This is a genomic window from Thiofilum flexile DSM 14609 (assembly GCF_000380185.1).
In the GTDB taxonomy this organism is placed as follows: domain Bacteria; phylum Pseudomonadota; class Gammaproteobacteria; order Thiotrichales; family Thiotrichaceae; genus Thiofilum; species Thiofilum flexile.
In genome coordinates this window covers 1-57,108 of the sequence record NZ_KB904747.1, presented here as the reverse complement: position 1 = coordinate 57,108, position 57,108 = coordinate 1, and the positions used below count along the sequence as shown (strand labels likewise).

General features: G+C 45.2%; 55 protein-coding genes and 2 CRISPR repeat arrays (1 of these 57 only partly in view). Of the genes, 31 read left to right on the top strand and 24 right to left on the bottom strand.

Annotated features, from left to right (window positions below):
- Nucleotides 1-126: the beginning of a chromosomal replication initiator protein DnaA gene (dnaA, locus tag A3IK_RS0101490; protein WP_020558186.1), read on the bottom strand. It extends 1,311 nt beyond the left edge of the window; 126 of the gene's 1,437 nt are visible here — the first part of the coding sequence; the start codon lies at nt 124-126; the stop codon falls past the left edge of the window.
- Between the two features lie 233 nt (nt 127-359).
- On the opposite strand from dnaA, the gene rpmH reads away from it, so the two are divergent.
- Genes rpmH through mnmE form a run of 4 tightly spaced genes read left to right on the top strand, consistent with a single transcriptional unit; the run spans nt 360 to nt 3,933 of the window.
- Nucleotides 360-494 (top strand): 50S ribosomal protein L34, encoded by a 135-nt coding sequence (gene rpmH / locus A3IK_RS0101485; RefSeq protein ID WP_020558185.1) that lies wholly within the window; start codon nt 360-362, stop codon nt 492-494.
- Between the two features lie 28 nt (nt 495-522).
- Entirely contained in the window at nt 523-891 is a 369-nt protein-coding gene (gene rnpA, locus A3IK_RS0101480) for a ribonuclease P protein component (protein WP_020558184.1), read from the top strand.
- A gap of 26 nt (nt 892-917) precedes the next feature.
- Entirely contained in the window at nt 918-2,579 is a 1,662-nt protein-coding gene (gene yidC / locus A3IK_RS0101475) for a membrane protein insertase YidC (RefSeq protein ID WP_020558183.1), read from the top strand.
- A 16-nt stretch (nt 2,580-2,595) separates the two neighbouring features.
- The gene (gene mnmE, locus A3IK_RS0101470; protein ID WP_020558182.1) at nt 2,596-3,933 is read left to right on the top strand and encodes a tRNA uridine-5-carboxymethylaminomethyl(34) synthesis GTPase MnmE; all 1,338 of its coding nucleotides are present in this window, start codon (nt 2,596-2,598) and stop codon (nt 3,931-3,933) included.
- An 83-nt stretch (nt 3,934-4,016) separates the two neighbouring features.
- On the opposite strand, the gene A3IK_RS0101465 is transcribed toward mnmE, so the two are convergent.
- Nucleotides 4,017-4,784: a hypothetical protein gene (locus A3IK_RS0101465; RefSeq protein ID WP_020558181.1), complete on the bottom strand. Its 768-nt coding sequence runs from the start codon at nt 4,782-4,784 to the stop codon at nt 4,017-4,019.
- 348 nt (nt 4,785-5,132) lie between these two features.
- On the opposite strand from A3IK_RS0101465, the gene A3IK_RS0101460 reads away from it, so the two are divergent.
- From A3IK_RS0101460 to cas6, 6 genes are all read left to right on the top strand, one after another.
- Nucleotides 5,133-6,962, top strand: coding sequence for a hypothetical protein (locus tag A3IK_RS0101460; RefSeq protein ID WP_020558180.1), 1,830 nt, complete (start codon nt 5,133-5,135; stop codon nt 6,960-6,962).
- 330 nt (nt 6,963-7,292) lie between these two features.
- Nucleotides 7,293-7,670: a CRISPR direct-repeat array (repeat unit 35 nt; unit sequence GTTGCAGGGGCGTGTTGCCGCTAAGGCAGTGAGAC).
- 151 nt (nt 7,671-7,821) lie between these two features.
- Nucleotides 7,822-9,447, top strand: a complete 1,626-nt coding sequence (locus A3IK_RS0101450) for a hypothetical protein (protein WP_020558179.1) — start codon at nt 7,822-7,824, stop codon at nt 9,445-9,447.
- Nucleotides 9,447-11,318: a type III-B CRISPR module-associated Cmr3 family protein gene (locus A3IK_RS0101445; RefSeq protein ID WP_020558178.1), complete on the top strand. Its 1,872-nt coding sequence runs from the start codon at nt 9,447-9,449 to the stop codon at nt 11,316-11,318. Before A3IK_RS0101450 ends, A3IK_RS0101445 begins: the two co-directional genes overlap by 1 nt.
- A complete protein-coding gene (locus A3IK_RS0101440; protein WP_020558177.1) occupies nt 11,311-12,717 on the top strand; it encodes an RAMP superfamily CRISPR-associated protein in 1,407 nt (468 codons plus the stop codon). The genes A3IK_RS0101445 and A3IK_RS0101440 overlap by 8 nt, the downstream gene beginning before the upstream one ends.
- Nucleotides 12,714-14,927 (top strand): TIGR03986 family type III CRISPR-associated RAMP protein, encoded by a 2,214-nt coding sequence (locus tag A3IK_RS0101435; RefSeq protein WP_020558176.1) that lies wholly within the window; start codon nt 12,714-12,716, stop codon nt 14,925-14,927. Before A3IK_RS0101440 ends, A3IK_RS0101435 begins: the two co-directional genes overlap by 4 nt.
- A 104-nt stretch (nt 14,928-15,031) precedes the next feature.
- On the top strand, nt 15,032-16,519 hold the full coding sequence (gene cas6 / locus A3IK_RS0101430) for a CRISPR system precrRNA processing endoribonuclease RAMP protein Cas6 (RefSeq protein WP_020558175.1): 1,488 nt from the start codon (nt 15,032-15,034) through the stop codon (nt 16,517-16,519).
- 407 nt (nt 16,520-16,926) lie between these two features.
- Nucleotides 16,927-17,370: direct repeats of the CRISPR family, unit length 36 nt; unit sequence GTCGCAGGGGCGGGTCGCCGCTAAGGCAGTGAGACT.
- Between the two features lie 72 nt (nt 17,371-17,442).
- Here cas6 and glyS read toward each other — a convergent pair.
- Complete coding sequence (gene glyS / locus A3IK_RS0101425) at nt 17,443-19,497, bottom strand: glycine--tRNA ligase subunit beta (RefSeq protein ID WP_020558174.1); 2,055 nt, start codon at nt 19,495-19,497, stop codon at nt 17,443-17,445.
- A gap of 3 nt (nt 19,498-19,500) precedes the next feature.
- Nucleotides 19,501-20,418: a glycine--tRNA ligase subunit alpha gene (gene glyQ, locus A3IK_RS0101420; RefSeq protein WP_020558173.1), complete on the bottom strand. Its 918-nt coding sequence runs from the start codon at nt 20,416-20,418 to the stop codon at nt 19,501-19,503.
- Between the two features lie 204 nt (nt 20,419-20,622).
- Here glyQ and A3IK_RS0101415 point away from each other — a divergent pair, with 204 nt between their 5' ends.
- The 6 genes from A3IK_RS0101415 to A3IK_RS18190 all read left to right on the top strand — a co-directional run bounded on the left by A3IK_RS0101415 (nt 20,623) and on the right by A3IK_RS18190 (nt 26,426).
- On the top strand, nt 20,623-21,663 hold the full coding sequence (locus A3IK_RS0101415) for a tRNA (5-methylaminomethyl-2-thiouridylate)-methyltransferase (RefSeq protein ID WP_020558172.1): 1,041 nt from the start codon (nt 20,623-20,625) through the stop codon (nt 21,661-21,663).
- A gap of 61 nt (nt 21,664-21,724) precedes the next feature.
- A complete protein-coding gene (locus tag A3IK_RS0101410; RefSeq protein ID WP_020558171.1) occupies nt 21,725-23,272 on the top strand; it encodes an ATP-binding protein in 1,548 nt (515 codons plus the stop codon).
- A 174-nt stretch (nt 23,273-23,446) separates the two neighbouring features.
- Nucleotides 23,447-24,631: a class I SAM-dependent rRNA methyltransferase gene (locus tag A3IK_RS0101405; RefSeq protein WP_020558170.1), complete on the top strand. Its 1,185-nt coding sequence runs from the start codon at nt 23,447-23,449 to the stop codon at nt 24,629-24,631.
- Entirely contained in the window at nt 24,619-25,188 is a 570-nt protein-coding gene (locus A3IK_RS0101400; protein WP_020558169.1) for a hypothetical protein, read from the top strand. The genes A3IK_RS0101405 and A3IK_RS0101400 overlap by 13 nt, the downstream gene beginning before the upstream one ends.
- Before the next feature lie 10 nt (nt 25,189-25,198).
- Nucleotides 25,199-25,792 (top strand): histidine phosphatase family protein, encoded by a 594-nt coding sequence (locus A3IK_RS0101395; protein WP_020558168.1) that lies wholly within the window; start codon nt 25,199-25,201, stop codon nt 25,790-25,792.
- Between the two features lie 136 nt (nt 25,793-25,928).
- Nucleotides 25,929-26,426 carry an NUDIX domain-containing protein gene (locus tag A3IK_RS18190; protein WP_020558167.1) on the top strand — a complete coding sequence of 166 codons (498 nt, stop codon included), beginning with the start codon at nt 25,929-25,931 and terminating at the stop codon, nt 26,424-26,426.
- Here the strand turns inward: A3IK_RS18190 and A3IK_RS0101385 are convergent.
- Nucleotides 26,423-27,214, bottom strand: a complete 792-nt coding sequence (locus A3IK_RS0101385) for a metallophosphoesterase (RefSeq protein WP_020558166.1) — start codon at nt 27,212-27,214, stop codon at nt 26,423-26,425. The two genes, A3IK_RS18190 and A3IK_RS0101385, sit on opposite strands and share 4 nt — an antisense overlap.
- Nucleotides 27,215-27,321: 107 nt before the next feature.
- On the opposite strand from A3IK_RS0101385, the gene A3IK_RS0101380 reads away from it, so the two are divergent.
- Together A3IK_RS0101380 and A3IK_RS0101375 are read left to right on the top strand one after the other, a co-directional pair.
- Nucleotides 27,322-28,083 carry a TatD family hydrolase gene (locus A3IK_RS0101380; protein WP_020558165.1) on the top strand — a complete coding sequence of 254 codons (762 nt, stop codon included), beginning with the start codon at nt 27,322-27,324 and terminating at the stop codon, nt 28,081-28,083.
- Nucleotides 28,080-28,577 carry a hypothetical protein gene (locus A3IK_RS0101375; protein ID WP_020558164.1) on the top strand — a complete coding sequence of 166 codons (498 nt, stop codon included), beginning with the start codon at nt 28,080-28,082 and terminating at the stop codon, nt 28,575-28,577. Before A3IK_RS0101380 ends, A3IK_RS0101375 begins: the two co-directional genes overlap by 4 nt.
- A 27-nt stretch (nt 28,578-28,604) precedes the next feature.
- On the opposite strand, the gene A3IK_RS0101370 is transcribed toward A3IK_RS0101375, so the two are convergent.
- From A3IK_RS0101370 to A3IK_RS0101335, 8 genes are all read right to left on the bottom strand, one after another.
- Nucleotides 28,605-29,057, bottom strand: a complete 453-nt coding sequence (locus tag A3IK_RS0101370; protein WP_020558163.1) for a hypothetical protein — start codon at nt 29,055-29,057, stop codon at nt 28,605-28,607.
- 2 nt (nt 29,058-29,059) lie between these two features.
- On the bottom strand, nt 29,060-29,797 hold the full coding sequence (locus tag A3IK_RS20000; RefSeq protein ID WP_083915645.1) for an OmpA family protein: 738 nt from the start codon (nt 29,795-29,797) through the stop codon (nt 29,060-29,062).
- Between the two features lie 186 nt (nt 29,798-29,983).
- Nucleotides 29,984-31,090 carry a FimV/HubP family polar landmark protein gene (locus A3IK_RS0101360; protein ID WP_020558161.1) on the bottom strand — a complete coding sequence of 369 codons (1,107 nt, stop codon included), beginning with the start codon at nt 31,088-31,090 and terminating at the stop codon, nt 29,984-29,986.
- A 94-nt stretch (nt 31,091-31,184) separates the two neighbouring features.
- Nucleotides 31,185-31,547, bottom strand: coding sequence for a roadblock/LC7 domain-containing protein (locus A3IK_RS0101355; RefSeq protein ID WP_020558160.1), 363 nt, complete (start codon nt 31,545-31,547; stop codon nt 31,185-31,187).
- Nucleotides 31,548-31,602: 55 nt separating this feature from the next.
- A complete protein-coding gene (locus A3IK_RS0101350) occupies nt 31,603-32,253 on the bottom strand; it encodes a hypothetical protein (protein ID WP_020558159.1) in 651 nt (216 codons plus the stop codon).
- Entirely contained in the window at nt 32,246-32,794 is a 549-nt protein-coding gene (locus A3IK_RS0101345; protein WP_020558158.1) for a GTP-binding protein, read from the bottom strand. Before A3IK_RS0101345 ends, A3IK_RS0101350 begins: the two co-directional genes overlap by 8 nt.
- Nucleotides 32,795-32,798: 4 nt before the next feature.
- Nucleotides 32,799-34,175, bottom strand: coding sequence for a hypothetical protein (locus A3IK_RS0101340; RefSeq protein ID WP_020558157.1), 1,377 nt, complete (start codon nt 34,173-34,175; stop codon nt 32,799-32,801).
- A gap of 24 nt (nt 34,176-34,199) precedes the next feature.
- The gene (locus A3IK_RS0101335) at nt 34,200-34,907 is read right to left on the bottom strand and encodes a hypothetical protein (protein ID WP_020558156.1); all 708 of its coding nucleotides are present in this window, start codon (nt 34,905-34,907) and stop codon (nt 34,200-34,202) included.
- Between the two features lie 208 nt (nt 34,908-35,115).
- Between A3IK_RS0101335 and A3IK_RS0101330 the strand changes: the two genes are divergently transcribed.
- The 9 genes from A3IK_RS0101330 to A3IK_RS0101290 all read left to right on the top strand — a co-directional run bounded on the left by A3IK_RS0101330 (nt 35,116) and on the right by A3IK_RS0101290 (nt 40,769).
- Complete coding sequence (locus A3IK_RS0101330) at nt 35,116-35,490, top strand: hypothetical protein (RefSeq protein ID WP_162596599.1); 375 nt, start codon at nt 35,116-35,118, stop codon at nt 35,488-35,490.
- Between the two features lie 34 nt (nt 35,491-35,524).
- Nucleotides 35,525-35,887, top strand: coding sequence for a bactofilin family protein (locus A3IK_RS0101325; RefSeq protein WP_020558154.1), 363 nt, complete (start codon nt 35,525-35,527; stop codon nt 35,885-35,887).
- A gap of 181 nt (nt 35,888-36,068) precedes the next feature.
- A complete protein-coding gene (locus A3IK_RS0101320; protein ID WP_020558153.1) occupies nt 36,069-36,260 on the top strand; it encodes a hypothetical protein in 192 nt (63 codons plus the stop codon).
- A 96-nt stretch (nt 36,261-36,356) separates the two neighbouring features.
- The gene (locus A3IK_RS0101315) at nt 36,357-36,683 is read left to right on the top strand and encodes a (2Fe-2S) ferredoxin domain-containing protein (RefSeq protein ID WP_020558152.1); all 327 of its coding nucleotides are present in this window, start codon (nt 36,357-36,359) and stop codon (nt 36,681-36,683) included.
- Nucleotides 36,680-37,549, top strand: a complete 870-nt coding sequence (ubiA, locus tag A3IK_RS0101310) for a 4-hydroxybenzoate octaprenyltransferase (RefSeq protein ID WP_020558151.1) — start codon at nt 36,680-36,682, stop codon at nt 37,547-37,549. Before A3IK_RS0101315 ends, ubiA begins: the two co-directional genes overlap by 4 nt.
- Nucleotides 37,550-37,580: 31 nt before the next feature.
- Nucleotides 37,581-38,096, top strand: coding sequence for a 3-hydroxyacyl-[acyl-carrier-protein] dehydratase FabA (gene fabA / locus A3IK_RS0101305; RefSeq protein WP_020558150.1), 516 nt, complete (start codon nt 37,581-37,583; stop codon nt 38,094-38,096).
- A 138-nt stretch (nt 38,097-38,234) separates the two neighbouring features.
- On the top strand, nt 38,235-38,933 hold the full coding sequence (locus tag A3IK_RS0101300; protein WP_020558149.1) for an SIMPL domain-containing protein: 699 nt from the start codon (nt 38,235-38,237) through the stop codon (nt 38,931-38,933).
- 80 nt (nt 38,934-39,013) lie between these two features.
- Nucleotides 39,014-39,259, top strand: a complete 246-nt coding sequence (locus A3IK_RS0101295; RefSeq protein WP_020558148.1) for a type B 50S ribosomal protein L31 — start codon at nt 39,014-39,016, stop codon at nt 39,257-39,259.
- A gap of 286 nt (nt 39,260-39,545) precedes the next feature.
- Entirely contained in the window at nt 39,546-40,769 is a 1,224-nt protein-coding gene (locus A3IK_RS0101290; RefSeq protein ID WP_020558147.1) for a malic enzyme-like NAD(P)-binding protein, read from the top strand.
- Nucleotides 40,770-40,829: 60 nt separating this feature from the next.
- Here the strand turns inward: A3IK_RS0101290 and A3IK_RS18180 are convergent, their stop codons facing one another.
- The 6 genes from A3IK_RS18180 to A3IK_RS0101260 form a co-directional block, all read right to left on the bottom strand.
- Nucleotides 40,830-42,041 (bottom strand): heme biosynthesis HemY N-terminal domain-containing protein, encoded by a 1,212-nt coding sequence (locus A3IK_RS18180; protein WP_020558146.1) that lies wholly within the window; start codon nt 42,039-42,041, stop codon nt 40,830-40,832.
- Nucleotides 42,041-43,159 (bottom strand): uroporphyrinogen-III C-methyltransferase, encoded by a 1,119-nt coding sequence (locus A3IK_RS0101280; protein WP_020558145.1) that lies wholly within the window; start codon nt 43,157-43,159, stop codon nt 42,041-42,043. The genes A3IK_RS18180 and A3IK_RS0101280 overlap by 1 nt, the downstream gene beginning before the upstream one ends.
- A complete protein-coding gene (locus tag A3IK_RS0101275) occupies nt 43,149-43,916 on the bottom strand; it encodes a uroporphyrinogen-III synthase (RefSeq protein ID WP_020558144.1) in 768 nt (255 codons plus the stop codon). The genes A3IK_RS0101280 and A3IK_RS0101275 overlap by 11 nt, the downstream gene beginning before the upstream one ends.
- Nucleotides 43,913-44,848: a hydroxymethylbilane synthase gene (hemC, locus tag A3IK_RS0101270; RefSeq protein WP_020558143.1), complete on the bottom strand. Its 936-nt coding sequence runs from the start codon at nt 44,846-44,848 to the stop codon at nt 43,913-43,915. Before hemC ends, A3IK_RS0101275 begins: the two co-directional genes overlap by 4 nt.
- 94 nt (nt 44,849-44,942) lie before the next feature.
- Nucleotides 44,943-45,350, bottom strand: coding sequence for a VanZ family protein (locus tag A3IK_RS18175; protein WP_020558142.1), 408 nt, complete (start codon nt 45,348-45,350; stop codon nt 44,943-44,945).
- A gap of 161 nt (nt 45,351-45,511) precedes the next feature.
- The gene (locus A3IK_RS0101260) at nt 45,512-46,468 is read right to left on the bottom strand and encodes an outer membrane beta-barrel protein (RefSeq protein ID WP_020558141.1); all 957 of its coding nucleotides are present in this window, start codon (nt 46,466-46,468) and stop codon (nt 45,512-45,514) included.
- A gap of 299 nt (nt 46,469-46,767) precedes the next feature.
- Between A3IK_RS0101260 and A3IK_RS0101255 the strand changes: the two genes are divergently transcribed.
- From A3IK_RS0101255 to A3IK_RS0101245, 3 genes are read left to right on the top strand one after another with little or no spacing between them, the layout of a single operon-like run.
- The gene (locus A3IK_RS0101255) at nt 46,768-49,704 is read left to right on the top strand and encodes a molybdopterin-dependent oxidoreductase (RefSeq protein WP_020558140.1); all 2,937 of its coding nucleotides are present in this window, start codon (nt 46,768-46,770) and stop codon (nt 49,702-49,704) included.
- A complete protein-coding gene (locus tag A3IK_RS0101250; RefSeq protein WP_020558139.1) occupies nt 49,701-50,396 on the top strand; it encodes a 4Fe-4S dicluster domain-containing protein in 696 nt (231 codons plus the stop codon). Before A3IK_RS0101255 ends, A3IK_RS0101250 begins: the two co-directional genes overlap by 4 nt.
- A gap of 11 nt (nt 50,397-50,407) precedes the next feature.
- Nucleotides 50,408-51,346, top strand: a complete 939-nt coding sequence (locus A3IK_RS0101245) for a dimethyl sulfoxide reductase anchor subunit family protein (protein WP_020558138.1) — start codon at nt 50,408-50,410, stop codon at nt 51,344-51,346.
- A gap of 79 nt (nt 51,347-51,425) precedes the next feature.
- Here the strand turns inward: A3IK_RS0101245 and A3IK_RS0101240 are convergent, their stop codons facing one another.
- From A3IK_RS0101240 to A3IK_RS0101215, 5 genes are all read right to left on the bottom strand, one after another.
- Entirely contained in the window at nt 51,426-52,142 is a 717-nt protein-coding gene (locus tag A3IK_RS0101240; protein ID WP_020558137.1) for an ABC transporter ATP-binding protein, read from the bottom strand.
- Nucleotides 52,139-53,035 carry an ABC transporter ATP-binding protein gene (locus A3IK_RS0101235; RefSeq protein ID WP_020558136.1) on the bottom strand — a complete coding sequence of 299 codons (897 nt, stop codon included), beginning with the start codon at nt 53,033-53,035 and terminating at the stop codon, nt 52,139-52,141. Before A3IK_RS0101235 ends, A3IK_RS0101240 begins: the two co-directional genes overlap by 4 nt.
- Entirely contained in the window at nt 53,032-54,318 is a 1,287-nt protein-coding gene (gene livM / locus A3IK_RS0101230; RefSeq protein ID WP_020558135.1) for a high-affinity branched-chain amino acid ABC transporter permease LivM, read from the bottom strand. Before livM ends, A3IK_RS0101235 begins: the two co-directional genes overlap by 4 nt.
- Nucleotides 54,318-55,235 carry an ABC transporter permease subunit gene (locus tag A3IK_RS0101225; RefSeq protein ID WP_020558134.1) on the bottom strand — a complete coding sequence of 306 codons (918 nt, stop codon included), beginning with the start codon at nt 55,233-55,235 and terminating at the stop codon, nt 54,318-54,320. Before A3IK_RS0101225 ends, livM begins: the two co-directional genes overlap by 1 nt.
- Nucleotides 55,236-55,329: 94 nt before the next feature.
- Nucleotides 55,330-56,460: a branched-chain amino acid ABC transporter substrate-binding protein gene (locus tag A3IK_RS0101215; protein ID WP_020558133.1), complete on the bottom strand. Its 1,131-nt coding sequence runs from the start codon at nt 56,458-56,460 to the stop codon at nt 55,330-55,332.
- Between the two features lie 470 nt (nt 56,461-56,930).
- Here A3IK_RS0101215 and tnpA point away from each other — a divergent pair.
- Nucleotides 56,931-57,108: IS200/IS605 family transposase (tnpA, locus tag A3IK_RS18170; protein ID WP_040848503.1), on the top strand; the 178-nt coding region annotated here is incomplete at its 3' end.

Below are 57,108 nucleotides of genomic sequence, written 5' to 3'. Positions count from 1 at the left end.
AGGATTGGGTGCCAATAGATATAAAGCACCTTCTTGTTCTACGGCATAAAGACTACGTAACCAAGTATTAATTTCTTGATGGGGGAATTCGTGTTCGAGTTGCTGTAAGCAATGTTGCCAAAGCATAATGACAAAGGGCCTGTATGAGTCAATCGGGATGGAGAGGAGGGACATTCCTGTGGATAAGTATAGCCTTTGCGGCAAGTTATCCACAAGTTATCCACAGGCACTAAGATAGGTCTGACCAGAAAACAAAAGTTGACATTACTAAGGTGATCAAGTATTTTTCTTTGCCTTTTTATGGGTATCTGTAGGTGCAGATGCGCCCCATATAACACTCTAAGTTTGGTAGCATTGTCATGAAAAGAACATTTCAACCTAGTAATCTGCGCCGTGCTCGTACCCACGGTTTTCGCGCTCGCATGAAAACTGCGGATGGGCGTAAAGTATTAAGTGCTCGTCGCGCTAAAGGCCGTGCACTATTAATTCCTTAATTTAATAACAGGTTGATCATCGACTGTGATGGATTTTCCGCGCCATTTGCGGCTGACACGTCCGGGCGAATTTCAACACGTTTTTGAGCGCGGTCGACACCGTAGACTCAGTGGGCAGGGCTTAATGGTTCGAGTCCGCGAAAATGATGTTCAATATGCACGGTTAGGTTTAGCGATTTCCAAACGTAACTTACGCCGTGCAGTTGATCGTAATTTGGTAAAACGGCTTGCACGGGAAAGTTTTCGCCATTATCAATCTAAACTCCCTGCGGTTGATATTGTGATACTAAGCCAGCCCTCACTCTTGGGTATGCCCAATTCTGATATATCCCAACAGCTTGATCTCCTTTGGCAACAGGTGCAGCGCCAGTATTCGAATCGACCCCGTCTTAATTAATATCTACTACTCAGTATGAGGATAGTATGGATACTCAACGCCCCCTTCTGTATCTGACCCTAATTTTTTTAGGCTTTATGTTATGGAGTGCTTGGCAAACTCAACACGCCCCTAAACCAGTGCCTGCCCCTAATGGTGTCACCAGTACGGCAACTAATACCACCACCGCTAGTGCAGCAGGTGAGGTTCCTAATACAGCACTTAATACCGCTAATAACACGGTAGCTACTAATAGTCAGGCTCAAGTCATTACGATTAAGACCGATGTGCTTCATCTCAAAATCAGCACCCAAGGTGGTGATATTATTGAAGCGGGTTTACCTACCTATCCCATTAGTCTAGAGCAAAAAGACCAACCCACTCAGATTTTAGACCAGAACGGTCGCAACTATGTGGCTCAATCAGGGTTATTACATACCACAATTGCTGGGCAAAATACCGAAGGTTTAGCACCTAATCATCAAGCCTTGTATAGTGCAGCACAAACCGCTTATACCTTAGCCGATGGGCAAAATGAATTAGTAGTTCCTCTGACTTGGACAGGTGCTAATGGTGTACAAGTCACTAAACGTTATGTTTTAAAACGTGGTGATTTTAATTTACAGGTGCAGCACGAAGTACAAAATAACTCTAACCAACTCTGGTCAGGCTCAGAATACCGCCAAATTAAACATGGTCCAGCCATTGCCGCTGGCTCTATGTTAGGAGGTATACAGGCGTATAATGGTGGGGCTTACTACTATCAGGATAAGTACACTAAAATTGCCTTTGCGAATATGGAAAGCGAACCCATTGATCTAAAAACCACAGGTGGCTGGGTCGCTGTATTACAACACTACTTTGTGAGTGCTTGGATTCCGAATCAAACTGAGCAGACTAGTTACTCTAGTAGGGGTGTAACCCAATTAGGGAATAAAGCTTATATCCTAGGTGCCACAGGCCCCGTCCATCAAGTTGCACCCGGCGCGAAGGATACCTTTTCCTCTCAATTTTATGTCGGCCCTAAGGATCAAGATAACCTAGAAAAGTTAGCTAAAGGTTTAGATCTGACGGTTGACTATGGCGTGTTTGCCTTTGTTTCTAAGCCTATTTTCTGGCTCATGCAGCACATTCATAGCGCTGTTGGTAACTGGGGTTGGACAATTATCCTATTGACCCTGTTTATTAAAATTCTATTCTTTTATCCCTCCGCCGCTAGCTATAAGTCTATGGCTAAGATGAAAGCCTTTGCTCCTCGCATGAAAGAGATCAATGAGCGCCACGCCAATGATCCGCAAGCCAAGCAAAAAGCCATGATGGAGCTGTATCGTAAAGAGAAAATTAATCCCTTAGGTGGTTGTTTACCGATTCTGATTCAGATCCCTGTCTTTATGGGGTTGTATTGGGTATTGGTCGAGAGTGTTGAGTTACGTCAAGCGCCTTGGATTTTCTGGTATAAAGACTTATCTGTGATGGATCCTTTCTTTATTCTGCCATTGCTCATGGGCATTAGTATGTTTGTGCAACAAAAGCTCAATCCACCCCCTACTGATCCTATGCAGCAAAAGATTTTCCAATTTATGCCAATCATCTTTACTGTCTTATTCTTATTCTTCCCAGCGGGCTTAGTCTTGTATTGGGTAGTCAATAACGTATTGTCGATAGCCCAACAGTGGTTTATTAATAATAAGATTATTGGACACGCTTAATTAACGAGATATAGACATGAATCATTCTGACACCATCGTCGCCATTGCAACAGCGCCTGGGCGCGGTGGGGTCGGAATAGTCCGGCTCTCTGGCTCGCGTGTTCCTACTATTGCGAGTGCCATCTTAGGTTCATTGCCTAAACCGCGTTTTGCTACCCATCGCCGCTTTTTAGCAGCGGATCAATCCACACTGGATGATGGGATTGCATTGTATTTTCCCGCTCCTCATTCCTTTACAGGCGAAGATATCCTCGAACTCCAAGGTCATGGAGGAATGGTGGTATTGGATATGCTGCTTAAACGTTGCATCGAGTTAGGTGCACGTTTAGCGCGCCCGGGGGAGTTTTCGGAGCGTGCCTTTTTAAATGATAAACTTGATTTAGCCCAAGCCGAAGCCATTGCAGACCTGATTGATTCTAGTTCAGAGCAAGCAGCTCGTTCTGCCTTACGCTCCCTACAGGGGGAGTTTTCCCAAGCGGTTAATAGGCTATTGCAAGAACTCATTGAGTTACGGGTATATGTGGAGGCTGCACTCGATTTTCCCGAAGAAGAAATTGATTTTCTCGCGGATCAAGCGGTGACGGATCGACTAGAACGGATTAAATCCCAACTGAATACTATTTTTCAAAAAGCACGCCAGGGTAGTCTGCTGCGTGAGGGTATGCATTTGGTCATTGTGGGGCGGCCTAATGCGGGTAAGTCGAGCCTATTAAATGCATTAGCGGGGCAGGAGACGGCGATTGTGACGGATATTGCGGGTACAACTCGTGATGTATTACGTGAGCGCATTAATCTAGAGGGTATGCCACTGCACCTAGTAGATACGGCGGGTTTACGTGAAAGCAATGATCCTGTCGAGCGTATTGGGATTGAGCGGGCGTGGCGCGAGGTGGAAAAGGCTGATTTGGTATTAGTACTGGTGGATGATACACAAGCTAATGACCCTGAAAATGAGGCTATTGTGGCGCGTTTACCCGAACGTTTGCCGCGTTTAACCGTGCATAATAAGGTGGATTTGAGCGGTAAAGTAGCCGGTAAGCAGGACGGGCAACTCTATATCTCGGCTAAACAAGGGCTAGGGATTGATGCCTTAAAAGCCGAACTGAAAGCCCGCATGGGGTTTCAAGGGGAGCAAGAGGATACCTTTATTGCACGGCGGCGTCATTTGCAGGCTTTAGAGGCTACGCAACAAGCAGTAGAACGTGCGGAGTATCAGTTGCGGGTGTTTAATGCAGGTGAGCTGATGGCTGAAGAGTTACGTATCGCGCAAGAAGCCTTAGGGCAGATTACAGGGAAGTTTACTTCGGATGATTTGCTAGGTGTGATTTTTAGTTCGTTTTGTATTGGCAAGTAGTTTAAGTTTAATGCAGCAGATGAGCTGAGTTTAACCTAGCATAGGACAGCGGGACCGGAACAGAACTCCGGCCCAGCGAGGGGTCAGGCTTCTTGTGCCACTGCGTTTTGAATCTGTTCTAGAACACTACCATGTGGTATATCGATGGTAGCATGCGCAAATTCGTGCCCCATAAGAGCTTGGAATCTGTCACTGTTACCGGGCGTGACATTATTAATATTCATGAATACCCGTCCCTCACTATCACCCCAACTAATATTATCAGCACGGCGACCGACCGAAACTTCAAGAGCAGAATTGGCTGACCTATCGATCATAGTTTTGAAAGTAGGGCTTTTATCATATAGATTTTGGATTTCCTTCGTGGTTGCAGCCACTTCCTCGGCAGTACAAGTACCATCTCCACCAATTTTGAGGCTTTTACCCCCTAGATTTAAAGTTTGGATATCTGCGATTGGTTTGGGAATGAGTCCGCTATTACTCACACTGTCGCCCGATCCTGCATCGATTATTTGATAAGCCTCGTTACCGGGTATAGAGGTGCTACTCCCCTGAGTAGTGTTATTGATACTAGCACCTAGAAGAGTAGTGTTGTTATTCAGCGAGTTAGTATTAGTAGTCGCTCCTTGCAACATTTGCATTAGTTGTTGTTGCTGTTGCAATTGAGCCAGTTGCTGTGCTCCGGCGGAGATCATAGGATTGTTTTTCATGCCATGTGATTTTTGATTACCATGTAAGGCGTGATTAAAAGCATTAATATGGGGAGTTGAGGAGGGGGTCATAAGTGGGTTTTTTGCAAATGCTGTAGCCTGACCCATCCGGTGGGACGGGTTAATTCCATTGATATCCATAGTCCAAATTCCTTTTAAGTATTAGCATTTAAGCTGGGTCTTTCTAAACCAGCCCCTGCAATTGTAATCTAGATAAATAGGCATGGGGGGATATCAACGGGTTTTTGGTCAGAGCTAACTAACCACTAGTCTGAAAGCAACACCAATTAATCCACTTTTTGCCCAATTAGTCGGAAATGTAATAGCGGTAGCGATGAGCTAGGATTTTTTAGAGCTGCTGGGTTAGGGGTATGACTTTGCTTAGAATATTGGTTTGAACTAGGCATTCATTTAGATCTATGAGTTTTTATTAATAGGGTGTGTTATTGGTGTTAAGCTATATTTTTTAGCTTTCTGAGTCCTGATAGTATGAGTGAGCCAATCAATCCAATCGATCCCAGTAAACCCCGCGCGTCTAGTTTGTTGGATTATTATCACTGTACGTTTTTTTTGCCGTTGTTGGGCTTTGGTGAGGGATTAGAGCCGCGTGAGGCATTGCGCCAGATTTATCCTTATGACCAACCTTTGACTGCAGAGGATGCACAGGCGTTTTATTATTTAACCCCAACCTTGCGGGATATTATTTTTGATCGAGGGAATATTTCTCTGAGTGAGGATAAGCATCGACTGCATGGAAAAGTCAGTGGTAATCCAGATCAATTGATTCCGGTTCGGGAGTGGCGGCTGGAAAAACAAGTACAACTGGAAAATTGGCGTTTAGTTTTGCATCCCTCGAAGTGGCAAAGCGAGGATATTGCAGCAGCTCCAGAAAAAAAACCACTCTTTCATCAAGAAGCAGTTTTCACCTCAGTTCGCTTGTATCGTTATTTCAATGGGATTTATCTGCTGGCCTTTACGGTAGAGCCACAGGCATTGGTGGCGTTGCGCAAGTCTGACAATGTCAGTCTGTTTGGTGATCCAGATGAAACACTGGTTCCTAATAATTGGGAGAGTGTGGAGTCAAATGATCCGCACCGATCTTTATATACTGAGTTACAGCTTGAAGCTTGGCTGCGCTTTACTCGTCTGGCGCGGCAGTTATATCCGAGTTTTACTGAGCAGGGAGATGAAAACAAGGTTGCACCGCTGGAGTTGATCACACCAGAAAAAAAAACTTCAGCCTTAGAAGATGAAGTTCCACGGCAATTGCCGAAGGTTGCTGAACATATCTCGCCCATTATCGTGCATTTGGTGCAGCAGTTTTTTACCAAGCCAATAGAACAGCCGCTGAAAGAGAGTATCCGCCTATTTGATGATCGTATGTTTGTGAGTGTGGCTTATGGTTTGGCAGGGAAAAAGTATGATGATCTGCATCAGGTGAGAGCCTTATTAGCCACCACCGATCGCTTTGCTGATACTTGGGATGCTATGCAGGGGTATGCCTATTCAAAAGAGGCGGTTGATGAGTATCTGAAGGATTCCGAGTTTGGCTTTTGGACGGATATGGGGGGGTATTATGTTTTTAACGATATGGTGAATGCCTATCTCTATAATGGGTCTTTTTTTCGGGATGTTATTGCTCCGAAGCATATACCCTATATTTATGACCGTATGTTACTGCAAGCTTTATTTTATCAGGCATCCTTGCGCCATTATGATCATCAAATTACTCAAAGAACCACTGCCTTGTTGAGTGAGAAAGATGAGGAAAAGGCGAATAAGCAAATCCAAGAGCAACGGGCTGATTTTATTCGTTTTACTAATCAGTATTGGTTTCGAGAGGTTAGTAATCAGATGCAGGGCAAGATGATTTTTCGACTGCAGTATCAGGGGGTGGGCATTGATGAGTATTATCAGCAGTTACAGGACGAGATTACACGCACCAATGATTATCTACAGGTACTGTATGAAAACAGGGCGGCAGATGAAGCAAATCGTCTAGCTGATGAGGCCAATAAAGCAGGCAAACGAGCCAATAAGCTCGCTGTTGTGGCGCTTTTTTTAGCGGTATTTGCGGCGCTATCAGTCATCAATGATGTGTTTAAGGTCGAGCCATCGATGTGGCAAGGTCTGGCAAGTTGGTTTGGGGATAGTTGTACCTCGGCAGGACTGGAGGCTGATCCTCCTAAATGCTCGATCAGTTTAGGTATTCGGATAGGCCTATTGCTTATACTTGGTTTGTTAGTTGGCGCTGCTTACTTGTGTATTCCAGCAGCAGCCAGTTGGATAAAAAATAAGTTTTTCCATGGCGGCGATTAGCCTATACTTTCCTCATGCCCCTGTAACTTGTTGTGAGATGTCGTTTTGATTGAAAAACAGCAAGTAATTGAAATAAAGGACTTGGTGGGTCTCCTAGGGATAATTCAACCGGCTAACGGAAGTAAAATGGATGATCTTATTTTTCAATGGTTTAGCATTGAAAGTTAATAGGTTACATTAAAAATGCCCCACCAACTCTTTTAAATCAATGAGTTAGGCTTTATCAGAGGATGCTTTTGTATGAAAACCGCACTACTTTTTCCGGTTGAGGGTGAGACCCTCCCAATTGCCTTGCAAGTGATTGATTATAAAAGCAGAAAAATGGGTGCCGTTGCAGGGGCGTGTTGCCGCTAAGGCAGTGAGACGACGAAGTTTCGCCGGGAGTTGTGAACACACCAGTTGCAGGGGCGTGTTGCCGCTAAGGCAGTGAGACCTTTCATATTTTATCTCCTTGAGATCAAGACATAAGTTGCAGGGGCGTGTTGCCGCTAAGGCAGTGAGACGTACAGGGCACGTCGGCCCCGGAACAGCGGGCGCGTTGCAGGGGCGTGTTGCCGCTAAGGCAGTGAGACCTCAAGGGCATTGGTGCCAATTTCTATATCCAGTTGCAGGGGCGTGTTGCCGCTAAGGCAGTGAGACAATAGCGTTCTTCATGTGATGTCTCCATAGGTTAGTTGCAGGGGCGTGTTGCCGCTAAGGCAGTGAGACACAGCCCCTCGATTTTTTAATAGTTAATAAGTAGTTAACTATTGCTGGCTCAACTTCATTCTTTCCGTTATATTCCTGCTTAGCTCTGTGGGTATTTCTCCGTACCCAATCGGTATACCCACAACCCCATTCCCACAATCAAGGGCGAAGCATGTCTGATTTACATCACTTCATTCTGGTGGAGGGCGTCAATCTTTACGCCAATATCTACGATACCGACCAGCTCAGCGTCATTCGTGGCAGCAGTTTTTTATATAAAGATGCTATTGAGACCATCAAAGAGTCATTCAAAGACCACGTAGTATGTATCAGCAGCGGTGCCTCATCCGGCCTGTTTCTGTTAAAAGGGGGCGATGCTGCCCAGACCGTTGCTGCCATTAAAAGTAAACTCACCACACCAGATTCAAACCAACCCTTTCACCTACTCACCTTTATGGTGGTTCATACCAAGGCCAATGATTTATTAGCCGCCAAAGAACAGCTATATACCCAGCTCCGCCTTGGACAATTGCAGTCCCTGACCTTACAGCCAGACCGAGAGACAACGGGAAAAGGTCAGTTCAGCACTATTCCCTGTGGTTTGAGTGGCTCACGCATTGCAGCAAGCTATGAAAAGACTATTCAGAGTGATAATAAAAAAACCTTGTCAGCCTCTATATTTCAACGCTGGAATTACGGGCGCGACAGTAAAAAAAATTATTATGCCCAGCAGGTGAATGATACAGAGCTGCAATCTTGGCTGGATCACTTCGGCTTCGCAGAGGATATTGACACCCTATGCAAGGTGGATGCTCAGAAACTGAATAATAAGATGGCTGTTGTTTATCTCGATGGAAATGGATTCAGTGCGCGTCAGCGAAAATTCCTTGAGAGTGCCGGTGGTGAAGTGCATCAGCAGATCACTAACCAAAAAGCATTTGATGACACTATTCAAGCACAACGTAAACAGTTTTTGACCGAAACATTGCGCTATCTATTGCCGAAACAATGGAACGATATGATCCGCCTTGAAACCCTACTCTGGGGAGGCGATGAAATGTTGCTGGTCATGCCTGCATGGGAAGGCTTTGATTTTCTGCAACGCTTCTTTGCTTTCAACTGGCATTTGGCAAATGGCGAGATAGGTGGGGATACAACACTTACCCACGCCGCCGGAATCGTATTCTGTCAGGCTAATACCCCTATTCGTATCATCCAAAAGTTAGCACGGGAACTAGCAGACGGGGTGAAGGACATTAGTCGCAAGGAGAATGGCTGGGATTATCTAGTGCTCGAATCAGTGGATTATCCAACCAATGAAAGCCTATCCGGTTATTTTAAAGAGCGCTATGGCGAGATACTGGCAAAGTGCCGCAAAGGATTGCTACCCGCGACTCCAGACTGGGAACAGCAGAAAGTAGAACTAGACGATTTTCTGTCTGGAAACGCCATTTCCCGTGGTCAGTTATATCAGATCGTGCAGGCGATCAAACTGTCCTACCATCCTGACAAGGGTGAAGGTGCTGGAGAAAGTAACTCGCATTCATGGGCAGCAGTGATCCGGCTAGAGGAAAAAGCGCTGCTTGCTCACCCACAAGCACAGGCTGAGCATCGTATGTTTGAGGTCAGCGAAGATAAGGCTTTTCTGCAAAGCAGCTTGCCGGACAAGGCCAAAGTCTGGTTCGGAATAGAGGATTTTGACAATCCGCAACAAAGAGCTTGGTGCTGGATACATCTGTTGGAGCTATGGGACTACCTTATACCCCGCCAAAATGAAAAAGCGCAGGAGGGACAGTAATGGATATTCATACCTATCACCTGAAACTGACCTTCAAGGGGCCACTGTTGTCCCAAGCTTCAGGGACATTGGCTCTCGGCATTGATAGTGCCATGCTACGAGACCAAGATGGCAAACCAATACTCGGTGGGAGCTTGATTCGAGGTAATATTCGCGAAACCCTGACACTGTTTGCCCTGCGTCTGCAAGAAGTCGATCCGAACCGGAGTGAAAAAATCTATAAACAGATTAGGCGTTGGTTCGGTCAGGCATCTAGTAATAAAAATGAAACAAGTGGATTCACTCCAGACCCCGGCTCGGTACAGTTTGATCTGTTTTGGCAGCTACAAGGGGACTATGCTCACAATCGGGTACGCACTCGCATCAAGATTGATAGCACAGGCAAGGTAGAGGACGGAGCTTTGCAAGTGATTGAAGATTGTTTCCCGCTGGGGACAGAACCCGTGTTTTGTGGTCGGATTCGAGCGCAATTCAAGGATGCTGATGAGGCCGCCTTATTCGATCGCCTGATAACGATGGCACTGGATTACATCCCCGCGATGGGTAGTTTCAAGGGTATTGGTTTTGGCAAACTGTTAAAGGCCGAGCTAGTACCTGATAAGTCTGCATCTGATACCTCTATCATTACAGACGACCTGAGCGGACAAGAGAACCATGTCGGTTTTTCCTTTGTTCCAGATCGTGCCTTCTGTATGGGTAAACCCCGTACACCGGACAGTAACCGGATTATTTCAGATGACATTATCACTGGCAATGTGATCAAAGCATTATTAGCAAAGGCATTAACCCTAAATATGCCCACTGAAGCCGAACAGCAAGAGCGACTAACGGCGCTGGAATTTGACCGCTGGCAAGTATCCCATTGTTTGCCTATGCAAAAGGAGGATTCAGCCCGTCGGCATAGTGTCATTCCTCTGAGTATTGCCAGAGTGGGTGATATTACTACTGCTGCTGGTAAAACAGGTGTTTATCGTGACCTGAGCCAAGTGGATGCAGAGACCCTACTTGAGCAATCGAATGAAGCGCCAAAGTTTCAGCCAGATTGGAAAAGTGAAGATTATGATGCGCTCAATGCTCAACTAGGCATCAACCCCAAGCAACCCAAGCGCAAGCTATTAGTACGCACCGCTATCAACAGCTCCACTCAAACCGCAGCTCAGGGGCAGCTATTTAGTATGGAATGTGTAGAGCCTGAGGGATTTGTGTGGCGGGGTAATATTGATCTCTCTCTAGTGCCAGAAGATAAACAAGCAGCGGCTCGGCAGGATTTGCATAAGGTAATGCAGGAGGGATTATACGGGATGGGCAAGACCAAAGCGGCTCTGAGCGATCTCAAATTGCATCCACAACCCTTTCCAACTCATCAGAATGAGCAGATCAATACATCACGCTGGCAGGCGGGGGATACTATTACCCTGATGCTACTCACACCGGCTCGATTATTCCGGTTGGGCTGGGAGCGAAATTCAGAGGCTGCCACACAGACCGCAAAAACACTGTACCACTATTATTGGCAACAGGTTTCGGGAGGATCACTGGAGCTGGTAAATTTCTTTGCCCAGCAAGAGCGTAAAGGGGGAGCCTATCACTATTATCATTTTCAACATAAAGGTGCTTCGGACGCAAAATATGCACCAGAGTGGCTGACAGTGGCGGGTAGTGTGTTTGTACTGAAAGTTGTAAATGCCAATACTGCACAAGAGAAACTAGAAAGCTGGCTACGGCAAGGATTACCCATACTGGAGCGAATACCAAATGAAACAGCATTCACTTGGCAACATTCCTCTTATCTGCCAGAGCATGGCTATGGGGAAATTGTCATAAACGGCGACTGGCTGAAATCAGCAGCGGGAGGAGTTGAGCATGAGTGATACAAAATACCGGCGCGTGATTATCAGGGGTGTGCTGACATTGAAAAGTGACCTGCATATCGGGACAGGAGGTGTGTATTTCTATGAGGGGCGCAAAAATCCAGAAACGGGACAGCTTGAGCAGCATGAAGTCAGTGCTATTGCCCTAGATGTGAGTGGTAAGCCCTATATCCCCGGCTCTAGCCTGCGTGGGTTGTTGGCGAGTCTGACTCCTCCTAAATCACCACAGTACCGACGTTGGTTCGGTGATCCACGCGGTCATAAGGAGGATCATGGAGAGATGGGAGCCTTGCGGGTATATGACGCGACCCTAGAAGGTGAGGCAGCAACCCATTTCATGAGTCGCACATCAATTGAGCCGGTAACAGGCACAGCCGCCCAGCACCAACTAGCTACTCATCAACGAGTCAATGCGGGCGCGAAATTTAAGGTTGAGATTGGTTTTGATACTCGACCCGATGAAAGTGCTGAGCTAATCACTGATGCTGATATTCAGGCCTTGCTTACCCTTCTGCAACGGCTGAATGGTGAGCAGATCGGGACAGGTAAAAGTGTTGGGCAAGGGCTGCTGGAGTGGGAGCTTGATTCAGATGGCGTTTCTGCCCTGTCCGATACCAGCCTACAACGTTGGTTGCAGGCATCACTAGAGGGTGATGAGCCGAAAGAAATTAGGGGTTTTTATCAGAACTTATCATTCAGAGACATCGCACTGGGTGGGAGCACGGGCTGGATTACGGAAGACTTCAAACTCATCGCCCGCTCCCCGATCCTCATCAATGATCCACATTTAGTGGAGGATAAGGAAGGTACACCCAAGTTGGTATTTAGTCACTACCCAGACAAGGAAACAGGTAGCTTCACAGCTATTATCCCCGGCTCCACCCTCAAAGGCTGGTTTCTGGCTCGTTGCCGCAAAATCCTGTTGACCCTGAATCAGGGAGCGCGAGAAACAACGGTGGACGGGATGCTGGGTCAGTTGTTCGGCTCCAAAAGCAGTGCCAGTTTGATCCGGTTTATGGATGCCAAAGTCACCTTTTTTCAGGCGGATGAGCATATTCAGACCTTCACTGCTGTGGATCGCTTCACAGGTGGGGTGAAGGATGGAGCGTTGTATACCGTCAAGGCGTTGTCCTTGCCGGAGGATCGTTCTTTTGAGGGAGGCGTGATGTATCACAAGAAAAAGCTTAAGGGCTGGATGCAGCTATTGTTGTTGTTTGCTTGGAGAGATGCTGAAGAGGGTGATCTAGTGCTGGGCTGGGGCAAGGCCAGAGGATATGGATGCCTGCAACTGCTATCAGATCATGGGGGTACGACAGCGTGGATTGAAAGCTGTCGGGGGCAATTGGCAGATTGGGAAAATGAGTTGTTGACTGAGTTAGAGCAGGAGAACGGTAAATGAGCGAGAAATTTTATAATCCGTACCAGTTTATTCCAGTCAAGGCATGTAAAAAAGAGAATCAGATACCCTTCAGCCAGATTGAGGATTTGAAACAAGCCGGTAGTTTTGCAAGGCATGATTTCTGGCGTAAGGATGGATTATCTGGGAAGTTGATTTGCAGTCTTAAGATTGAATCCCCCACTTTTGTTGGTAATCAGGCTGCAACCGAGCAGCGGGCGGGGCATCCGAAGCTGATTGAGGGTTATCAAGCTCTATTCAATGGTAAAAAGTTTTACAGCATTCCCGGCAATAGCTTGCGCGGTATGGTGGGGAATGTGGCTGAGATTCTGAGTCAGTCGGCCTTGCGGGTACTGGAGGACAAACCATTATCAGTACGTAAGGGGATGAGAGAATCTTTATCTGCGCTAGGGCGCTTGATAAAAGCCAAACCTGTTAGTGGTCGTTCAATCTATGCCATGCAACCCTTGACCCTTTCTGTAAAATGGGAAAAAAGCTCAGATAGCTATCAGATGCCTAAAGAATGGCACTCTTATTTTAAGGGTAGGACATTACAGCAAGTACTCCCTGCTTATCTGAATGGCTATAGGGCTTTTGATAGAACGGTCAATGGTAAAAAGGTATCGGAGTGGGGTTATGAGTGCGGTTCTTTTTTAGGCCGACAAAGGCCTTGTGCTTATCCTGTCAAGCCAGAGGGTGGGAGTGTTTTTTTCTATGCCAGATTGGATCCTGAGCTTGCAGAGATTGATGCAACTGAGTCTTTTATAATGCGAAGCAACTTGCATTTTTCAGGAGGTTTTCTGATTGGGCAGAAAATATTGCTATCCGCTGAAGAGAAACCAGATATTCTGAGCAAAGTAGAGTTTGACGAATTGACCTCTCCAGAGGATAAGCAAGTCTATACCAAAGGCATCATCAGAGCATTGGATGTCCTAACCCATGAGCAACAAATGCCAAGGGGTAAAAAGCATGAAATTTTCATTCCTTGGCCAGACGAGAATAGCCCTAATCTAAAGCCTATCCCGCAGTTTGTAGAGGATCGTTATTTGGAGCTGATTGCAGAGTCAAAGAAGCGTGATGAGGCAATGCCAATACTGTTGAAGGGTTACAAGGATGCTGATTTCGACCAGCACAAACTATTCTATTTCGATATTGACGAGAACAAAAAAATTTCTGAAGTCAGTCTCAGTAGTATCTGGCGTAAATCAGTGGGTACAACCTATCAATATTTCGACAATGACTTATTGCCGTGGGGAGTCAAACGCTCAATGCGTGACTGGTTGTCTCCAGCAGAGGCTTTGTGGGGAGTAGTACAGAGTGAAAAGGCTGAGCAGGAGAATAGTCGTAATCTGGCTTCGCGCCTGCGCTTTCATGATGCAGTTCCCATGCATGTCGAAATACCTAGCCAGCAGGTAGAGCGGGAAGTCATTGCTCTGAAAATCCTCAGTAGCCCCAAACCACCATCACCCGCTATGTATTTCCACGATCCAAAAAAAGGTGGATTGATCGAGAAGACTGCTTTGAAAGCAGGAGAACATCAGCCTAATGGTCGCAAAGCCTATTTGCATCAGTATAAGCAGCAGGATTTCAGCCAGACTACTTGGAAAACTGACAAGCCAACTGAAAATGCAGATCAGAAAGTTCAGATCAAACCTTTGAAAGTTGGACAGGAATTTGAGTTTACTATCGAGTTCGAGAACTTGAGCAAAGCTGAGTTAGGTCTGCTGAGAGCAGCGCTAGAGCCAGAAAATGATTTTATTCACAAACTAGGTATGGGTAAGCCGCTGGGGTTGGGTAGTGTTAAGGTTGCCATCAAGGGACTTTGCTTGCTGAAACGGGATAAGCGTTATGCGGTAGACAGCCTAGCAGAACCGCGTTATTCAGAAATATGGTTAGCACAAGATACAGTATTGCTGAGTGCTGTTGATGGGGCTGAATCCAAAGATATAAAGCATTATTCTTGGGAGAATACTTTAGTAGACCAGACTGCAAAAGCAAATCTGCTGGCAGTAGGTATCCCTAGTAGGCTGCAAAAGCATATACCTGTTCATTATCCCAAAGCGATGGATCAGACAGATGAAACAGAGGGCTTTGTCTGGTTTGGGAACAATGCAGACCAAAAGTATGGTAATCCAAAAAATCAGGCACTCAGTCCGGTCAAGAACAGCAAAGTTGAGGCACTGCAAAAAAATCGCCTGAACAAAAATCGTTGACCTATGCACACCTACCTCACCTGCTTCGGTATCCCTGATGACTGTAGACAGCAAGGTGAGATATTGCTTTTCCCCCACTGGTACTGGTGTAACAGGGGCATGCCATGACGGAGACATCGCTAGATGTCGCGCTAGACTCTCTGTTACCGTTGCGCGGGGCGGTGGTGACATTGGCTTGTACGACTTCAGCCCGCATGAGTTTTTTTCATCAACCTGCACTCTCAGCCTTTTTGCGTTTTTTAGCGGGATCGCCGGAGGGCTATGAACACCTCATCCGCATTGATGCGCCTGAGTCTGGGCGGGTGCGTTACCACAAAGGGGATTATTACCGCTTTCTATTATTGGGCTTGGCAGGTAGTGAAAGACTGCTGGATCGTTTGCTACAGCAGTTAGCACTATTGCCCGCTAGTGCGCCCAAACCAAAGGATGGATTAGCCTTTGGTGCTAACTGGCGACTGGTATCGGTGCAGGATATGTTTTCCGGGGAGCCTGTATGTGCTCTGGAGCAGTTGAGCGTATATGAGCGCGAGAGTCTGGAGCGGGAGGCCGAACTGTGGGGCGATTGTCGTCAGCTCGACTGGCAGTGGGTAGCTCCGGCGCGGGTGCTGAAGGATAAGGCTACGCGTGGGCAAGCTGATGCGGATAGGTTTGTGCGAGATCAGGTTGATCTGGAGGGTAGCCTGTTGCCGTTGCGGGTCTGGCATGGTCTGGCGGCTCTATTACGTGCGCGGGGGGTGGTTACAGCTCCTGTGCTGGAAACGCCGCCGGTCGTGTTGGTGGAGGCTCATCTGTTTTGGCTTGATGTGCAATACCGAGGCCGTTCGGGTGCGGCTAAGGATATGGGAGGCGTGAGTGGTCGGGTGCGGCTAGCGCTGCCACAGGGATTGCCGCTGTTCTGGTGGCAGTTGTTGGTGCTGGGGCAGTATTTGGGCGTGGGACAGCGTACTAGCTTTGGCTGGGGGCGTTATGTGCTCAAGGATAGCGAGGGGGCGCAAAGTATCCGGCGGGTATTCCCTGCGCAGTCGCTGCTGGTGTTGGCACAGGAGGAGGATAATCTTACCCGTGCTTGGCGCTATGTGTTGGCGGGGCGAGATATACCGGCAGAGTGGGCGGATACGGCGGTGAATGATCTGGAGGATATAGCCCCCCTTTTGCAGGAGCTGTGTCCGGTCGAGCGTTTACAGGATAGATTGGAGCAAATGCTGTGGGGGCAGTATCAGGTTCCGGCGTTGTGTGGCTATCTGATTCCGAAAACTAAGGGTGATGGGTGGTGTTTGGCGCTGCCTCCTCTGTTTGATCGGGTGTTACAGCGTGCTGTGCAGCAGGTGCTGGTGGAGGCACTGGAGCCGTTGATGGCTGATTTCAGAACAGGTGGTGCATGTATCACAACGAGTCAGGCACTTGAGGCCGCGTGGCGCGAGGGTTTTTGCTGGAGGTATGAGGGGGATGTGCGCGATTTGTTTGATAGCGTGAAGCGGGAGCGGTTAGCGGAATGTTTGCGAGCTATTTTTTACGGTGATCCGGTGGTGGAGGCTGTGCTGGGGTGGCTAGCCGCTTCGGTACGGAAACCGAGAGTGCAGCCCCTATCCTAGTGCAATGTTGGTGGGTATGGCTGGGTGAGCGACAGGCAAGGTCGCTGAAAGGGTGATGGTTAGTCTTGGGTTAATGATGTATAATGAGGCTTCCGCCTCTGCGGTCGGTGAGAAAGGCTGATTTGATTAAAAATCAGCAAGTAGTTGATAAATTTGAACTTGGTGAGTCTATTGATCAATAAATATTCACATTAAACATGCGATGAAAAAGTCCTTGTTTTTTAGCCGTTTAGGCAATTTTTCGTGAATTGACTTTAACAATCCGTCACCAAGTCTTTTAAATCAACAAGTTAAGATATTTTAGAAGCCCTTTTTGTATGCAAATTGTACTGATTTTTCAATGCTGCCTGGAGACTCTCCCATTTGCTTTGCAAATGATTGATTTTAAAGGTAGAAAAATGGGTGCAGTCGCAGGGGCGGGTCGCCGCTAAGGCAGTGAGACTCTACAAAAGCTTGGTATAGTAGCATTTCTGCTAGTCGCAGGGGCGGGTCGCCGCTAAGGCAGTGAGACTCCGTTATTTCTGACGAACTCCTTTATTACTATCGTCGCAGGGGCGGGTCGCCGCTAAGGCAGTGAGACTCTACAAATAGGTGGATCAATACCACCGCTATTAGTCGCAGGGGCGGGTCGCCGCTAAGGCAGTGAGACTGAACGATGCTACTGATTTGCTCATAATTACTTGTCGCAGGGGCGGGTCGCCGCTAAGGCAGTGAGACTATCATTATCACTAAAAAATTCATTATTTTCGTCGCAGGGGCGGGTCGCCGCTAAGGCAGTGAGACTTCCTTGAGGTCGCTTCTTTTGTTACTGTCTGGTCGCAGGGGCGGGTCGCCGCTAAGGCCGTCAGGGATATTACTTGCCCCAAAAACAAAAAAGCCGGATTACTCCGGCTTTTCTATTCAACCTCAACAAAAATACTAGTCTACAGCACCGATAAATCAGCCACTTGCAGGAATAACCCGCGCAACTGATTCAATAAGGCCAAACGATTATCACGTAGCTGCTCATTCTCATCCATGACCATTACATCATCAAAGAATTGATCCACAGGCGCTCGTAAGGCCGCTAGGGAGGTCAATGCTTTTTCATAGTTACCCTGAGCAAATAAGGGTTGGACGATAGTTTGTTGCTCGGATACCGCTTTAAATAGCGCTTGCTCGGCAGGCTCTTTTAATAGCGTGGTATTCACCGCAGCTGGAATAGACGTCTCGACTTTCCGCAGAATATTAGAAATCCGCTTATTCGCCGCCGCTAAACTATCCGCCTCCGGTAAACCTTTAAACGCGGCAACGGCTTTGACGCGCTGATCAAAATCGAGGGGTTGAGTGGGTTTTAAGGCCGCCACCGCCTCGACTAATTCGGCATTAATCCCTTGCTCTTGATAGTAAGCGCGTAGACGTTCAAAGATATAATCACGCACTTCATCAATAGCTGGTTTTTTACCTAAGGTACTGCTCAGATTCTCGGCAGCAATCTCTAGCAATTGCACTAAATCGAGGGGCAGACGCTGCTCAATAATAATCCGCAATAAACCTACCGCAGCACGGCGTAAACTAAACGGGTCTTTGGTGCCGGTTGGTTTTTGTCCAATGGCAAAAATACCCACTAAGGTATCAATCCGTTCGGCAAGCGCCAAAATCCGCCCGGTTTGAGTGCGTGGTAATTCATCACCTGCAAAACGCGGTTGATATTGCTCATTGAGTGCCAGCGCGACCTCTTCCGCCTCGCCATCTAGACGCGCGTAGTAGGTGCCCATAATCCCTTGTAAATCGGTGAACTCAAAAACCATATTGGTCATCAGATCACATTTACCTAGCTCTGCAGCACGTACTGCTAACTGCCTATCCGCCCCTAGTTGTTGCGCGATAGTATCGGCTAGTTGAGCCACGCGAGTGGACTTATCAAAGAGCGTACCCAGTTGCTGTTGGAAAACCACGGTTTTAAGTTTGTCACGCCGTGATTCGAGCTTGTGTTTTTTGTCCTGTTCCCAGAAAAAGGCCGCATCGGTAAAGCGTGGACGAATCACCCGCTCATTCCCCAGACTCACACTAGCGGGATTCGAGCTTTTAATATTGCTGATGGTAATGAAGGTAGGGAGTAGTTTGCCGTTAGTATCGGTGAGACCAAAATACTTTTGATTGCCCTGCATGGTATCGATCAAGGCTTCTTGTGGCACAGCGAGGAAGCGCTCCTCAAACTTACCTACAATCGCATTCGGGTACTCTACTAAGGCCGTCACTTCATCTAATAGACTATCTGGCATAATGGCCTTTGCCCCAAAGGATTGGGCAATGGCGAGTACTTGACGGTTAATATTCGCGCGACGCTCGGCAAAATCTGCCCAGACATAAGCCGCTTTTAATTGCTCAGCATAGCTATGCGGTGCCGTAATGGTCACAGGGTCAGGATGATGGAAACGATGCCCCCGCGACTGATTGCCGGTTTTAATACTTAATAGCTCAGCCGGAATCACGTCACTATCAGCTAGCATCACTATCCAATGAATCGGGCGCACGAATTCAGCCGAACCTGCTCCCCAACGCATCCGTTTCGGGATGGGTAATGCCGCTAATGATTTATCGACAATGGCAGGGAATAGGTCTTTCGTTTGCTGTCCAGCTTGGTGTTGTTTGAAGACCAGCCATGAGCCTTTATCCGTTTCTAAACGCTCTAATTGCTCAAACGCGACTCCACAGGAGCGAGCAAAACCTTCAGCGGCCTTACTCGGTTTACCTTCTTTATCAAAGGCTGCCTGTAAAGCAGGGCCGCGCTTTTCAATAATTTGATCGGGTTGTTGAGCGGCAATCCCTTTCACCCATACGGCTAAACGACGGGGGGCAGCATAAGCAATCAATTGTTCGGCGGCTAAGCCCGCATCACTAAAACCTTGCTGGATACCTTGAGTAAAGGCTTCAGATAGGCTCGGTAAGGCTTTTGGCGGTAATTCTTCGGTACCAATTTCGACTAATAAATCCATGAGTTATACCGCCTCTTTGTTAGTATTTTGCAGCATAGGGAAGCCTAATTTTTCGCGGGTAGCATAATAACCTTCTGCGACAGCTCGCGCTAAAGTACGTACCCGTAAGATATAACGCTGACGTTCAGTGACAGAAATCGCTTTACGGGCATCGAGTAGATTAAAGGTGTGAGAGGCTTTCAGCATTTGCTCATAGGCTGGTAGTGCTAAACCTAATTCAATGAGTCGTTGGCTTTCTTGTTCGCACACATTGAATTGATGAAATAGCGCTTCGACATTGGCATGTTCAAAGTTATAGGTGGATTGCTCGACTTCGTTTTGATGATAGACATCGCCATAGGTCACAATCCCTTGCGGCCCTTTAGCCCATACGAGGTCATATACGCTTTCAACACCTTGCATATACATGGCTAGACGCTCTAGACCATAGGTGATTTCACCGGATACCGGACGGCAATCTAAGCCACCGACTTGTTGGAAGTAGGTAAATTGAGTGACTTCCATACCATTGAGCCAAATTTCCCAACCTAAACCCCAAGCACCTAAAGTCGGTGATTCCCAGTTATCCTCTACAAAGCGAATATCATGTTCCAAGGGATCAAAGCCCAATAGTTTCAAGGAGCCAAGATATAACTCTTGAATATTGTCGGGAGAGGGCTTGAGTATGACCTGAAACTGATAATAGTGCTGAAGACGATTCGGGTTTTCGCCATAACGCCCGTCGGTGGGGCGACGTGAGGGTTGTACATAAGCCGAACGCCAAGGCTCAGGGCCTATCGCACGTAAGAAGGTAGACGGGTGGAAAGTGCCAGCGCCCATTTCCATATCATAAGGTTGGACAATCACACAGCCCTGTGCGGCCCAGTAGGCTTGCAGTGCTTGGATCAGCCCTTGAAAGGTTGAAAGGTCGTAATTTGCCATGTTGGTATGATCATTGTTTGCCATGAATGGGCAGGGATTATACTGCAACTTAAGGAGGGGGCGTAGCAACTTGAGGGGGAAGAGGTGAAGAATGGTGTAAGAGTAAGGATTAAGGGATAGAGTGATCTGATTGAATACCCGTTTTATGGCTTAATCACGTATAATCAAGGCCGATTTTACTCAATAAGTTATAGAACCTAGATTATGGCGCAACCACGTAAAGCCGTCGCTCTCATTTCTGGCGGCCTCGATTCCATGTTGGCAACTAAAGCCATCCTTGAACAAGGTATTCATGTTGAAGGCATTAATTTTTTCACCGGCTTTTGTGTCGAGGGGCATACTCACGCTATTCGCCGCCAAAATAGCGATAAAGTTAAACGCAATAATTCGCTGTGGGTAGCGGAGCAGTTAGGTATTAAACTTCACATTATTGATATTGTTGAAGAATACAAACAAGTGGTGCTTAACCCCAAGCACGGCTATGGCGCTCATATGAATCCGTGCCTTGATTGTAAAATCTTTATGGTCAGAAAAGCCCATGAGTGGATGGAGCAACACGGTTTTGATTTTATTATTACCGGCGAGGTGGTAGGGCAACGTCCTATGTCGCAACGGGTGTTTACTATGCCTGTGATTGCGAAAGAGTCGGGAGCCGAGGATCGGATTGTACGCCCCTTATGTGCGCAAAAATTACCAGCCACTTTGCCAGAGCGTGAAGGGTGGATTGAGCGGGAAAAGCTATTTGCCTTTAGTGGACGCAGTCGCAAGCCACAAATGGCACTCGCCCAGCAATGGGGTATTGAAGAGTATGCTCAACCTGCAGGGGGCTGTTGTTTTCTAACCGATGCTAATTACTCGGCGAAGATCAAAGATTTATTTGCTCATCGCCCAGAACGAGATTATGAGCTAGATGATATTATGCTGTTGAAAATTGGACGGCATGTGCGCCCGCGTCCTCATTTTAAAATGATTATTTCGCGTGAAGAGGGCGAGACTAATTTTCTAGAAGGCTATAAAAAGCAATTCGTTTGGATTAAAACGGTGAATTGTTCAGGGCCTTTGACCTTATTAGATGGGCAAAATATTACGGAAGAGGATATTCAGCTCGCAGCACAATTAACCGCTCGTTTTAGTCAGGGGAAACAATTACCGGAAGTTATTTGTCGTTATGCCATTCCCGGACAGGAAGCGGTAGAGATTACAGTAAGTCCTGCGATTGAGCCTTTAGCGGAGTGGTTGTTATAGCGTACTCATACCCCTTTTGTACTAGACTTAAACTCTGTTCGCAATTCGCGCCGGAGGCTATATGACACAACGCAAACGCTTACCTATTGGCATTCAGACCTTCGCCAAAATTCGTGAAGATAATTACTATTATGTTGACAAAACCCAGCTAGCATTGGACTTGACTCGTAATGGTACATACTACTTTCTCTCTCGTCCGCGTCGGTTTGGTAAAAGTCTATTTTTGGACACACTCAAAGAGCTATTTGAGGGCAATGAGCGTTTATTCCAGGGCTTAGCAGTACACGAACATTGGGATTGGTCAGTACAATATCCGGTAATACGCTTTAGTTTCGGCGGGAATTCTTATACTACAGTAGGGCAACTTAAACAGGATATTTCCGAGCAATTGCATGCCTTTGAAATAGCTTGGCAGTTTACCTCAACCAGCGAGACTAGTGCAGGGCGTTTTAAAGAGTTAATTCTTCATGTTAAAAAGCAGTTTGAGCAGCCTGTTGTCATCTTAATTGATGAGTACGATAAACCCATTCTTGATGCTATCCATAAACCAGAAGTAGCTAGAGATAATCGAGATGTCCTTAGAGGTTTTTATAGCACTATTAAGGACTATGATGCTCATATTAAACTTGCCTTTTTTACTGGAGTCAGTAAGTTTTCTAAGGTGAGTTTGTTTTCAGGTTTAAATAACTTGAAAGATATTACTATGGACTCACGTTATGCGACGATTTGTGGTTATACAGATCATGATATTGATAGTGTGTTTGCGCCAGAGTTAGTCGGTTTAGATCGACAGGAAATACGAGCTTGGTATAATGGCTATCATTGGATGGGTGATCCGGTTTATAACCCATTTGATGTACTACTATTATTTGATAAACGCCAATTTAAAAACTATTGGTTTGAAACGGGCACACCTACCTTTTTAATCGACCTGATTCGAGCGCGACAAATCGCCACTCCTAATCTCGCACGGCGCAATAGTGATGAGGAGTTATTATCGAGCTTTGATATTGATTATATGCCACTAGAAGCGGTGATGTTCCAGACCGGCTATTTGACGATTAAGGATACTAAAACTTTAGGAGGTAGCCTATTTTATGAGTTAGGCTATCCGAATCGTGAGGTCTATCAAAGCCTCAATAGTGCTATTCTTCAGCGACTAGTAAATAACCCTAACGCTCAGGTATCACAGCGTATTCAACTCTATGAATTGCTACTCCAAAATGACTTTGACGGCTTAAAAAACCTATTTCAAGGCTTTTTCTCTAGTATTCCGTATCATTGGTATAACAATAATGATATTCAGGAGTATGAAGGGTTTTATGCGAGTGTATTTTATTCCTATTTTGCCTCCTTAGGTTTAGAAGTAATAGTGGAGGATTGTACCAACCTCGGACGCATCGATATGACCCTGAAATTTAATCATCAGGTCTATATTTTTGAGTTTAAGGTGGTAGAAATGACACCAAAAGGTGAGGCATTAAAGCAGATCAAAGAGCGGGGTTATGCCAATAAATATCAAGTACTGAATCAGCCGATTTATTTAATAGGCGTGGAGTTTAGTAGGGTATCGCGAAATGTATTGGTGTTTGAGGTGGAGGAGGTTTGATGTAGAAGCGATACATTCTTACTTATACGGATTACCCAACAAACAAAAGCGCTAAGTCGTGAATATCTATAGCTTAGGCTAGCATAACAACGGCCTTTATTGTGATGTTCGAGGCTTGCTGGAGTCGAGCTTCAAATGAGATAATAACAACCCCCTCCATGCATAGTAGGCCATATGGTAGCTCAAGTTATTCTCAAACCTAAACGGGATAAAAATATTCGTGCCCATCACCCTTGGGTCTTTTCGGGTGCTATTCATAAGGTCAATGGTAAGCCGCAATTAGGGGATACCGTCTTAGTAGAGAGTGCTGAAGGGCAAATACTAGGTATCGGGGCATGGTCGCCTGAGTCGCAGATTCAAGTACGCCTGTGGTCATTTACGGTATGCGAATTGGATGAAGCCTTTTTTCATAGCAAAGTACGAGCCGCCCTGCAGTATCGACAAGCGTTGGGTATTCCACAGCGGAATACGGCCTACCGTTTGATTAATGCCGAATCGGATGGCTTGCCCGGCTTTACTGTGGATGTGGTGGGTGATTGGCTAATTATGCAGGCACTCACGGCAGGGGCTGAACGTTGGAAATATCAACTCGCTGATGTGTTACTGGCTGAGCTACACAGTAAGGGCGTTTACGAGCGTTCGGATGTCGAGGTGCGCCATAAAGAAGGGCTAGACCCGACGGTAGGCGTATTACGTGGTGAGACTCCCCCTCCCTATATTGATATTGTAGAAGAAGGGCGGCATTACCGCGTGGATGTGCTGACTGGACATAAAACTGGATTTTACTTAGATCAGCGCGATAATCGCTCGCTCTTGCAGTCCTATGCTCAGGATAAAACGGTACTGAATTGCTTTTCCTATACGGGTGGGTTTGCGATTGCAGCGCTAAAGGGCGGAGCAAAGCAGGCGATTAATATTGATGCCTCACAGCCAGCGCTCGATTTAGCGACACAATCCGCCGAACTCAATGGCTTTACTACGGCGCAAATGGAAAATATTAATGCGGATGTATTTAAACTGCTGCGCCAGTATCGAGATGAAGGGCGACAATTTGATATAGTCGTACTCGATCCGCCTAAATTTGCCGAAAATAAAAGCCAATTAGAGAAAGCAGCGCGGGGCTATAAAGATATTAACCTACTCGGTTTTAAGCTACTGCGACCCGGTGGATTATTGTTTACGTTCTCGTGTTCAGGCTTAATGGATAGTAATCTATTCCAGAAAATTGTGGCGGATGCAGCGGTGGATGCTGGGTGTGATGCGCGTATTATTCGCAAAATGGATCAAGCCACGGATCATCCTACTCGTTTAGCTTTTCCAGAAGGCTATTATCTCAAAGGATTAATATGTCAGAAGTAACACCCCCTAATAATGCTCCGGATGCCTCGCCTAGTAATGTGCAGCAACTGATTAGCTTATTCCAAAAAGTGTTACCACTAGTTTATGGCATTGCCAGTAAGTTACGTTGGGCACTCATCATTGGGGTAGCGATGCTGGCATGGATTGCAGTGTGGTTGGTGGGGATTAAAGGTTTTAGTTTAGGGGTTGCGGCGGTAGTGGTGGGTATAGGTGCTATACCTTTGCTGATTATTTTACGCTTTTGGTGGTCACTAGAAGAGTTAAAAGATTTACCATCGATTCTCAACAATATGGTAGGTGATGCAAAAGCGGGGTTAGTCGATACGGTAAATGAAGTCAAAGCCGGTAATATTAAAAAGGTGGGGTTTTTAGGCTCTGCTAAAGGGCTATGGTCTATTGGTTCTATGCTGAGTGAGGCTAAAGGCTTATTAGGTTCTTATGTGGGGATTGCTACTTTGATCAATCCTTTTTCATTGATCATGGGGGTACTGTCGATAATAGCGATTGGCTTGGTAGCTATTATTGGGGTGATCTTAGCCGTGGTAGCCATTATTTAGGGGGCTAAGTGTGAGCGAACAGGGATCGACGCTTTTTGATTTTTTACGCCATGGACAGGTGGCAACGGTGGGCTTATTCAGTGCCGCTCATGAGGAACCTTTGGGTTCTATCGGTTGGAAGCAGCTCGATCGCGTTACTCAAGAACAACGTTGGGATGCTATTGTCACCTCTCCGAGTCGGCGCTGTTATGATTTTGCCCGTTATCTGGCTCAGCGTTTGGATTGTGAATTGACCTTGGCAGAGGGCTTGGATGAATTAAATTTTGGTGCTTGGGTGGGTCTAACACCGGATCAGGTTTGGGAGCGCGACCCTGATTTATTGCAACACTGGTATCAACAACCTTTGCGTTTTAGTGCTCCACAAGGGGAGTCAATGGATCGCTTTGTACAGCGAGTACGGGTTGACTGGGAGGCTTTACGCGCGACCTATCAGGGGGGGCGAGTATTGGTTTTAACCCATGCTACGGTGATACGAGTCATCCTTGCCGATGTATTGCAGATTCCCTATGCCAAAACGTTGAAAATTTATTTGGATTACGCCACCTTAACGCGAGTACTAGTTCATGCAGATGGAGAGATGCAGTTTTTAGCTCATGGCGTTTAGCTAATTGCGTAAACCGCTAGCCCCTATTTGCTGCTATAATAGACGACGGGCTAGCCATAATTTGATCATAAATAGCTCAGCACGACTAATGTAGCGTGCGCTCGTTAATTATAATTTTTCAGATTCGAGTACTATTATGAAGTATTGTCCTCATTGTGCCAGTCCTTTGGCATGGCGTGTTATTAATGGCACACAGCGTATTGCTTGTGCTCATTGTTCTTTTGTCCATTGGGGGAATCCTGTTCCAGCCGTGGCGGGTATCGTTGAATATAATGGTAAAATACTCTTGGTGCGAAATGCCAAATGGCCTCAGGGAAGTTTCTCTTTGGTGACGGGTTATTTAGAGTGTGATGAAACACCGGAGCAAGGCATAGTGCGCGAGATTCAAGAGGAATTAGGTTTAGATGCCAGCATTCGGGGTTTTATTGGGCATTATTCCTTTTTTGCCATGAATGCCTTGATTTTAGCGTTTCATTTAGAGGCAGAGGGTACTCTAGCGCTTAATCATGAGTTAGCGGAAGTAACGGAAGTCAGACCCGATTTAATGTATCAACATCCCTTTCCTGATGTGCCCTTCGCTGCTCAAGTCGTCCGTGACTGGTATCAGCAGCAAAATTGGCGGCGGGTCGCCTAAATAGGTAGATAGTGTACACGGGTACTAATAGAGCCATTAGGATGGAGCTGTAAGGTACGCCACGCGGGATTGGAGTGATCAATGACTATGTTAGGGGTTAGGGGTTTTAATTGCACGCTAGTAGAGGGTGTGCCATAAACAGCGACCCCACGTCCCGATGGATAGTGATAATGAGCATTAAATTCTTGATGAATATGTCCATGTAATATCGCTTGAATACAGGGGTATTGCTCCACCCACTGCCAAAAATAGGCGGCATTTTGTAGACCCATCCCATCCATCCACGCACTATGAATAATCATAGGATGGTGATGCATGACAATGACCGCAAACTCATCCTCTGGTATCTGAGCTAAATACTCAGCGAGCTTTTGATATTGCTCGCTACTTAAATGACCATCCGGCTTATTAGCTCGACTCGTATCCAGCATTAAAATATGCCAAGCCCCATACTGCATAAAGCTAGGTGCCCAGAAGCGCTCCTCTAGATAAGTATGCGCTAGTGATACGGTATCATGATTACCCGGAATAACATGCACCGGTATGGGAAAGGCTTTTAAGCGCTGATTTAAACGTTGATAGGTTTCAGGGACTTCTTGCTGGGCAAGATCCCCCGTGACTAAGAGCGCATTATAATCCCGATAATGAGAGCTTAAGTATTGTAATACCTGTTGGAGTTGTAGATTAGGTAGTAATGGCTCAGTAGTCCATTCTAAACGGCTACTGTCACTAGCATAACAGTGAGTGTCAGTAATTTGGAGGAGCTGAACAAGAGGTGTTTCGGTCATAATTAAACTATCCCTTAGGGCATTATACCTGTTATAAAGCTTTTTTAAGTAAGCTGCTGTGATTTTCGATACAGTGTAGTGGTCAATTGACGGATTAGGTAAAAAACATGCCTTGGATTGATACCCATTGCCATTTAGATGCGCCGGAGTTTGATGCAGATCGAACTACTATACTGGCTCAGATGCAAACTCATAACATTCAAGCCTTAATCCTTCCCGCCGTTTATTATTCAGAATGGCCTGCCGTTGTACACCTGCAACAGCATCATCCTCAATGCTATGCTAGTTTTGGTTTCCATCCTCTTTATTTAGCACAACATCAAGCTCCACAACTGAGTGAATTAAAGCCTTGGTTATTAAAACATCATGCCGTTGCAGTAGGCGAGTGTGGGCTGGATTTTTATTTACCTCATTTAGAGGTAAAATTGCAAGAGGAATGGTTTGTAGCGCAAATTCGAGTGGCTTGTGAGTTAGATTTACCCCTGATTATTCATGCTAGACGCTCAGCGGATGCGGTGCTGAAGTATTTAAAGCGTTTTCCCAGTGCTAGAGGAGTAATTCATAGTTTTGCGGGTAGTACCCAACAAGCCGAGTCCTTTGTAAAACAAGGGTTTTATTTAGGTGTAGGCGGGACGATTACTTATGAGCGTGCTCAACGCCTCCGCACAGCGATTCAAGCGATGCCTTTAGAACGTTTAGTACTAGAAACCGATGCCCCTGATCAACCCGATAGTCAATGGCGCGGTAAACGTAATGACCTCAGTCGCTTGCCAGTGATTGCTCAACAACTTGCCGAGCTACGCCAAGAGTCCTTGTCGACCATTGAATATATGACTACTGCTAATGCCAAAGACTTGTTTAAACTATGAAAAAATACTTTTTCCCTCTGTTGATGGGGGTGTTAATTTTATTCGGTGTGGTACTAACGGCAACCCCTTGGGTAGCGGATTATTTAATACCCGCTAAAACCACAGGTTATCGCCGCGCACCTGCCCCAGAGGCGCAAGAAGCGTTAGCCAATTGGTTTAATGTACATCCTAATGAAGTCAAATACCCTGAAGCCATTCAATATATAACGCCCGAACAAAAAACGGCTTGGTTTAAATTTGATATTGAGCGTAAGCCTGTTGAGCAGTTCATTCGTGCTATGGGGCTAAAGCAAATGGACTTAACAGCAGAGGTTATGCAACAGCGCTTTTTGGCTCATAAGCCTCCTGTGGATTGGTGGCGACCCACCGAATTAACACGGCAAACTTATTTTACAGGGCTATCAGGTGGGCAAACATTGAGTCTGGTTTACAATGCTGAGTTGCAACGAGGCTATCTATTGGTTAATACCCCCATAGATCCAAAATCCCCGTAATTATTTGGCACCATGGCAGCTTAAGTTTTAAGAGCGGCGAGCAGATTCGATGGGGGTAGGTGTAGGTAAATTTAGACCTCGACCAATTTTAGCATCATGCTCTGATTGAATAGACTGAATAATAGAAGTCAATTTAACAATATGCTGCTCTTGCTCTTGCAGTTTTTTGAGATGGGACTCAGAACGCTTGCGGCTGTCCTCTAGGGCTTTACGGGTTTCTAGAAAATAGCCGTAATCATTGGTTGCATCCAGCAAACTCACTGCTTTGGCACGATTTTCTTCCACCTGTTTGATTTGTTGACGTAGACGGTTGTTTTCTTCCACTGCACAATCATATTGATGGCGTAAACCGCGCAGTTCTTGATGAGTAAGGGTATCTTGCTGGATACGGCGTACAGTGCTAATCCACCAACCAATGCCTATTCCCAGTGCTAGAGCACTTATGCTTAAAATAATAGTTGATAATGAAATATCCAACATGATTAGTGTTTATCCTGTAACACTGTCAGGGCAATACGTTGATTAGTTTCTCGCCCTGAACGGGTTGTATTAGTGGCAATTGGATGAGTAGAGCCATAGCCAACCGCCACCAATTGTTGGGGATTAATCCCGTTCTTCACTAAGTAGTCCACCACGGCTTGTGCTCGAATTTTGCTCAGCGCTAAATTACCCAATGCCGTGCCTGTATTATCAGTATGCCCCGATATTTCAATTTTAATATCAGGATACTGTTTAATATCATGAGCCAATTTATTCAGTACACCAAAACTCTCAGAAGTTAAGGTGACTTGTGCGTAATCAAAGTGAATACTAGCTAGATTAATCTGTTCTAATGGATGAGCTTGTGAGGGGATATACAGACCGTTCTCGTCAAGATCATTCATGTTGGCATTAAAATCAAGCACCGATGTTGCCTGACTCGGTTGGATGCTAGTAGTGAGTTGATGTACTCCTTCAATCTGGCTGAGTTGTGCTAGATAGGGTTTGATACGTTCTGCTTCTGTGGTGCTAAGTAGTAACGTTCCATCTCGACCACTAAACTGTACGGGTGTTTCTAGAAAACCTAAGAGATCTAGTGCTTGACGCGTACGTTGAGTGAGGTCGACCTCAATACTGTTTTGTTTCCAACTGAGCGTAATGGCTGTTAAACAGACAATAAATAGCATGGTTGTTACACCAAACATTAACATAGGGTTCCAAGTCCGTTTAGAAAGGCTCATGACACTGCTTCTCCCTGATGCAGTTTAAAATTAATCAATAAAATAGAGACTTCCTGTCTACCTGCCATTAGCTTTAATGCTCTTATGGCAGGTCATTATGAAGTACTGAACAGAGTTAACTAGAACACTAAGGATATTCGTTTCTAGGTTTCTGACCAAATGCGTTTACAGGGAGTATTGTTATTGTCAGTTAATGAACGAGAGGATTTCGCGAGCTTGTTGTTTTTGAGTGTCATCGCCTTCGCGCAATACTTCCTGTAATAACTCGGCGGCGGCCTTAGTATCGCGCTTATCCAGATAAGCCCGTGCGATATTAAGTTTTAAACGTCCTTCATTAAAACCCAATGCTCCTTGTCGATATAAAGGCTCACCAAGATTCGTATCTACTTTGAGCGTATCCGGTGGGTTTTGGGTTGCTGTTACTGAGCTAGTATCTGGGGTAGATAGACTAGCCACTGGGCGACGACGTACCCACCATAGCAGAGGGAATAATAATAACGCCGCTCCACCGCCTAAAATCCAAGGTAAATTAGAGTTTTGTTGTTTACTTTGTAGCTCTAAGGTGAGTTGACCATTTAGCTCCCGCGCTTCTTGCAGGGCTTGACTCAGCTCTTTATTCGTAGTTTGTTGGGCAGCTAGCTGGGTTTTAACAAGCGATAATTGCTGATCGTGTTCGGTCGTTAGCTCTTGTGCCGCTTTTAATTGGAGTTGCAAGGCTGCATAGTCTGCTTGAACTTTTTTAAGCTCATTGCTGAGTTGAGTATTTAACTCATTATCAGTGCTAGTAGTTGGGATTGAATCAGTCGAGGTAGCCGCTACTTTTTCATCCAGTGTGGTGACTTTACCTTCAAGTGGTTGGCTAGTGGTGTTGTATTGACTTTGTTCTGTTTCAAAGCGTTTCAGCAAGCGTTTTAGTTCAATATTTTCTTTTTCAATCGCTTGCAATTGGGTGCTTAAGGATTGTTTTTCAGTACGGAGTAGTTCAAAACGGGTATGCGCTTCTTGGTCTAACGGTGCTGTATCCTCTAGCACTAAAGGCTTGCCGACAATGAGGCGATTAGGATTATTAGCGACAAAGGCATCAGGATTATTCGCATGTACCCTACGCATCATCTCTAGTGGATTATTGGCATTAGGATAGTGCGTATAAATAATATCGCTTAAGGTGTCGTTAGGTTGGATAGTAATAGTTTTTGCTTCAGCAGTAGCTGTAGCAGCTAAGCAAAGTAAACCCACTTTAGATAAAAATGCTAGAGAATGTGTTAGGGGTTTAATAGGGGTGCGTGAGGTCATTATAACGACTACTTTTCAGTTGAAATAAATACACAATGACGGTTTCCTATTGCGGCTGATCCGTGTGATTGCCGCTAGGAATCGAGCAAGTTGCTTAAATAATTTTAGCAATATTTTCGGCAGCTCTACGAACATCTAGAAAAATCAAACCTAGACGTGCATTAGGCTTTGCCAATACAGTGATGACCGCATCTTTCCCAGCATGAGTCATTAAGATATAACCATGATCTCCTTTAATCAGTACTTGTTCTAATGCACCACGGGCTAACTCCTCAGAGGTGCGATCACCGAGCGATAACATAGCGGCACTCATAGCACCGACGCGATCTTCATCCATACCACTCGGTAGCATAGAGGCGATCATTAACCCGTCCGTTGATAACACTGCTGATGCTTCAATATCAGCAGATGACCCATTCAAATCGCTCAGGATCGAGCTAAGCATTTCGGATCGCATATTATTGTCTCCTTGCGATGATTCATCGTAACGATGATGTCGATTTATAGTTGGTTTATAGTGATTCCGGCTTAGTAGTGCCGTAGCGTAATTCCAATGCCCAAACCAGTTGCTTGAATATGGGTTGGTTAAATTGAGGGATTCCACCAATGATGAGGGTAAAACGATTATTGCCGATATAAACAGGCCAAAACCCTAACTCACTGTTCCCGGTAGCATCTACTAAGCCCCAGGCTCGCTGATTATAGCGGAGATTTCCTTGCAATAATGCTTTATGTCGTGCATAGACCGCAGTTAAATTCGCACTTAATGCGGCTAACTCCTCCGCCGCCTCATGAGGAAATCCCGCACTGCCTAAATATAGCCCACGACTTTCAGCCAAAACGGCTTTACCTTCATCTGAAAGTGCGCGTAATAAACTCGGTAATAGGCGCTCTAAGGACTCATGTGGGGCTTGTTCGGGGTGCTCTAAACCGGTAATTAAACCCGCTTCTTGCAGCCAATGCACAAATTCCAGCGCTCTTTGACGTTTCATACCACTGAGCTGACACGCTATTTCAGTATTAAATAGCGGGGTTTGACTTTCTTGTAATAAACGATGCAAAAAGAGCCGACCCGGTTCTTCATGATTATCTTGGACTGTATAATAAACGCCGCCGGGTGTTACGCCGAGATATAAATTATCACTTAATACATATTCACTCATCGACAGAAACCCCCGGATCTAGTGAGTAAAGCAGCGCTTGTATGAGCGTTATAACATCCTTACGATTACGGGCATCAATCTCAAAGACTGGGGCATTTAAGCCTAATTGCTCTAACCATTGATGGTATTCAGCAATGCCTGGCCTACGCTGCAAATCCATTCTGGTAATACCCACTACCATTTGTTGTTGTTCAATAAATTCACGAAATGCATGAGTATAAAATTTTAGATCCTGAAAGGGATCTGTGCGTGTATTGTCTAATAACAGTATTAGGCCGATTCCTCCTTTAATCAGAATATTCCACATAAAGTCAAAGCGCTCTTGTCCTGGGGTTCCATATAAATGAATACGTTCATCTCCCTCTAGTGTAATCAAACCATAGTCCATCGCCACGGTGGTTTGTGGTTTGCGACTTTGAGTCATATCTGAGGCGAGCGCATCTGTCGTAACGGTGCGAATATCGCTAATGGCATTAATAGCCGTGGTTTTTCCCGAGCCGACAGGACCTGTGAAAATGATTTTTTTATTGGTTACACTCATACAGTTACTTTGCTCCTCCTCCGAGTAGACGCTTCAATAAACGCGAGAAGAGTCCACGGTTTTTCTTAGGCTCGGTTATTGAGTTAGATGTTGGAGCCGCTTGCTCCTGATGTAACAGCAGGAGGTAACTGCTGGCACTATGAAAGGCAAACACATAGCGTTGTGGAATACCTAGCTGTTTGGCTATGTCAAAAGGGGTTGCTGCTTGTTGAGTCCACAATGCCGCAATACTCATGACATGAGGGATGGATTCCATACGAGTAAGATTAGGCCAATGTTTGAGCCGATAGGTTTTATTAGGATCGTATAATTGGTGTAGACGTCCGCCAGAGGTTAATAAGGTGGTTGTCCAAAGACAGGCATCTAAATCATAGAGATGGGTCGGATGCTGTTGCACATAGGCATCTAATTGAGCCTGTTCTACAGCCGTTGGGATATGAATATGTACTTGATTGCTAGTGATGGGGTAGGTACATAAATCTGCAAACTCAGCACCATGAATATCCAACGAGCTAAAAGCATAGTTGGGTTGAGGTAGCAACAAGATATAGTGTTGACGAGTGATAAATACCTGAAACACTTGCCCCGTTTTTTTAGCTTGTTGAGTAGCCTCCATGAGCGAGCCGAGTAAGTATTGATTGGCATCAAAAATATGCCGGTCACGCTGTAAATTTTCGGGGGTAGTATCAGGTAGCGTGCCACACAATAAAGACCAGCGTTGTTGCTGCTTCACTGAATCCCTATTACTAGTCGGCTCAACCATAGGGGTAACCGTATCCCGCACTAATAAGAGCTTAGGATTACGCGTACTACTAGGATTAGTATTGGTTTTAGGAGCCGCCTCAAACGGTGTTCTGAGGGTAGTAACCGATATGTCTTCCGACAGGAAAGATTGCGGTGCTGAAGCAGGTATAGAGCTGACTTTAGGTGTAAGGACAGGATCCAAAGCAGGCTGGGCAAAGTCACGTGTGGAGGGTATAGGTGTTCCTACAGGTTTAAGTGTTGATGCAGAGGATGAGGCTGCAGCAGAGGCAGGAACTACCATTTTTTTATTGTGGTTTTGTAATAAGAGTTGTACCCGTTGCGCCGCATCAGCCAAAGCTTTAGTGGTCAAGGGTTTAGCTACCCAAATACTATTAGGCAAATCAATATCTCGAATAGAAATAATGATGCAAGGTTGAGACTGGCTCAAGTGAATCCTTTCCCATTCTTCATGTGCGCCGGGGTGATCGTAATCAATAATAAATGTTTCAGCCTCATGCGCTGGGGTGATACGAAATAAATTTTTACCGGCTCCTGCGAAGAAAAACTCTAAGATAGCTCGATTATGCGGACTGATGGTTAGCATGCTTGCTTTCAAGATGTCATTCTGCATCATCATCGAGACTCCCATTCCATGACTGTATTACCATTGTACGGCTTCCTGCCTTTTGTCAAACCATGAGTCGGGTACAATGAACCCCATTTTTTGCATCGTATTAATCATTTGATTTAAGCGCCCCTGATCGCGGGTATACTGATAAATATTTAATAATTCTTGGTCAAATATCGGATCATGAGCAGGGCGTAAACACTCAGCCTCAAGTAATTCACGCGCCCGCTCTACTTGACCATATTCTAAACAATCATAAACCTCTTCTAATACCGAGGCATATTGTTGAATTGTCGTCGTTTTTTGTAATTGAACCAGTACCTTCGGTTTAGTCGTATTACCGGATACTAAAATAGAACCCTCACGCCACGGTGAGTCGAGTACAGGTGTTTTGAGCCAGCTTTCAAAATAGGCATTATCTATATTAGAAAGATAAGGTTGTGCTACCTCCAAGAGTTCCTCACGTAAAGCCTGCCCAGATGTCCCTAATGCAATAAATAAATCTTGTAAAGTACCCGCTAACTTACTATGTAAGACAGGACGGGTTGCTAATAATACCCTCTGCGTGTGAGCACGCAGATCGTGAGGGTAGCGTCGAATATGATGTGTAAAATAATGCCATGTGGTCAAGGGGTCAAAACTCTCATCAAACTGCAGAGATTTCACATCGGGCACTCTGAAAACTAGATCAACCTGGGGCAAACGTCCTGATTTTTCAGCACTAAATAAATTTTCTAACATAAACTCTGTCGATTACATAGCGGGCTTTATTTAGTTTATAGTGTGCGAAGTGGTTTTCAACAGAAGTTTTTTTAATTATCAGCGATAAATTTTAGCGTACAATCATTAGCCAGGTAGGGGCAGTGTGGTCTAACATAAGTTCTGAGCCATATTAAATTCTATAATAATTGGTAAAGTAGGTCAGCGAGGAAGTTCAATGTGGTATTTGATGAGCCAAATAACTGTATTCTTAGTTATTGCTACCCTTGGTGGGGTGCTCTTGGGGTGGTGGGGGCGCGGTTTGCGTCAGCCCAAATTACCTGGCAATACTTTACCTTTAACCACCGATCCCTTTGAGGCACGTTTTCGATTAGAACAATGTCATCGAGACAATGCCGATTTACGCCGTGATTTGAAAGAAAAAGAAGATCATCTAGTGAAGCTACGCTCTCAGCTAGATGCCGTCGGCGGCAATACGGATTTGGTCGTGCGTTTGCAAGCGACCGAAGATCAAGTCAGGGCATTACTGCAAGACTTGCAATGGCGCGATGATACAATATCAGCCTTAGAACGTGAGCTAGCACAACTGCGAGCAGCACGTTGAATCTTTTTAATTAGCAATAGGAACAATAAAATCGATGTCTGGCAACCCTTCTTCTTTACATACCTCTCAGCTTGATACTGATATTGAGGTAATTGGTGATATTTCATTTCGTGGCACCCTTTATCTACAAGGACGCGTAAGCGGCAATATTGTGGCACCCGTAGAGTCGAATGCTTCTTTACATTTACAAGAAAACAGTGAAGTAGCGGGTGAGATTCGAGCGCCTACCATTATTGTGGCGGGAAAAGTTGCAGGTGATATTTTTGCCTCTGTGCGTATTACGCTCACCTCTAGTGCCGAAGTAACAGGCAATATTCACTACTCAGAAATTAAGGTTGAGCAAGGGGCTACTATCAATGGCAGCTTGATGGCTTTGGGTAAGCCAGAGGCTTTTTAAATTTACTAAGTTTAAAGTAGTTAGTGTAAAAAATTTACTGTACTCGCGCTATAATGTAATAAGATATATACCAAGTTAACTAGATTATAAGAGGTAACTAGGATGTCACTTTAGATAGCCTAGTTAACTTGATCGGGCTTCGTGTTTTTATGTGTTTATTATTTATTTGCGGAGATTAACAATGACTCAATTACGTTTAGTATTAGCTACTTTATTAACTGCTTTAGTTTTAACTGCTTGTGGTGGTAAAGACGAGAAAGCGGCTGAACCAGCAGCGGCTCCTGCGGCAGCACCGGCTGCTACGGCTCCTGCAGCAGCACCAGCGGCTACGGCTCCAGCAGCAGCTCCTGCTGACCCAGCGACACCACAATAATAACGGCTTAGTTATTAAGAAAAATAGGGCGGATTTTCCGTCCTATTTTTTTCTGGCATGATAGCTGTTTAGCTTGACGCTTAGGTAGGATCTATCATGTCTGACTCTCACTTCAAATATCATGTGTTCTTTTGTACTAACCAACGCGCTAATGGTGAAAATTGCTGTGCTAATTATAATGCTAGTGCACTACGTGATTATACCAAACAGCGTTGTAAAGCCTTAGGTCTAAATGGTGTAGGTAAGGTACGTATCAATAATGCGGGTTGTTTAGATCGCTGTGATTTTGGCCCTGTGATGGTGGTGTATCCAGAGGCGATTTGGTACAGCTATGTTGATGAATCTGATCTCGATGAAATCATTGAAAGCCATTTGAAAAATGGTCAACCTGTTAAACGCTTGATGGTCGACCAAACTCCATGATGCAGCGCCTTAAATATTATGCACAGTTAGTGCGTTTAGATCGCCCTATTGGTATTTATTTATTATTGTGGCCTACCCTTTGGGCATTATGGATTGCTGCTGAGGGGCACCCATCCCTGTCATTAGTACTTATCTTTGTGCTAGGCGTGGTTTTAATGCGTTCGGCAGGCTGTGCTATTAATGACTATGCTGATCGTGATATTGACCCTCATGTCGAACGTACTCGCAATCGTCCTCTTGCGGCGGGGCATATTTCGGCACGTGAGGCTTTGCTCGTGTGCGGAGTATTGTGCCTAACTGCTTTTATCCTCGTACTACAGCTCAATACTAAAACCCTTATTTTATCCTTAGGGGCGGTGTTTTTAGCGCTAACCTATCCCTTTATGAAGCGTATTCACTCCCTACCCCAAGCCCATTTAGGAGTAGCCTTTGCGTGGGGGATTCCTATGGCTTTTACTGCGACCACTGATGAGTGGCCTCCTTTACTGGCTTGGGTCTTATTTGCCGCTTCTCTGTGTTGGACGGTGGCCTATGACACCATGTATGCCATGAGTGATCGAGAGGATGATGTAAAAATTGGGGTTAAATCATCCGCTATATTCTTTGGGCACTATGACAAGTTAGTGATTGGTATATTGCAAATACTAACCTTGGCATTACTGATTTGGGTGGGGCAGCTCGCTGAACTAGGGGTATTTTATTATGGTGGTTTAGTCGTAGCCGCAGGATTTGCGCTTTATGAGCAATATTTGATTAGAAAGCGTGAGCGTTTACCCTGTTTTCAGGCGTTTCTCAACAATAATTGGTTTGGTTTAGCGGTGTTTCTAGGCTTAAGTCTGGATTATCTCTTGCCTGCACCCCTATAATCCGTCTTTTGCTAATTGCTGTGGGGCGAGGATGTCTAGACAAGCCAGTTTTAATCGTGAAGAACTCTTACAATGCGGTCATGGGCAGATGTTTGGGCCTGGGAATGCTCAGTTGCCAGTACCGAATATGCTCATGATGGATCGTATTATAGAAATTACCGATAACGGTGGGCCACACGGCAAGGGCAATATTATTGCTGAGCTGGATATCAATCCTGATTTATGGTTTTTTGCCTGTCATTTTCCGGGTGATCCTGTGATGCCCGGCTGCTTAGGTTTGGATGCTATGTGGCAAATGGTGGGATTTTATTTAGCTTGGCTGGGTAATCCCGGACATGGACGCGCATTAGGGGTGGGCGAGGTTAAATTCTTTGGTCAAGTCCTCCCTAAGGCTAAAAAGGTCGTCTACAAAGTGGATTTAAAGCGGGTAATTACCCGTAAATTAGTGATGGGAATTGCCGATGGTAGTCTAGAGGTGGATGGGCGCGAGATCTACACGGCTAAGGATTTGCGGGTAGGTTTATTTACCTCCACCGAGTCTTTTTAACTCTGCTTGGAACATAATGGTATTTTTAATACCTAACCACATAACGCTAATCAAAATCATCAGTAGCGGTATTTTGTATACGGCTACTGAGTAAGCTGAAATTTTTAATATAACGCTATTTTAAAAGGCTATGTTGTTATGAAACGTTGGTTAATAGGTCTAATGTTGGCTTCTGCTATGGTAAGTGCTACGGTACACGCGGAGGAGGCACAAAAATATGATCGCGTGGCTTTCAGTGCCAATGCCGAGCGTGAGGTCGAGAATGATACCGCTATTGCCGTGTTATATGCCGCTGAAGAAGGGCAGGATAGCACCTCATTGTCTGCAAAGGTGAATAGTGCGATTACGTGGGGGGTAGCTGAGGCTAAAAAGATCGATGGTGTGGAAGCACGCACTTTAAGTTATACCACTTACCCTAGTTATGATGATAAGGGCAAAATCATTGGTTGGCAGGTACGCCAAACCTTACAGGTCAAAAGCACTGAAATTAATGCCATGAGTACTTTGCTGGGCAAGCTACAAGAGCAATTACGTATCGAGTCCGTCAATTATGCCGTCTCGCCTAAGGTACAAAAAGCGATTGAAGATGAGCTAATTGCAGAAGCTTTAGGTAATGTTAAACGTCGTGCTGCTCAAGTTCAAAGCAATATGGGGCGTTCAGAATATCGCGTCGTAATGCTGAATATTCAGTCAGGTCAGCAAGTTTTTATGCCTAGAGCGCCTATTGCCATGATGAAAGCTGCTACCATGGATGCGGCTCCAGCGCCGGCTTTAGAGGCGGGAAAACAGACTTTAAGAGTCGATGTCGCGGCAGAGATTGAGTTATCAGCAAAATAGAGATTGCGAGAGTGGGGTAGATTTTGCTAGCATACCGCCCTTTCGTAAATTCGATATACCACACTTTGAGGAACTTCAACATGAAGCCCGGTATTCATCCAAATTATAGAGAAGTCGTATTCCAGGATCTAACTAGCGGCTTCACGTTTTTGACTCGCTCCACGGCGGAAACTAGAGATACAACCGTATTTGAAGGGAAAGAGTATCCCCTAGTGAAGGTTGAGATTTCTAGTCAATCTCATCCTTTCTATACAGGGAAACAAGCCAGCGCTCTCGCTACGGCTGGTCAGATTGATAAATTCAATCGCCGTTATCAACGCGGTTAATTTTACTTTCCCGCCTTGCGCTAAAAAAGCACTCTTTAGGAGTGCTTTTTTTATTTGTAGATAAAAAAAGGCTAAGTGCTGCAATTGGGATTACAACTTTTTAATGCAGTGATACACTCATGACTCTAATCTACTAGCTAGACATTAACCCATTCAACAGGCTTGTAAGGATAGGGCGAACAGAAAATCTAAATGCTATTTGGGGTAGTTAGATTTTTTATTAGCACCCGTAGCAAAAAATAGCTCAAACTAACCCTAGTGTTTTGAGCCAATAGGAGAGAGATTCATGATTAAAGATTTACGCCAAGAGGCCTTGCAGTATCATGCTGAGCCTAAACCCGGTAAAATCGCCTTACAAATCACCAAACCTACCAATACACAGCGTGACTTATCGCTGGCCTATACCCCTGGCGTCGCCGAACCTGTTAAAGCGATTGCGGCGAATCCAGAAGATGCCTATGCCTATACCAGTAAAGGTAATTTAGTGGCTGTCATTAGTGATGGCTCCGCTATTTTAGGACTAGGTAATTTAGGGGCTTTGGCAAGTAAGCCCGTGATGGAGGGTAAAGGCGTACTCTTTAAACGCTTTGCTGATATTGATGTATTTGATATTGAGGTGGCTACCCAAGATGTCGAAGAATTTATTACGGTAGTAAAAAATATTGCTGGAACCTTTGGCGGTATTAATCTTGAGGATATTAGTGCGCCGCGTTGCTTTGAAATTGAAAAACGTTTGCAAGCGATGCTGGATATTCCGGTATTTCATGATGATCAACATGGCACCGCAGCGATTATTGCAGCAGGTTTGTTGAATGCCTTAGAACTACAAGGTAAAACGATTGAGCAAGCAAGAATAGTATGTCTAGGGGCAGGAGCCGCTGGTATTGCTTCCATGAATTTGCTCACTGCACTCGGTGCTAAGAAAGAAAACCTATTTGTGGTGGATAGCAAAGGGATTATTCATACCGAGCGCAATGACCTAAATGAATATAAAGCAGCCTATGCTCAGACCACTTCGCTACGTACCTTAGCAGATGCCTGTAAGGGTGCGGATGTCTTTATCGGTTTATCAGGCCCTAATTTACTAAGCGCAGACATGCTAGCGTCTATGGCAGCCAATCCGATTGTGTTTGCCCTATCTAATCCTAATCCTGAAATTGCTCGTGATGTAGCGCTGCAAACCCGCGATGATTTAATTATGGCGACCGGGCGCAGTGATTATCCGAATCAAATTAATAATGTCTTAGGCTTCCCATTCTTGTTTAGGGGTGCTTTAGATGTACGCGCAAAATGCATTAATACCGAAATGCTCATGGCAGCCGTACATGCTCTTGCCCAATTAGCACGTGAGCCTGTACCTCAGGAAGTATTGGATGCTTATAACTTAAAGTCTATGGAGTTTGGTAAAGATTATTTTATTCCTAAACCCTTAGATCCGCGTTTACCGGAGCGTATTCCTGCGGTAATTGCGCAAGCAGCAATTGCTTCAGGAGTCGCGCGTTTAAGCTAGTAGTCTGGTCTTGAGCATGAATAGGGCAATAGTATGTGATTGCCCTATGAGTTAGCATTTTTAAGTATTAGATATCGGTTTTAAAATCAAGCGCTCGCCTTTGCGATAAATGCTATAGCGTAAACCCACTTGATAACTATGCTGGGCGTTTTCGGTTTCGCCTAAATATTCTAATAACTCTGCTAGCTCTAAATAAGCCTCCGCATTGGGTGCTTGATTCACACTAGACTCATAATAATGTTTGGCTAAGAGCCAATTTTGTTGTTGGCGATAAAGCCGCGCTAGCATTAATAATAAAACCGGATTATTAGCTTGATGAGTTTGCCATTGCTTAGCATTAGCTAATGCCTGCTCAATATCCCTTTGTGGCGTTCGTCCATATAGCTCTGCTAAACCATCATGCCATGTTTGATTTAAGGTGGTTTCAATCATCTGAGCGCTAGTTTCATAATCCTCTATCTTTAGCAGTATTTTAGTATAGATATAAACCGCTTCAGGCTGAGTGGTGACTGCTGTAGGCAAACGTTGCCACATGGCTTTTAATTTAATAATGCCACCTTGTTTAAGTTGTTGCTCAAATAACCCTGTTAAAGCCGCTACTTCTATTTTCTGCATATCTTCGGCTTTAAGGATTTTTTGGGTAATTAATTCAGGTAATAAATCAACTAACTCATCCCAGTTTTCTTGTTGATATAAAACACGAGCAAGTAATCTTAAAACATAAGGATGTTTAGGGGCTAAGGGCTGTAAACTTCTTAAGGTAGCATGTGCTTGCTCTAATTGATTAGCCGTAATTTGCATATCCGCTTGTGATACCCCTACAGCTAAACGTGAGCCTTGATTATGTAATAAGGCGCGTCTTAGCCACTCATCACGGCGATCATAAGCTTCTTGCATATGAGCGGCGCGTGCAGCGGCAATATAGCTAAGCACGGGCATTTCAGTTTCATCGGCTTGATAGAGCAAGAGCTTTTCTGCTCGATTCCAATTACCCTCTGTGAGCTTTAATAAACCCCGTGCAAAGGTACGAGCGGCATAGCGATCTTTAATGATCTGACGTAAATGCAAGAGGCGATAAAATGCATTTAAGGCAAAATGTAAGGTAAAAAATCCTAGCACTAAATATAAAATAAAGGCAGCAGTACGTCCCTGCATAATATAAGTAGGGTTTTCATTCCAACTGACTAAAGTCATGCCAGGATTATTAATAGACCAATAGAGTAAGCCCAAAAATATTATTAATACTAAGCCTAAACCGATTAAGTAACGCATTAGGGGTTTACCTCGGAGGATTGCTTAGAATTAATAGTCACATTATTAAATACTTTAAGGCTTGCTAGCTCAGGGCGTTGGCTGTCAGTCGTTAATTTTTTTAAGGTATTTAAAGCGCTAATCAATTCCTCTGCTTGTTGCGCAGGATAGTAGTCGTTAAAAGTATCTATTAATAGTTGGATTTGGCTTTGCGCTGCTTCAGTATTGCCTTGTAATAATAATAATTGCAGTGTTTCTAGACGTAATAGTGCTAATTGATAAATCTGTTGGCTATTTTCAGCATCTAAAATCACGGGTAAAGGCTGATCTACGGGGCGAATAGTGAATGATTCACCCCATAGCGCTTTTGCTTCACTTGAATAACGTTCCCACCAAGTTAAAGGGCGATCCGGTTGTTTAGGCTTTAATTGTGCCTCTAGAGCGGGGGTTAAAGGCTTAGGCGCGTGCAGTGTTTGCCGTATTTGTTGGATTTGCTCGGTAATAAAGGGAGCATCTAGCCCTTGATAGGCCTCTAGTGTTTTGCGATCCCGAATAATTTGCTGGCGTGTGGGAATATATTCCACAATGGCTAAATTCATTAATACTTGATCGGCTTCTTTTAGAGCCGCTAAGGCCGCTGTTTTATTTTGGGTAATTTGCCATTCACGATTAGCCAGTTTTAATAAAAACTGTACTTCCGCTATTTGCCACTCTGAGGGATTAGAGGGTTTAATATTTTCTTGTAGTTGGCCTTGAATACGCGTGATCTGCTCTGTTTGTTTCGCAACGGTTAGGGCAAATTGGCGGGTTTGTTGTTCTAGTTCTTGAATCGTTTTAAAGCGCTCATTCATAGCCTGCTGTTGTGCCGCTAAGGTTTGTTCTAGTTCGCTTTCTAAGCGTTTGATTTTTGTATCTGTGGGAACTTGGGTCAGGTGTTGCTGTTGTTGTTGTAATTGGGTTTGTGTGGCGACGACTTTAACATTCATCCGCTGCCAGTGCCGATAACCTGCCCCAATACCAATCAGGGTAAAAAGAAACGCGAGTGCTGCCAAAAATACGGCAAAGCGACCACTCCAAGAGGGTGGCGGTGGTTGAAAAAGGTCAAGATCTAAATCAGGTCGTGAAGATTTATCTATCATTATGGTTATTCCAAACCCTATGCAAAGCCTCCCACATCGCAGTATCACTAGGATTATGGGCGGTATGAATACGCTTAAAATTGAGTTGTTGAGCTGCTTGAGCAATGCGCTCACTACCGACTAATAAGGGGACATGAGCAGGATTAACAGCCCCGCCCCAGCAGGTAACTAAGTGCTGCAAGGCTTCCAAACTCGTTATCATAACCCAACTGACGGCCTCCCACTGAATATTCAATGTAGGTAAGGGTTGGGTAATGCGCTGGTAAACCTCACAGGATATTACCTGCATGTTTCGTGCCCGTAAGGTATCAGCTAATAGGGTACGCCCTCCTGAACCTTTAACCAGCAAGATTTTTTGTGGAGATAAGGCAGCGAAAGCAGGTAAGGCGAGCAGTTCTTCACTGGTGAAATGAGTATCAGGTGCGTAATCAACCTGAATACCATAATTTGCCAAGGTCTGAGAGGTAGCATTACCAATCGCAGCAATTTTGAAATGGCTAGGAAGATAAGGGTGCGTTAATTGTTTGAAAAAGTATTCAACGGCATTCGGGCTAGTAAACAGAGCGAGTTGATAAGCGTGCAAGTTTGCCTCATGAAGGAGTAATTCACAGGGCAATGCCTCAATAGCGAGCAGAGGGCAGGCAATAACCGTAGCGCCTGCTTGTTGTAGGCGCTGGGTAAGCTTAATCGCTTGATGAGCGGGGCGGGTAATGACTAAAGTTTGACCTGTTAAACTCGGTGCTGAGTGGGCACTCATAGCGTCACATCAACCCCTAAGAGGCTAAGCACTTTATCACCACCTTGCTGCAGTAAATTTTCCGCGATAGCAATACCTAATGCCTCCGGTTCATTAATACTGCCAGACTGCTGATCAGTAAAGGTTTGTGAACCATCGGGATAGCCTATTAGTCCCCGCATATGAATACTATTGCCTGATAACTCCGCAAAACCAGCTACCGGAATTTGACAGCCGCCATTTAAACGCTTATTCATCGCACGCTCGGCTCGTATCCGTAAGGCAGTATCAGGATGATTAAGGGGGGCAAGTAAGGATTCAATACGAGTATCACCCTCCCGGCACTCAATGCCAATAGCACCTTGTCCAATCGCTGGTAAACTCTCTTCGGTGCTTAAATAGGCGGTAATACGGGCTTGAAAACCTAAACGAATCAACCCTGCGGCGGCGAGAATAATTGCATCATATTCTCCCTGATCTAGTTTACTCAGACGGGTATTAACATTACCCCGTAAGTCTTTGATCACTAAATGCGGAAACCGTGCGCGTAATTGGGTTTGGCGGCGTAAGCTCGAAGTACCAACCACCGCCCCTTCAGGCAGCTCAGCTAAAGATTGATAACGCTGCGAAACAAAGGCATCGCGCGGATCTTCACGCTCCATAATGATTGGTAAATGTAAGCCTGCTGGAAAGTCCATCGGCACATCTTTCATTGAGTGGACTGCAATATCGGCACTCCCCTCCAGCATACCCGCCTCTAACTCCTTTACAAACAAGCCCTTACCACCAATTTTAGAGAGGGGGCTATCTAAAATTTTATCTCCACGTGTCACCATGCCAACTAATTCAATCTGTAGATCAGGGTGATGGTGTTGAAGTTGAGCGGCAACGTGTTCAGCCTGCCAAAGTGCTAAGGGGCTAGTGCGGGTCGCAATGCGAATAATGTGAGCCATATGTCTGAAAGCCTAATCAATGAATGCTAAAGACTTTACGGCAAACAATTTTAAAGTTCCAGCAATGTACAGGTGTCTTTTAGCAGTAGAGGAGCTAAGTATTAGCTAAGACTTTAGTTTGACGAGCGCTAATAGTTTTATAAACCGCATAATAGAGCAAAATGCCAACAGCATCGGCGACTACATCACCCCACGACATAGAACGCCAAGTGGTCATGCCTTGTAGCAATTCAATCGAGCCACCATAGATGAATAAAGGCAAAAATACATAAAGCCAAAAAGAGCGTGACCAAGCCAAATGAAACAAGGCCGCAAAGACGAAAAAGGCACCTGCATGTACTATCTTATCGCCCATCTCAATCCCTTCAATTGGCAATGGGGTGCGGCTTAAAGCAAAAAATACTCCAAACACTAACAGGCCGATACAGAAAGCCCTGAAGCTATAAAGATAACGTGGATTAGTTTGAACACTAAGGTGGATTGATTTTAATAATTCATACATGAGTATTGGATTCCAGTAGTTAACTTAATACTAAGCGTGAATCGATTTTATAGCATGTGATTATGAATTATTGGTGCAAAAACTCATGAAAGCAGGGTTAAACAAGAACACAATGCAGTACTTGAACACTCAAGTACTGCACAGACTCGATAAGTTGCTGATTAGCCCCAACGATAGGTGAGGTTTAACATCGCACCGCGTTCACGATCACGACGGCCTTGATAGCGTGTTTCGTCTTGATAGACATTGGCAGATAAGGTGGTATTACGTCCTACCGCGAATTCAGCACCTAAAGAAGCATAGAGTGTCTTGGCTTTACCAGAGTAGCCTGCTTCTTTGCTGCGTCCCGCTTTTACTGAGCCATATAGTTTGGCATTTTGACCTAAAGGTACATCAGCATCGAGGGTAACTGCATAGTTACGCTCATTTTTAGGCGCTTTATAGCCTAAATCTGAACGATCATAACGTTTGCGTGATCCTTCAACACCTAACCATACATTTGGGGTTATGCCGTAGTACGCACCTACCATAGTGCGACGTCCACGATTACCATCACTGAGGCGAATGTTTTGATGTTGGGCATTAAAGCGTGTGCGCTGAGTAGGTTTGGTTCTAATTTCGGCTGTAGTCATATCTTCAGTCAAAATATTGCCTTTTTTGTCATTTAAGGCATGACGCATATAAGCAGGACTGCGTTCTTGACGTACACCCACTTGGACTCGTGACCCCATTTGAGCCTGTAGACCGACATGGTAAGGTGTAAAGGTTTTCTTGGCATATTGATTCCCTACACGCTTAATTTCCATTGAGCCTGCCCCGGCACTAAGCTGGATATTAGGTGAGAGATGAGTCGCGCCTTGAAGATAAACACTGCGACCGGTATGGCGATATTGTGGATTTTTAAAGCGGTGTTTTTCCACTCGTAAACCATAACTAGTACCCGTGGCACGATTTACTCGTTTGTATTGTGCTGAAACACTGTCATGGGTGGTTTTGTTATCAGAGGTGGTAATACGTTCAACACCTGTGCTAAACAAATTGTCATATTGACCCGCCATTGCATTAGTACTAGCTAATAGCACTAAACCTGCTGGGAGATAGGGTAGGTAATGTTTCATAAGATGTCCTTTAGTTGTCTTCAGTAAGCGTCCATCCGCTGGCAGAGAATGCAGCAAGACCTCGATGCCCAAGCAGTATTAACTATAGACTTGAAACGGGGTTTAAGCCTTGTTACCTATCATTAAAACTCTACCCCTTATCAGATAAATCAATAAGATAGTGATTTTTTAGCCATTAGCATTCTTTATATTAGAAATACTTATAGTAGCAAATAAACTATCTTATTGTTTTAAGTTAGATTATGTCGCAGTATTAAGCGGTTCAGTATATTACTGTATTAGTATATTCCGAGGTACATATGAAGGCATTACCGGAGTTTGAAAAGCGTAGCCAACAAGAGGTCAAGGCAACCACTTGTTATATGTGTGCTTGTCGCTGCGGCATTAAGGTAACGGTTGAAAATAATAATATCCGCTATATTCAGGGCAATCGGGATCACCCGATTAATAAAGGCGTGCTCTGTGCTAAGGGTAATGCCGGCATTATGAAGCAAAATTCCCCTGCTAAACTCCATGCTCCCCTCTTACGTAAAGCGGGTACTGAGCGGGGTGCAGGTGAGTTTGAGGTCATTTCAATGGATCGGGCTTTGGATATTTTAGAGGCTCGCTTACGTCATATTCGTAGTACAGATCCCTTAAAACTGGCTTATTTTACCGGACGCGATCAGATGCAAGCCCTGACCGGCTTTTGGGCCTCGCAATTTGGCACTTTAAACTGGGCGGCACACGGCGGCTTTTGCTCGGTGAATATGGCAGCAGCGGGGCTTTACACGACGGGATATGCTTTTTGGGAGTTTGGTGATCCTGATTGGGATAACACTAAATATTTTATGCTCTGGGGTGTGGCGGATGATCATGCCTCTAATCCGATTAAAATCGGCCTAGAAAAACTCAAACGTAATGGTGGCAAATTTGTAGCGATTAATCCGGCACGCACGGGCTATCAAGCGATTGCGGATGAGTGGGTGGGGATTCGTCCTGGAACAGATGCCATGCTAGCCCTGTCTATGTTGCATGTGCTGCTCAAAAACGATCAGTTTGATTGGGAGTTTTTAATTCGCTATACCAATGCTGCCTATTTAGTCGTTCATACTCCGGGGCAAATAGGGCATGGCTTACTCCTGCGTGATGAGGCGGGTAATCCTTTGGTATGGGATCAGGTGAAAGGGATGGCGCTTGATGGCACGCAGCCGAATATCTCACCTGCTTTATTTTTTGAAGGTGAAGTGCAAGGTCAGCCCGTTAAATCCGTCATGGTGCTGATTGCTGAGGCGTATTTAGATGAACAATACTCGCCGGCTAAAGCATCGGAGATTTGTGGTGTACCGGCTGAGCAAATTGAGCGTTTAGCATTGGAAATGGCGCATATTGCGTTTAAAGAAAGTATTGAGGTCGATGTACCCGAAGGTTGGATCGATTGGGCAGGGCGTAAGCATTATAAATTTATCGGTCGTCCGGTATCGATGCATGCAATGCGTGGGATTTCAGCACATTCCAATGGTTTTCAGACCTGCCGTGCGATTCACTTTTTACAAATTATGTTAGGCACTGTGGATGTTCCGGGCGGACATTTAGCTAAGCCTCCTTACCCTAAACATATTCCGCCTGCGGTTAAACCTGCCAAAGATTGTGCGCCTAATACCCCACTTAGAACGCCGCCCTTAGGTTTTCCAACCAGTCCAGAGGATTTAGTTTTAGACGAAAACGGTAAACCCAAGCGCATTGACAAAGCCTATTCATGGGATGCGCCCCTGTCTAATCATGGCCTGATGCACATGGTGATTAGTAATGCGGTAAAGGGTGATCCCTATTATATTGATACGCTGATGATTTTCATGGCGAATATGGCGTGGAATTCCAGCATGAATACCGCCGAGACTCAGCAGATGCTAGTCGAAAAGCATGATAATGGTGAGTATAAAATCCCCTTTATTGTGGTATCGGATGCCTATCATTCTGAAATGGTTAACTTTGCCGATTTGATTATTCCCGATACCACCTATCTAGAGCGTTGGGATACTATCTCTATGCTGGATCGCCCTATTTCCGAGCCACATGCGGCGTGTGATGCCATTAGGCAGCCGATTATTAAACCTGAGCGGGAGGTAATGCCGTGGCAAGAGGTGCAAGTCGAATTAGGACTGCGTTTAGGTTTTCCCGCTCTGACGAATCCAGATGGTTCGCGTAAATATAAAGACTATCAAGACTTTATTATTAACTGGGAACGAGAGCCGGGCATTGGCTTTTTGGCAGGATGGCGCTTAGATGAGGAGGGTAATGAAGTACCTTTGCGGGGCAAGCCTAATCCTAAACAATGGGAGCGCTATGCTGAAGAAGGTGCTTTTTTTGCCTATCACTTACCAGAAAATACCCGCTACTACCGCCATGCCAATAAGGACTACTTAGAACTTGCCAAAAGTGCTGGGTGGGTAGGTTCCACTAAGCAAATTGTGATAGAACTCTATTCAGAAACCCAACAACGCTTTAAGCTCGCAGGGCAAGGCTTATATGCAGGGCCAATGCCCACTGAAGCTCATCATAAAGAACGTCTGAGCCAGTATTTTAATCCCTTACCGTTCTACTATAAGCCGCTAGAGCAATGCCGTATTGATGAGGATGAATACCCTTTCTATGCGGTGAATCAACGCCCAATGTTTATGTATCATTCGTGGGATTCGCAAAATGCGTGGTTACGCCAGATCTGTGCTCAAAATTACTTATATATGAATCGCCAACGTGGTGAGAGCCTAGGTCTAGCTGATTTATCGTGGGTATGGGTGGAGTCCCATCATGGCAAGATTCGGGTGCAGTTAAAGCTAATCGAGGGTTGCCAAGCCGATACGGTATGGACGTGGAATGCGATTGCTAAACAGGCCGGTGCCTGGGGCTTGAAAGCAGGGGCTAATGAAAACACCAAAGGTTTCTTGATGAATCACCTGATTTCTGAGCTATTACCGCAGCAAAATGATGCACTAGATGGTGTAACCAATTCAGACCCGATTACCGGACAGGCCGCTTGGTATGACCTTAAAGTCAAAATCTATCCCGCTGCTGAGACTGGTACTTGGCCTCTGTTCTCTACTATTAAACCCTTACCCCATGCTCAAGAGTCTCCCGATTTACTACGTTATCAAACCCATGCGGCGGTGAATGTAGTGCGCTCAATGGAGGATGTATTAGAGCGCGGTAGTGTCCATGATGGCAATCGAGGAACATCTGGGAGTAAAACGGTATGAAACTAGGTTTAGTCGTTGATTTAGATGTGTGTGTGGGCTGTCATGCGTGTGCGGTATCCTGCAAGCAATGGAATACCTCCGGTATGAGCGGCGCACTGACGGATTATAACCCCTATGGTGAAGATCCGAGTGGAGTATGGTTTAACCGTGTGCGGAGCTATGAGGTAGGTGATTATCCGCAGAATAAAACGATTAATTTCCCAATGTCCTGTATGCACTGCGAGCAAGCTGATTGTGTGGATGTATGCCCCACAGGTGCAAGCTATAAGCGCGTAGAGGATGGCATTGTCTTGATTGACCAGGATAAGTGTATGGGTTGTAACTACTGCTCATGGGCTTGTCCCTATGGTGCGCGTGAATTAGATCGCTCTACAGGTACGATGAAAAAATGTACCTTATGCCTTGATCGGATTTATGACGAGCGCTTAGAGGAGGTCGATCGTCAACCCTCTTGTGTGATCACTTGTCCCGCACATGCCCGTCATTTTGGTGATTTTGATGACCCTGATTCTAATGTGAGCCAGCTAGTGCGGGAGCGGGGCGGCTATCAACTCATGCCTGAGCTGGGCTATAGCCCTACCAATCGCTATTTACCCCCACGAGTCACACGCCTCATACCGACGGAAGATGTGAGCAAAAAGTCATTGATCAGCTCGGTCAAAGAGTGGGTCAATAAAATGGTTGAGCGTTAAGAGGTTACCTTATGCATCCAGCGTTTTCTGTTATTGGATTTACCGTAGCCTCTGGAGCGGGATATGGTTTATTTATTTTATTAGTCTTGGCAGAGGTTTATGGGTTTGCGGATATTGATGTACCTGTGGCCTTAAGTGCCGGGCTTCTCGCTCTGGTATTGATTTCTGGTGGCTTATTGTCTTCGACTTTGCATTTAGCGAATCCTAAACAGGCATGGCGAGCCTTTTTCCGTTTTAAAACCTCATGGTTATCACGTGAAGGCGTGTTTGCGCTGGTGTTTTATCCACTGGCCTTACTGTATCTCATCGGGGTCTATGTGAATGATGCCCAAGCCAATGGACTAGTGGCATTTGTGGGCTTAAGTGCAGTTGTCATAGCGTTAGCAACCGTGTTTAGTACAGGTATGATTTATGGCTGCTTGAAAACCATTAGACAATGGAACACCGCTTTAACACCAACGAATTACATAGTATTAGCCCTTGCAACAGGTAGTGTCTTGCTCGTGTTGATATTGGCGTTTGCGGGAAAAGATAGTAAAACGATGGCAGGTATTGCTATAGCATTACTAGCTTTGGGGGCGATGACTAAGGCGATTTATTACTTTTGGATCAGAACCGTAATAGGGCCAACGATTAATACCGCCACGGGTTTCACACAGGGCAAAGTGCGCCTATTGGATACGGGACACACAGCCGGTACTTTCCTGACACGAGAATTTAGTTATCAAGCGCAACATAGTCTACTCACTCAATTACGCATAGTCGTGTTTGCTTTAGGCTTTGTCCTGCCTATAGCATTACTAGCATTTATGATCTTAGCGTGGTCGAGCGGTTGGGTTGCTTTAGTGGGAGTGTTCGCGATGTTTGCAGGGATTACAGCAGAGCGCTGGCTATTTTTCGCTGAGGCTCGCCATGTGGTTAATCTCTATCATGGCGCACAGCATACTTAAGCAGAATAGAATACGAATGTTTCACGTTAAACATAGCTAAGCAAAGCCGCTGGAGCATAAACTCTAGCGGCTTTTTTAGTTAATGCCCGCCTAAATACGCCGCACGCACTTCAGGATTAACGAGTAACTCCTCACCCGTACCCGATAAGCGAATTTCACCATTGACCAATACATAACCCCGATCTGCAAGGCGCAGAGCGTGATTAGCATTTTGCTCGACGAGGAAGATAGTGGTTCCTTGAGCAGCTATATCGCGCAGTGAGTTTAGAATTTGCTTCACAATCAAGGGGGCTAAGCCCAGACTCGGCTCATCTAATAGCAGCAATTTAGGGCGACTCATTAAAGCGCGACCAATCGCTAACATTTGCTGTTCCCCGCCGGATAAAGTCCCGGCACGTTGATTGCGCCGCTCCTTTAGGCGTGGAAACATAACAAACATTTTTTCTCGATCTTCTTCCATATGCTCATCGCCAATTGGAAGCGTACCCATAATGAGATTTTCTTCTACAGTCATAGCAGGGAAAATCCGTCGTCCTTCTGGGACTTGAGCAATACCTAAGCGTCCGACTTCATGCATGGCGATATTAGTAATATCCCGACCTTGATATTTAATATAACCTTTGGATGCGCGAGGGGAGCCAAAAATAGTCATGAGTAGGGTTGATTTACCGGCTCCATTAGCCCCAATTAGGGTCACAATTTCACCTTCTGAAACATTCATACTCACATTACGCAGGGCTTGAATCGGGCCATAAGATGCATCAATTTGATGAATTTCTAACATATAGTCACTCATGATGCGTCTCCTTCTTCTGTACCTAAATAGGCCGCTAAGACTTTAGGATTGACCTCGATTTCTGCGGGAGTGCCTGCGGCAATCACCTGCCCATAATCTAATACCACAATGTGCTCTGAAATACCCATGACTAGTCCCATATCATGCTCTATCAGTAGCACCGTGACATTATGCTTATCACGCAGATGGCGAATGAGCGTACTCAGCTCTACCGTTTCACGCGGATTCAAGCCCGCCGCCGGTTCATCCAAGCATACTAATTTAGGTTCAGTACACATGGCGCGGGCAATTTCTAAACGGCGCTGATTCCCATAAGGCAAATCCCCTGCAAGACGATTCGCATCTTCGGTAAGATTTACTACCTCCAACCAATAATAAGCAGTCTCTAGAGCGCGTTTTTCCGAGGCGCGATAATGTTTAGTATTCAACATACCGCGAATCAGATTGCGATCTAAGTGATTATGCTGAGCGACCAGCAGATTTTCCATCACCGTCATTTCACGAAACAAACGGATATTTTGGAAAGTACGAGCGACACCGGCTTGATTGACCCGATGGGAGCCGCCAAAAGTTTTATAATAGAGGCGCTCCAAAAAGGCTGGTGGATTGACATAATCGCTCCACTGAAACTTTTCACCGAGTACTTTGCGTAGGTTGGTCGTTTTACCATTGTCATTGAGAATGACCTGTCCCTCAGTCGCTTTATAAAAGCCAGTGACACAGTTAAAAACGGTGGTTTTACCCGCGCCATTAGGCCCAATCAGAGCGGTAATGGAGTTTTTTTGTACCTCAAAATTGACATTATTCAAGGCCAAGATACCGCCAAAACGCATGGTTAGGCCTTGTACACTTAAGAGCGGAGAGGGTGGAGTGGGGCTTGCTACATCACTCATGCTTGCCCCTCCTTAGTGAAGTAAGGACGGCGAATGGGTAAGAAACCACGCGGTTTCCATAGCATCATGAATACCATGAGTATGCCGAATATTAATACACGATAATCTGCAAAGTCGCGTAACATTTCAGGTAGGATAGTAAGTACTAATGCCGCAACCACAACCCCGACGACAGAACCCATGCCCCCTAATACCACAATGGCAAGGATTAAGGCAGATTCAAAGAAGGTAAATGAAGTAGGGTTCACAAAGCCGCCTTGTTGTGCCGCGAAAAACACCCCGCCAATACCTCCCGTCATAGCGCCCATCATAAAGGCACTGAGCTTGATCGTGACATGATTCATACCTAAAGAGCGACAGGCAATTTCATCTTCACGTAAAGCTTCCCAAGCTCGTCCCATAGGCATAGTGCGTAAACGGCTAAAGAAAAAAATCATGAGGCAGGCGACTAGAAACACGACCAAATAGATAAAGATAAATTTGGTATTAGGGCTATAGGTTGTCCCAAAAAACTCATGAAAAGGTATATGCCCATCTGTTTTTGCAGTACGGGTGAATTCTAGGCCAAACAGTGAGGGTTCAGCAGCTTTAGCCCCATTAGGGCCGCCCGTGAAAGACATCCAGTTATTCAGCACTAAGCGAATAATTTCCCCAAAGCCTAGGGTAACAATAGCCAGATAATCACCATGCATACGTAAGACTGGAAAACCTAATATACCCCCTAAGAGAGCCGCAAAGGCAGCCGCTAAAGGAATCGCACTCCAAAACCCTAAACCCCAATATTGTGACCCTAAGGCAAAGGTATAGGCTCCTACCGCGTAAAAGGCCACAAATCCCAAATCCAGTAACCCAGCGAGTCCCACTACAATATTAAGACCTAAACCGAGTAATACATAAATCAAGGCGAGAATAGCCACGGTGAGATAATACTTGCTGAGATAAAAGGGTAATACCAGCCCGGCAATAAATAGAATAGCGAGAATGATCCATAAATACCTTTGGTCACCGGGGCTAGCAACGTATACACCCCGTTTACCTTTGCTCAACATAAATTTTTGAATCAGTCGCTGCCCCCACGGTGTCAAGGCAGCGAGCTGATAGGCAAAGCGCCCGATAAAGACAATGAAAGCTAACATTATCGGTGTTTGCGGGTGAGTATTAAAACCATAACCGTTAAGGATAATACCGGAGATAGGACTGAAAATAAGTAGAGCAATCATGCCTACTAAAGAAGAATCCTTGAAGGCAGTGAGCATGGGCGGGTCATTAGGTTTACTAAACATTACACTTTCTCCACTAAGGGCTTGCCCAATAAACCACTAGGACGGAAAATCAATACCAGCACCAAGAGTGAAAAAGCGAATACATCCTTATAGTCCGTATTAACAAAGCCAGAGAATAAGGACTCGGACATCCCCAAAATAATACCGCCTAACATCGCTCCGGGTAATGAGCCGATTCCACCTAAAACCGCTGCTGTGAAGGCTTTAACGCCGGTAATAAAGCCGACTGAAAAATCAAACGAGCCATAATTCAGCGTGACTAATACACCTGCAATAGCAGCCATAGCCGCCCCTAAAATAAACACGGTGGAAATAATCCGATCTGTATTAATGCCTAATATGGCAGCCATCTTAGGGTCTTGTTGTACCGCACGGCATTGGCGACCTAAGGAGGTCTTTTGAATGATATAGGTGAGTAAAGCCATGCTAGCAAACGACACGACAACCAGCAGGACTTGAATATAGGTGATTTGGAAAAAGTCGGTTTCAGTACCAAAACGAAACACGCCGGGGAGAATGGTGGGAACCGCCTGTGTTTTAGCGCCTTGGCTGACTTGTACATAATTCTGCAACACTAGCGACACACCGATAGCTGAAATGAGAGGGGCTAGTCGTGGAGAATTACGTAAGGGTTTATAAGCAATACGCTCAATGCTCCAACCGTATAAGGAGACAATCACGATCGTAACAATCAGAGTAATAATGATGAGAAAGGCAGCAGAGCTAATGCCAAAGAAGGATAAAATCGCGATACAGATAGCCGTGATATAAGCCGAGATCATATAGACATCGCCATGGGCGAAGTTGATCATGCCTATAATCCCATACACCATTGTGTAGCCTACTGCGATAAGACCATAAATGGAGCCAAGTGCTAAACCATTTACGAGTTGCTGACCTAAAATATGAAATTCCATGGTAACCGCCTTGCTGTGGTTAGGTGAGAAAGAAGGGGGTTGGGATTCTGCCACAGTAGGTATGGCAGAATCTGAGACTTAAGTAAGCGGGCGCTTACTCTTCCATTTTGTACTTACCATCTTTATCCCAGACATACATGGTGTAGTCAGAGACTTTAATATCGCCTTTTTCATCCCACTCTTTTTTGCCTAATACGGTGTTAGCACCATTGGCTTTTAACCAATCGGCGAGTTTGTCACCGTCAGTAGTTTTAGCATTTTTGAGTGCTTCAGCAATGGCTTGGGTAGTCGCGTAGGCATAAAGGGTATAGCCTTCAGGTTTGTAACCGTTAGCTTGGATTTTTTCAGCCACTTCTTTACTGTCAGGAATCGTTAATGGATCACGACCGAAGGTATGACGTACTCCTTCGACAAATTGTGGTCCACCCGCAGCCGTTACTAATTGCTCAGAGACGATACCATCACCAGAGATAAAGACCGCTTTAGAACCTTGCTCACGTAATTGGCGAATTAAAGCGCCCGCTTCGGTATGTAGACCACCGAAATAGACCACCTCAGCATCGGCTGCTTTGATTTTGGTGACTAAGGCATTGAAGTCTTTTTCACCACGGGTTAACCCCTCATATAAGACTTCTTTGATATCTTTTTCATTGAGGCGAGCTTTAGTTGCATCCGCTAAGCCCTGACCATAAGTATCTTTATCGTGAATGATAGCAACCTTAGTGGCTTTTAATTTATCAATAATATAGTCACCGGCTACCGTACCTTGTTGATCATCACGACCACACATCCGCATGACATTTTTTAAATCACGATCAGTGACTTTAGGATTGGTAGAGGCTGGAGTAATTTCCAGAATATTCGCCTCGGCATAAATCTCACTAGCTGGAATAGTAGAGGAGGAGCAGAAGTGACCCACTACGGCGACCACTTTATCATTATCGACTAGGCGATTGGCTACAGCTACTGCTTGCTTTGGCTCACAAGCATCATCAGCTTTTACCAATTCGATCATGGAGCCATTAATACCGCCAGCATCATTAATATCTTTAGCCGCAGCCTCAGCACCTTTCCAAAATTGCTCACCAAAAGCCGCATTTGCACCCGTATGCGGACCTGCCACACCAATTTTAATTGCATCTGCCGCAAAGACAGCCGCACCCGAAAGTAACCCTGCAACTAATATCGTCAGTGGAACGATTTTTTTTAATTTACCCACGATCATGAGACGGTCTCCTAGAGTTGTTTGATTCACGTTACGCATAGTAGGCGGATAGCCATGCCTAATATAAGCAGATTATGGCTATGCATGGCAATCCCAATTATTCAGGGGTTTAATTATAAAACTCTATGTTGTGATGAATTTACTATCGGCTAGTGCGATAAACTTGGATAACTTTGAGCGTAATAGTAGAGCTTTGTGGTGCTAAGATGAGGAAGGTGGTCTGCGTGTTATTCATGTTGTTCGAGTTGGGCCAATATCCGCCAAGTATTAGTGGCGCAGTCCATACCCTCCGGCTTGGTGCTAAGCTGTGTTAGAACCCTCATAATACTGGTTTTAGTCTGAGTCAATTGCTCTTGTACTCTATCAATATCTTTTATTAGTCCGTCTTCTAAGGTTAAAACCACCGTCTTTAGACGGTCAGATTTATCTGCGATACTCACCCAATAGAAGTCAAGCAGAGGACTGGAGAAATGGAGTATCGGTATGGCAGTCATACAGTATACCGAATCGAGTACCACTTTGTATTTGTGACGAAATATCGTTATCCGATTCTAAAGGGCGATGTGGGCTTGCGGGTACGGGAGCTGATCCGTCAAACCTGCCAAGCCTTTGAGATAGAGATTGTGAAAGGGGTGGTGAGTAAGGATC

What these genes read in the sequence shown, in the direction of transcription:
- A3IK_RS0101465 (WP_020558181.1), bottom strand. Translation starts at nt 4,784, where the DNA reads ATGGATATCAATGGAATTAACCCGTCCCACCGGATGGGTCAGGCTACA.
- A3IK_RS0101260 (WP_020558141.1), bottom strand. Translation starts at nt 46,468, where the DNA reads ATGAAACATTACCTACCCTATCTCCCAGCAGGTTTAGTGCTATTAGCT.
- A3IK_RS0101325 (WP_020558154.1), top strand. Translation starts at nt 35,525, where the DNA reads ATGTCTGGCAACCCTTCTTCTTTACATACCTCTCAGCTTGATACTGAT.
- A3IK_RS0101400 (WP_020558169.1), top strand. Translation starts at nt 24,619, where the DNA reads ATGTCAGAAGTAACACCCCCTAATAATGCTCCGGATGCCTCGCCTAGT.
- A3IK_RS0101215 (WP_020558133.1), bottom strand. Translation starts at nt 56,460, where the DNA reads ATGATCGTGGGTAAATTAAAAAAAATCGTTCCACTGACGATATTAGTT.
- A3IK_RS18180 (WP_020558146.1), bottom strand. Translation starts at nt 42,041, where the DNA reads ATGCGTTACTTAATCGGTTTAGGCTTAGTATTAATAATATTTTTGGGC.
- A3IK_RS0101355 (WP_020558160.1), bottom strand. Translation starts at nt 31,547, where the DNA reads ATGCGATCCGAAATGCTTAGCTCGATCCTGAGCGATTTGAATGGGTCA.
- A3IK_RS0101440 (WP_020558177.1), top strand. Translation starts at nt 11,311, where the DNA reads ATGAGTGATACAAAATACCGGCGCGTGATTATCAGGGGTGTGCTGACA.
- glyS (WP_020558174.1), bottom strand. Translation starts at nt 19,497, where the DNA reads ATGGATTTATTAGTCGAAATTGGTACCGAAGAATTACCGCCAAAAGCC.
- A3IK_RS0101240 (WP_020558137.1), bottom strand. Translation starts at nt 52,142, where the DNA reads ATGAGTGACTATATGTTAGAAATTCATCAAATTGATGCATCTTATGGC.
- A3IK_RS0101435 (WP_020558176.1), top strand. Translation starts at nt 12,714, where the DNA reads ATGAGCGAGAAATTTTATAATCCGTACCAGTTTATTCCAGTCAAGGCA.
- A3IK_RS0101380 (WP_020558165.1), top strand. Translation starts at nt 27,322, where the DNA reads ATGCCTTGGATTGATACCCATTGCCATTTAGATGCGCCGGAGTTTGAT.
- A3IK_RS0101290 (WP_020558147.1), top strand. Translation starts at nt 39,546, where the DNA reads ATGATTAAAGATTTACGCCAAGAGGCCTTGCAGTATCATGCTGAGCCT.
- A3IK_RS0101235 (WP_020558136.1), bottom strand. Translation starts at nt 53,035, where the DNA reads ATGAGTGATGTAGCAAGCCCCACTCCACCCTCTCCGCTCTTAAGTGTA.
- A3IK_RS0101330 (WP_162596599.1), top strand. Translation starts at nt 35,116, where the DNA reads ATGAGCCAAATAACTGTATTCTTAGTTATTGCTACCCTTGGTGGGGTG.
- A3IK_RS0101370 (WP_020558163.1), bottom strand. Translation starts at nt 29,057, where the DNA reads ATGTTGGATATTTCATTATCAACTATTATTTTAAGCATAAGTGCTCTA.
- hemC (WP_020558143.1), bottom strand. Translation starts at nt 44,848, where the DNA reads ATGGCTCACATTATTCGCATTGCGACCCGCACTAGCCCCTTAGCACTT.
- A3IK_RS0101280 (WP_020558145.1), bottom strand. Translation starts at nt 43,159, where the DNA reads ATGATAGATAAATCTTCACGACCTGATTTAGATCTTGACCTTTTTCAA.
- A3IK_RS0101315 (WP_020558152.1), top strand. Translation starts at nt 36,357, where the DNA reads ATGTCTGACTCTCACTTCAAATATCATGTGTTCTTTTGTACTAACCAA.
- fabA (WP_020558150.1), top strand. Translation starts at nt 37,581, where the DNA reads ATGTCTAGACAAGCCAGTTTTAATCGTGAAGAACTCTTACAATGCGGT.
- A3IK_RS0101360 (WP_020558161.1), bottom strand. Translation starts at nt 31,090, where the DNA reads ATGACCTCACGCACCCCTATTAAACCCCTAACACATTCTCTAGCATTT.
- A3IK_RS0101405 (WP_020558170.1), top strand. Translation starts at nt 23,447, where the DNA reads ATGGTAGCTCAAGTTATTCTCAAACCTAAACGGGATAAAAATATTCGT.
- A3IK_RS0101445 (WP_020558178.1), top strand. Translation starts at nt 9,447, where the DNA reads ATGGATATTCATACCTATCACCTGAAACTGACCTTCAAGGGGCCACTG.
- A3IK_RS18190 (WP_020558167.1), top strand. Translation starts at nt 25,929, where the DNA reads ATGAAGTATTGTCCTCATTGTGCCAGTCCTTTGGCATGGCGTGTTATT.
- A3IK_RS0101255 (WP_020558140.1), top strand. Translation starts at nt 46,768, where the DNA reads ATGAAGGCATTACCGGAGTTTGAAAAGCGTAGCCAACAAGAGGTCAAG.
- A3IK_RS0101300 (WP_020558149.1), top strand. Translation starts at nt 38,235, where the DNA reads ATGAAACGTTGGTTAATAGGTCTAATGTTGGCTTCTGCTATGGTAAGT.
- livM (WP_020558135.1), bottom strand. Translation starts at nt 54,318, where the DNA reads ATGTTTAGTAAACCTAATGACCCGCCCATGCTCACTGCCTTCAAGGAT.
- A3IK_RS0101415 (WP_020558172.1), top strand. Translation starts at nt 20,623, where the DNA reads ATGGCGCAACCACGTAAAGCCGTCGCTCTCATTTCTGGCGGCCTCGAT.
- A3IK_RS0101225 (WP_020558134.1), bottom strand. Translation starts at nt 55,235, where the DNA reads ATGGAATTTCATATTTTAGGTCAGCAACTCGTAAATGGTTTAGCACTT.
- A3IK_RS18175 (WP_020558142.1), bottom strand. Translation starts at nt 45,350, where the DNA reads ATGTATGAATTATTAAAATCAATCCACCTTAGTGTTCAAACTAATCCA.
- mnmE (WP_020558182.1), top strand. Translation starts at nt 2,596, where the DNA reads ATGAATCATTCTGACACCATCGTCGCCATTGCAACAGCGCCTGGGCGC.
- A3IK_RS0101340 (WP_020558157.1), bottom strand. Translation starts at nt 34,175, where the DNA reads ATGATGATGCAGAATGACATCTTGAAAGCAAGCATGCTAACCATCAGT.
- A3IK_RS0101385 (WP_020558166.1), bottom strand. Translation starts at nt 27,214, where the DNA reads ATGACCGAAACACCTCTTGTTCAGCTCCTCCAAATTACTGACACTCAC.
- A3IK_RS0101275 (WP_020558144.1), bottom strand. Translation starts at nt 43,916, where the DNA reads ATGAGTGCCCACTCAGCACCGAGTTTAACAGGTCAAACTTTAGTCATT.
- A3IK_RS0101335 (WP_020558156.1), bottom strand. Translation starts at nt 34,907, where the DNA reads ATGTTAGAAAATTTATTTAGTGCTGAAAAATCAGGACGTTTGCCCCAG.
- A3IK_RS0101460 (WP_020558180.1), top strand. Translation starts at nt 5,133, where the DNA reads ATGAGTGAGCCAATCAATCCAATCGATCCCAGTAAACCCCGCGCGTCT.
- A3IK_RS0101320 (WP_020558153.1), top strand. Translation starts at nt 36,069, where the DNA reads ATGACTCAATTACGTTTAGTATTAGCTACTTTATTAACTGCTTTAGTT.
- glyQ (WP_020558173.1), bottom strand. Translation starts at nt 20,418, where the DNA reads ATGGCAAATTACGACCTTTCAACCTTTCAAGGGCTGATCCAAGCACTG.
- A3IK_RS20000 (WP_083915645.1), bottom strand. Translation starts at nt 29,797, where the DNA reads ATGAGCCTTTCTAAACGGACTTGGAACCCTATGTTAATGTTTGGTGTA.
- ubiA (WP_020558151.1), top strand. Translation starts at nt 36,680, where the DNA reads ATGATGCAGCGCCTTAAATATTATGCACAGTTAGTGCGTTTAGATCGC.
- rnpA (WP_020558184.1), top strand. Translation starts at nt 523, where the DNA reads ATGGATTTTCCGCGCCATTTGCGGCTGACACGTCCGGGCGAATTTCAA.
- A3IK_RS0101345 (WP_020558158.1), bottom strand. Translation starts at nt 32,794, where the DNA reads ATGAGTGTAACCAATAAAAAAATCATTTTCACAGGTCCTGTCGGCTCG.
- yidC (WP_020558183.1), top strand. Translation starts at nt 918, where the DNA reads ATGGATACTCAACGCCCCCTTCTGTATCTGACCCTAATTTTTTTAGGC.
- A3IK_RS0101250 (WP_020558139.1), top strand. Translation starts at nt 49,701, where the DNA reads ATGAAACTAGGTTTAGTCGTTGATTTAGATGTGTGTGTGGGCTGTCAT.
- A3IK_RS0101410 (WP_020558171.1), top strand. Translation starts at nt 21,725, where the DNA reads ATGACACAACGCAAACGCTTACCTATTGGCATTCAGACCTTCGCCAAA.
- A3IK_RS0101350 (WP_020558159.1), bottom strand. Translation starts at nt 32,253, where the DNA reads ATGAGTGAATATGTATTAAGTGATAATTTATATCTCGGCGTAACACCC.
- A3IK_RS0101295 (WP_020558148.1), top strand. Translation starts at nt 39,014, where the DNA reads ATGAAGCCCGGTATTCATCCAAATTATAGAGAAGTCGTATTCCAGGAT.
- rpmH (WP_020558185.1), top strand. Translation starts at nt 360, where the DNA reads ATGAAAAGAACATTTCAACCTAGTAATCTGCGCCGTGCTCGTACCCAC.
- cas6 (WP_020558175.1), top strand. Translation starts at nt 15,032, where the DNA reads ATGACGGAGACATCGCTAGATGTCGCGCTAGACTCTCTGTTACCGTTG.
- A3IK_RS0101245 (WP_020558138.1), top strand. Translation starts at nt 50,408, where the DNA reads ATGCATCCAGCGTTTTCTGTTATTGGATTTACCGTAGCCTCTGGAGCG.
- A3IK_RS0101375 (WP_020558164.1), top strand. Translation starts at nt 28,080, where the DNA reads ATGAAAAAATACTTTTTCCCTCTGTTGATGGGGGTGTTAATTTTATTC.
- A3IK_RS0101450 (WP_020558179.1), top strand. Translation starts at nt 7,822, where the DNA reads ATGTCTGATTTACATCACTTCATTCTGGTGGAGGGCGTCAATCTTTAC.